At 58.7% G+C, this 48,503-nt stretch carries 49 protein-coding genes and 1 tRNA gene (1 of these 50 only partly in view); 31 read left to right on the top strand and 19 right to left on the bottom strand.

The annotated features are described in order from the left end of the window. Positions 1 to 23: 23 nt before the first annotated feature. Entirely contained in the window at positions 24 to 1,223 is a 1,200-nt protein-coding gene (tyrS, locus tag NAV33_RS11915) for a tyrosine--tRNA ligase (protein WP_255980201.1), read from the bottom strand. A gap of 173 nt (positions 1,224 to 1,396) precedes the next feature. Here tyrS and NAV33_RS11910 point away from each other — a divergent pair, with 173 nt between their 5' ends. Both NAV33_RS11910 and NAV33_RS11905 read left to right on the top strand, forming a co-directional pair. Then, positions 1,397 to 2,788: a peptidoglycan DD-metalloendopeptidase family protein gene (locus NAV33_RS11910; RefSeq protein WP_255980199.1), complete on the top strand. Its 1,392-nt coding sequence runs from the start codon at positions 1,397 to 1,399 to the stop codon at positions 2,786 to 2,788. A 2-nt stretch (positions 2,789 to 2,790) separates the two neighbouring features. After that, entirely contained in the window at positions 2,791 to 3,882 is a 1,092-nt protein-coding gene (locus NAV33_RS11905) for an anhydro-N-acetylmuramic acid kinase (protein ID WP_255980197.1), read from the top strand. Positions 3,883 to 3,955: 73 nt separating this feature from the next. Here the strand turns inward: NAV33_RS11905 and erpA are convergent, their stop codons facing one another. Then, the gene (gene erpA / locus NAV33_RS11900; protein ID WP_014851496.1) at positions 3,956 to 4,306 is read right to left on the bottom strand and encodes an iron-sulfur cluster insertion protein ErpA; all 351 of its coding nucleotides are present in this window, start codon (positions 4,304 to 4,306) and stop codon (positions 3,956 to 3,958) included. A 147-nt stretch (positions 4,307 to 4,453) separates the two neighbouring features. Continuing rightward, the gene (gene argC / locus NAV33_RS11895) at positions 4,454 to 5,488 is read right to left on the bottom strand and encodes an N-acetyl-gamma-glutamyl-phosphate reductase (RefSeq protein WP_255980194.1); all 1,035 of its coding nucleotides are present in this window, start codon (positions 5,486 to 5,488) and stop codon (positions 4,454 to 4,456) included. A 133-nt stretch (positions 5,489 to 5,621) separates the two neighbouring features. Here argC and hemJ point away from each other — a divergent pair, with 133 nt between their 5' ends. The 3 genes from hemJ to NAV33_RS11880 all read left to right on the top strand — a co-directional run bounded on the left by hemJ (position 5,622) and on the right by NAV33_RS11880 (position 8,105). Beyond that, positions 5,622 to 6,050, top strand: a complete 429-nt coding sequence (gene hemJ, locus NAV33_RS11890; RefSeq protein WP_255980193.1) for a protoporphyrinogen oxidase HemJ — start codon at positions 5,622 to 5,624, stop codon at positions 6,048 to 6,050. A 22-nt stretch (positions 6,051 to 6,072) separates the two neighbouring features. Beyond that, entirely contained in the window at positions 6,073 to 7,041 is a 969-nt protein-coding gene (locus NAV33_RS11885; protein WP_255980252.1) for an NAD(P)H-dependent flavin oxidoreductase, read from the top strand. Between the two features lie 116 nt (positions 7,042 to 7,157). Then, positions 7,158 to 8,105: a DUF805 domain-containing protein gene (locus tag NAV33_RS11880; RefSeq protein ID WP_255980191.1), complete on the top strand. Its 948-nt coding sequence runs from the start codon at positions 7,158 to 7,160 to the stop codon at positions 8,103 to 8,105. A 10-nt stretch (positions 8,106 to 8,115) separates the two neighbouring features. On the opposite strand, the gene NAV33_RS11875 is transcribed toward NAV33_RS11880, so the two are convergent. Next, a complete protein-coding gene (locus NAV33_RS11875) occupies positions 8,116 to 9,591 on the bottom strand; it encodes an AAA family ATPase (protein ID WP_255980189.1) in 1,476 nt (491 codons plus the stop codon). A gap of 79 nt (positions 9,592 to 9,670) precedes the next feature. On the opposite strand from NAV33_RS11875, the gene NAV33_RS11870 reads away from it, so the two are divergent. Then, a complete protein-coding gene (locus NAV33_RS11870; RefSeq protein ID WP_255980187.1) occupies positions 9,671 to 10,012 on the top strand; it encodes a histidine triad nucleotide-binding protein in 342 nt (113 codons plus the stop codon). A 53-nt stretch (positions 10,013 to 10,065) separates the two neighbouring features. Then, positions 10,066 to 10,713, top strand: coding sequence for a 2-polyprenyl-3-methyl-6-methoxy-1,4-benzoquinone monooxygenase (coq7, locus tag NAV33_RS11865; RefSeq protein WP_255980185.1), 648 nt, complete (start codon positions 10,066 to 10,068; stop codon positions 10,711 to 10,713). 52 nt (positions 10,714 to 10,765) lie between these two features. Here coq7 and speD read toward each other — a convergent pair whose 3' ends face one another. Together speD and NAV33_RS11855 are read right to left on the bottom strand one after the other, a co-directional pair. Beyond that, a complete protein-coding gene (gene speD / locus NAV33_RS11860) occupies positions 10,766 to 11,560 on the bottom strand; it encodes an adenosylmethionine decarboxylase (RefSeq protein ID WP_255980250.1) in 795 nt (264 codons plus the stop codon). Between the two features lie 268 nt (positions 11,561 to 11,828). Further along, positions 11,829 to 12,251 (bottom strand): OsmC family protein, encoded by a 423-nt coding sequence (locus NAV33_RS11855; RefSeq protein ID WP_255980183.1) that lies wholly within the window; start codon positions 12,249 to 12,251, stop codon positions 11,829 to 11,831. Positions 12,252 to 12,469: 218 nt separating this feature from the next. Between NAV33_RS11855 and crp the strand changes: the two genes are divergently transcribed. Next, positions 12,470 to 13,114 (top strand): cAMP-activated global transcriptional regulator CRP, encoded by a 645-nt coding sequence (gene crp / locus NAV33_RS11850; RefSeq protein WP_255980181.1) that lies wholly within the window; start codon positions 12,470 to 12,472, stop codon positions 13,112 to 13,114. A 55-nt stretch (positions 13,115 to 13,169) separates the two neighbouring features. Here crp and trpC read toward each other — a convergent pair whose 3' ends face one another. The 7 genes from trpC to gabT all read right to left on the bottom strand — a co-directional run bounded on the left by trpC (position 13,170) and on the right by gabT (position 20,074). Further along, positions 13,170 to 14,003, bottom strand: coding sequence for an indole-3-glycerol phosphate synthase TrpC (trpC, locus tag NAV33_RS11845; RefSeq protein WP_255980179.1), 834 nt, complete (start codon positions 14,001 to 14,003; stop codon positions 13,170 to 13,172). Beyond that, positions 14,000 to 15,046, bottom strand: a complete 1,047-nt coding sequence (gene trpD, locus NAV33_RS11840) for an anthranilate phosphoribosyltransferase (protein WP_255980177.1) — start codon at positions 15,044 to 15,046, stop codon at positions 14,000 to 14,002. The genes trpC and trpD overlap by 4 nt, the downstream gene beginning before the upstream one ends. Continuing rightward, complete coding sequence (locus NAV33_RS11835; RefSeq protein WP_255980175.1) at positions 15,046 to 15,639, bottom strand: aminodeoxychorismate/anthranilate synthase component II; 594 nt, start codon at positions 15,637 to 15,639, stop codon at positions 15,046 to 15,048. Before NAV33_RS11835 ends, trpD begins: the two co-directional genes overlap by 1 nt. 2 nt (positions 15,640 to 15,641) lie before the next feature. Then, complete coding sequence (trpE, locus tag NAV33_RS11830; protein ID WP_255980173.1) at positions 15,642 to 17,126, bottom strand: anthranilate synthase component I; 1,485 nt, start codon at positions 17,124 to 17,126, stop codon at positions 15,642 to 15,644. A gap of 191 nt (positions 17,127 to 17,317) precedes the next feature. After that, positions 17,318 to 18,019: a phosphoglycolate phosphatase gene (locus NAV33_RS11825; protein WP_255980171.1), complete on the bottom strand. Its 702-nt coding sequence runs from the start codon at positions 18,017 to 18,019 to the stop codon at positions 17,318 to 17,320. Next, positions 18,016 to 18,690, bottom strand: coding sequence for a ribulose-phosphate 3-epimerase (gene rpe / locus NAV33_RS11820; RefSeq protein ID WP_255980169.1), 675 nt, complete (start codon positions 18,688 to 18,690; stop codon positions 18,016 to 18,018). Before rpe ends, NAV33_RS11825 begins: the two co-directional genes overlap by 4 nt. A 103-nt stretch (positions 18,691 to 18,793) precedes the next feature. Continuing rightward, the gene (gabT, locus tag NAV33_RS11815; protein WP_255980167.1) at positions 18,794 to 20,074 is read right to left on the bottom strand and encodes a 4-aminobutyrate--2-oxoglutarate transaminase; all 1,281 of its coding nucleotides are present in this window, start codon (positions 20,072 to 20,074) and stop codon (positions 18,794 to 18,796) included. A 360-nt stretch (positions 20,075 to 20,434) separates the two neighbouring features. On the opposite strand from gabT, the gene NAV33_RS11810 reads away from it, so the two are divergent. Further along, positions 20,435 to 21,454 (top strand): alpha/beta hydrolase family protein, encoded by a 1,020-nt coding sequence (locus tag NAV33_RS11810; RefSeq protein ID WP_255980165.1) that lies wholly within the window; start codon positions 20,435 to 20,437, stop codon positions 21,452 to 21,454. A gap of 29 nt (positions 21,455 to 21,483) precedes the next feature. Here NAV33_RS11810 and NAV33_RS11805 read toward each other — a convergent pair whose 3' ends face one another. The 3 genes from NAV33_RS11805 to NAV33_RS11795 are packed head-to-tail and all read right to left on the bottom strand — an operon-like array spanning position 21,484 to position 23,945. After that, on the bottom strand, positions 21,484 to 22,254 hold the full coding sequence (locus NAV33_RS11805; protein WP_255980163.1) for a DnaJ domain-containing protein: 771 nt from the start codon (positions 22,252 to 22,254) through the stop codon (positions 21,484 to 21,486). Beyond that, complete coding sequence (gene murU / locus NAV33_RS11800; RefSeq protein ID WP_255980162.1) at positions 22,255 to 22,926, bottom strand: N-acetylmuramate alpha-1-phosphate uridylyltransferase MurU; 672 nt, start codon at positions 22,924 to 22,926, stop codon at positions 22,255 to 22,257. Continuing rightward, positions 22,923 to 23,945: an aminoglycoside phosphotransferase family protein gene (locus NAV33_RS11795; protein WP_255980248.1), complete on the bottom strand. Its 1,023-nt coding sequence runs from the start codon at positions 23,943 to 23,945 to the stop codon at positions 22,923 to 22,925. Before NAV33_RS11795 ends, murU begins: the two co-directional genes overlap by 4 nt. 130 nt (positions 23,946 to 24,075) lie before the next feature. Here NAV33_RS11795 and NAV33_RS11790 point away from each other — a divergent pair, with 130 nt between their 5' ends. From NAV33_RS11790 to NAV33_RS11740, 11 genes are all read left to right on the top strand, one after another. Further along, the gene (locus NAV33_RS11790; protein ID WP_255980160.1) at positions 24,076 to 26,841 is read left to right on the top strand and encodes an LPS-assembly protein LptD; all 2,766 of its coding nucleotides are present in this window, start codon (positions 24,076 to 24,078) and stop codon (positions 26,839 to 26,841) included. Further along, complete coding sequence (locus NAV33_RS11785) at positions 26,822 to 28,126, top strand: peptidylprolyl isomerase (RefSeq protein ID WP_255980158.1); 1,305 nt, start codon at positions 26,822 to 26,824, stop codon at positions 28,124 to 28,126. Before NAV33_RS11790 ends, NAV33_RS11785 begins: the two co-directional genes overlap by 20 nt. Before the next feature lie 98 nt (positions 28,127 to 28,224). Further along, positions 28,225 to 29,211, top strand: a complete 987-nt coding sequence (pdxA, locus tag NAV33_RS11780; RefSeq protein WP_255980156.1) for a 4-hydroxythreonine-4-phosphate dehydrogenase PdxA — start codon at positions 28,225 to 28,227, stop codon at positions 29,209 to 29,211. Between the two features lie 171 nt (positions 29,212 to 29,382). Further along, complete coding sequence (gene rsmA / locus NAV33_RS11775; RefSeq protein WP_255980154.1) at positions 29,383 to 30,180, top strand: 16S rRNA (adenine(1518)-N(6)/adenine(1519)-N(6))-dimethyltransferase RsmA; 798 nt, start codon at positions 29,383 to 29,385, stop codon at positions 30,178 to 30,180. Between the two features lie 27 nt (positions 30,181 to 30,207). Further along, on the top strand, positions 30,208 to 30,591 hold the full coding sequence (apaG, locus tag NAV33_RS11770) for a Co2+/Mg2+ efflux protein ApaG (protein WP_255980152.1): 384 nt from the start codon (positions 30,208 to 30,210) through the stop codon (positions 30,589 to 30,591). Further along, on the top strand, positions 30,588 to 31,412 hold the full coding sequence (locus tag NAV33_RS11765) for a symmetrical bis(5'-nucleosyl)-tetraphosphatase (protein ID WP_255980150.1): 825 nt from the start codon (positions 30,588 to 30,590) through the stop codon (positions 31,410 to 31,412). The genes apaG and NAV33_RS11765 overlap by 4 nt, the downstream gene beginning before the upstream one ends. After that, the gene (glpE, locus tag NAV33_RS11760) at positions 31,405 to 31,734 is read left to right on the top strand and encodes a thiosulfate sulfurtransferase GlpE (protein WP_255980148.1); all 330 of its coding nucleotides are present in this window, start codon (positions 31,405 to 31,407) and stop codon (positions 31,732 to 31,734) included. The genes NAV33_RS11765 and glpE overlap by 8 nt, the downstream gene beginning before the upstream one ends. A gap of 266 nt (positions 31,735 to 32,000) precedes the next feature. Further along, positions 32,001 to 33,923 carry a PrkA family serine protein kinase gene (locus NAV33_RS11755; protein WP_255980146.1) on the top strand — a complete coding sequence of 641 codons (1,923 nt, stop codon included), beginning with the start codon at positions 32,001 to 32,003 and terminating at the stop codon, positions 33,921 to 33,923. Between the two features lie 80 nt (positions 33,924 to 34,003). After that, entirely contained in the window at positions 34,004 to 35,275 is a 1,272-nt protein-coding gene (locus tag NAV33_RS11750; protein ID WP_255980144.1) for a YeaH/YhbH family protein, read from the top strand. A 10-nt stretch (positions 35,276 to 35,285) separates the two neighbouring features. Further along, positions 35,286 to 36,836, top strand: a complete 1,551-nt coding sequence (locus NAV33_RS11745; RefSeq protein WP_255980142.1) for a SpoVR family protein — start codon at positions 35,286 to 35,288, stop codon at positions 36,834 to 36,836. A gap of 96 nt (positions 36,837 to 36,932) precedes the next feature. Then, on the top strand, positions 36,933 to 38,180 hold the full coding sequence (locus tag NAV33_RS11740) for a multifunctional CCA addition/repair protein (RefSeq protein WP_255980140.1): 1,248 nt from the start codon (positions 36,933 to 36,935) through the stop codon (positions 38,178 to 38,180). A 144-nt stretch (positions 38,181 to 38,324) separates the two neighbouring features. Here NAV33_RS11740 and folK read toward each other — a convergent pair whose 3' ends face one another. Together folK and folB are read right to left on the bottom strand one after the other, a co-directional pair. After that, positions 38,325 to 38,861, bottom strand: coding sequence for a 2-amino-4-hydroxy-6-hydroxymethyldihydropteridine diphosphokinase (gene folK, locus NAV33_RS11735; RefSeq protein WP_255980138.1), 537 nt, complete (start codon positions 38,859 to 38,861; stop codon positions 38,325 to 38,327). Next, on the bottom strand, positions 38,852 to 39,205 hold the full coding sequence (gene folB, locus NAV33_RS11730; RefSeq protein ID WP_255980136.1) for a dihydroneopterin aldolase: 354 nt from the start codon (positions 39,203 to 39,205) through the stop codon (positions 38,852 to 38,854). Before folB ends, folK begins: the two co-directional genes overlap by 10 nt. Positions 39,206 to 39,280: 75 nt before the next feature. Between folB and plsY the strand changes: the two genes are divergently transcribed. Further along, the gene (plsY, locus tag NAV33_RS11725) at positions 39,281 to 39,850 is read left to right on the top strand and encodes a glycerol-3-phosphate 1-O-acyltransferase PlsY (protein WP_255980134.1); all 570 of its coding nucleotides are present in this window, start codon (positions 39,281 to 39,283) and stop codon (positions 39,848 to 39,850) included. Positions 39,851 to 39,861: 11 nt separating this feature from the next. Here the strand turns inward: plsY and tsaD are convergent, their stop codons facing one another. Further along, positions 39,862 to 40,887, bottom strand: coding sequence for a tRNA (adenosine(37)-N6)-threonylcarbamoyltransferase complex transferase subunit TsaD (gene tsaD / locus NAV33_RS11720; RefSeq protein ID WP_255980132.1), 1,026 nt, complete (start codon positions 40,885 to 40,887; stop codon positions 39,862 to 39,864). Positions 40,888 to 41,083: 196 nt separating this feature from the next. Between tsaD and rpsU the strand changes: the two genes are divergently transcribed. The 10 genes from rpsU to NAV33_RS11670 form a co-directional block, all read left to right on the top strand. Continuing rightward, a complete protein-coding gene (gene rpsU, locus NAV33_RS11715; RefSeq protein ID WP_003283508.1) occupies positions 41,084 to 41,299 on the top strand; it encodes a 30S ribosomal protein S21 in 216 nt (71 codons plus the stop codon). A gap of 138 nt (positions 41,300 to 41,437) precedes the next feature. After that, entirely contained in the window at positions 41,438 to 43,369 is a 1,932-nt protein-coding gene (gene dnaG / locus NAV33_RS11710; RefSeq protein WP_255980130.1) for a DNA primase, read from the top strand. A gap of 67 nt (positions 43,370 to 43,436) precedes the next feature. Continuing rightward, positions 43,437 to 45,290 carry an RNA polymerase sigma factor RpoD gene (gene rpoD / locus NAV33_RS11705; protein WP_255980128.1) on the top strand — a complete coding sequence of 618 codons (1,854 nt, stop codon included), beginning with the start codon at positions 43,437 to 43,439 and terminating at the stop codon, positions 45,288 to 45,290. A 119-nt stretch (positions 45,291 to 45,409) separates the two neighbouring features. Beyond that, a tRNA-Ile gene (locus tag NAV33_RS11700) sits at positions 45,410 to 45,486 on the top strand. A 189-nt stretch (positions 45,487 to 45,675) separates the two neighbouring features. Further along, positions 45,676 to 46,107, top strand: a complete 432-nt coding sequence (trxC, locus tag NAV33_RS11695) for a thioredoxin TrxC (RefSeq protein WP_255980126.1) — start codon at positions 45,676 to 45,678, stop codon at positions 46,105 to 46,107. Positions 46,108 to 46,378: 271 nt separating this feature from the next. Continuing rightward, positions 46,379 to 47,098: a beta-ketoacyl synthase chain length factor gene (locus tag NAV33_RS11690; RefSeq protein WP_255980124.1), complete on the top strand. Its 720-nt coding sequence runs from the start codon at positions 46,379 to 46,381 to the stop codon at positions 47,096 to 47,098. Further along, entirely contained in the window at positions 47,074 to 47,883 is an 810-nt protein-coding gene (locus tag NAV33_RS11685) for a lysophospholipid acyltransferase family protein (protein ID WP_255980122.1), read from the top strand. Before NAV33_RS11690 ends, NAV33_RS11685 begins: the two co-directional genes overlap by 25 nt. Beyond that, entirely contained in the window at positions 47,864 to 48,127 is a 264-nt protein-coding gene (locus NAV33_RS11680; RefSeq protein WP_255980120.1) for a phosphopantetheine-binding protein, read from the top strand. Before NAV33_RS11685 ends, NAV33_RS11680 begins: the two co-directional genes overlap by 20 nt. A 13-nt stretch (positions 48,128 to 48,140) precedes the next feature. Further along, on the top strand, positions 48,141 to 48,398 hold the full coding sequence (locus NAV33_RS11675; RefSeq protein ID WP_255980118.1) for an acyl carrier protein: 258 nt from the start codon (positions 48,141 to 48,143) through the stop codon (positions 48,396 to 48,398). A 99-nt stretch (positions 48,399 to 48,497) separates the two neighbouring features. Further along, positions 48,498 to 48,503 carry the 5' portion of a hypothetical protein gene (locus tag NAV33_RS11670; protein WP_255980116.1) on the top strand. The gene runs 573 nt beyond the window's last position, so 6 of the gene's 579 nt are visible here — the first part of the coding sequence; it begins with the start codon at positions 48,498 to 48,500; the stop codon falls past the right edge of the window.

Here is a 48,503-nt window from a genome sequence, read left to right as displayed (position 1 = left end):
GGCGTCAATTAGTATTTGGGGATTTATTCTGCGAACAGCGAAATGCGGCCAAAAGCTTTTTTGCCGGCCTGGCAGATATGACTCGATCCAAGCTTGAACATAAAGGTGCGATCCACCACCTCCCCATCCACCCGAACACCACCAGAGCCAAGCAGATCTCGCGCAACCGCGGCATTCTTGACCAGGCCCGCGCGGTTCAACACGGACGCCACCGGCATATCTTCTGAGGAACGCAACTCGATATCGGGAATGTCTTCTGGCAACTCACCTTCCTTCATCCTGTTGCCGGCTGAACGGTGCGCTGCGGCTGCAGCTTCCTCACCGTGAAAGCGAGCGACAATTTCCTCGGCCAGTTTGATCTTGATGTCACGCGGGTTAGCGCCCTGCTGGACATCCGTCTTGAAAGATTCTATTTCTTCCATACTACGAGAGCTGAGCAACTCGAAGTAGCGCCACATCAAGGCGTCAGGGATAGATACCAGCTTGCCATACATGACTCCGGGCACTTCTTGGATGCCTACATAATTCCCGAGCGACTTGGACATCTTCTTGACGCCATCAAGCCCCTCCAAGAGCGGCATGGTCACGACGCACTGTGAAGCCTGCCCATAGGAACGCTGCAGCTCTCGCCCCATCAGCAAATTGAATTTTTGATCGGTTCCGCCCAGTTCGACGTCCGCCTTAAGCGCGACCGAGTCATAGCCCTGGACTAGAGGGTAGAGAAACTCGTGTATTGCAATGGGCTGATTGGTTGAATAACGCTTGCTGAAATCGTCGCGCTCAAGCATCCGAGCCACGGTGTATTGCGACGCCAGGCGAATGAAATCTGAAGGCTTCAGCTGGTCCATCCAAGACGAATTGAACGCAACTTCCGTCTTGGTCGGATCGAGAATCTTGAATACCTGACTCTTATAGGTTTCGGCATTCTCTAAAACCTGCTCGCGAGTCAAAGCCGGGCGAGTTGCGCTTTTACCACTCGGATCGCCAATCATCCCGGTGAAATCGCCTATTAGAAAGATTACCTGATGGCCAAGTTCCTGAAATTGACGAAGCTTATTAATAAGCACCGTATGGCCCAGGTGAAGATCGGGCGCGGTAGGGTCGAAGCCGGCCTTGATTCGCAACGGCAGGCCTCGCTCGAGCTTGGCGACCAACTCCGCCTCGACGAGCACCTCATCAGCGCCCCGCTTGATCACCGACAACTGCTCTTGAACCGACTTCATTGGAGGCCCCACACCGAAAATTAAGGGCGTCAACCTTACAAGATCACCTGAAAAATACAATCTTAGGAGATGTGCTCTGGTAGGCACCGCGCCCATCCAAGGGTTGCCTCAGCAGCGCTTTGGTTATATTTTAGGCAGATATTTTCTCTGTACAAAAAATCACCAGACATCTAATGACCTATTCAAAATCGAAAGCACCTTATTACCCGAAAAGCCATCTCTTGGCTGCAAGCGGGGTAGCTGCGCTTCTGAGCTTGGCGCTTCTGGTGTTCCCATCGCGGGAAGTCGAAGCAAAGAAAACATTTCTCGATCTTCGACTCGATACCTCCGCAGAGCTCGCGTCCATGGATGCCGAGCCGCTTGAAAATGCCAAACCGGATAGTCCATTCGTTCAACTTCCAAACACAGAGCAGCACGATCTCAGCGAAGCTTCATCGCCAGACGCAGCAGTCGAAACAAACCCTCTCTCCAAAGAGGTGGTCGTCGCAAACGGGGATACCTTGTCGACTGTATTTGCCAAGGTCGGCCTACCGCAATCTACCGTTCATGATGTTCTGGCGAGTAGTACAGAGGCAAAACAGTTGGCCCGCCTCAAGGTCGGCCAGCGTCTCGAGTTCGAAATGGACGAGCAAGGCGGGTTGACTCGGCTGCGCAGCCCGATAAACAAGCTCGAAACGCTCCAGTTGGAAAAGCTTGGCAGTGGCTATGTCTTCAAGAAAGAGCATCTCAAGCCGGACGTAACCACTGCCTACGCACAAGGACGCATTGACAGTAGCCTGTTCCTAGCAGCAAAGCGCGCAGGGCTCAGCCATAACCTGACGATGGATCTCGCCAACGTATTCGGTTACGACATCGATTTCGCTATGGACATCCGTAAAGGAGACTCTTTCGAGGTCATCTACGAAGAAAAGAGTATTGCTGGCGAAAGGGTAGGAACGGGAAATATTCTCGCCGCTCGATTTACCAATCGAGGCAAGAGCTACACCGCCGTCCGCTATACAAACAAACAAGGCAATAGTAGTTACTACACAGCCGACGGCAATAGTATGCGCAAAGCATTTATCCGCACCCCGGTTGATTTTGCTCGTATCAGCTCTCGTTTTTCCAACGGTCGCAAACATCCCATCTTGAACAAGATTCGTGCGCACAAGGGAGTGGACTATGCAGCTCCACGCGGCACACCTATCAAGAGCGCGGGTGATGGAAAGGTATTGCTTGCAGGACGCAAGGGCGGGTATGGAAATACAGTGGTGATTCAGCATGGCCACCGCTATCGTACCCTTTATGCGCATATGCAGGGTTTCGCCAAAGGTGTGCGTAGCGGTTCAACGGTCAAGCAGGGGCAGATCATTGGCTACATCGGTACGACCGGCCTTTCGACCGGCCCCCATCTGCATTATGAGTTCCAAGTGGACGGAGTACACGTCGACCCTCTCGGCCTGAAGCTGCCCATGGCAGATCCGATTGCCAAGAACGAAAAGCAACGTTTTCTACAGTTGAGCCAACCGCTAATGGCACGCATGGACAAAGAGCGCGCCACCATGCTGGCGATGCAGAAACAATAGCAATGTCGCTCTATGTAGGAGTCATGTCGGGCACCAGCCTTGACGGCCTGGATTTCGCACTGATAGAGCAGACTGAAAAAACGAAGTTACTCGGCACGCACTATGAGCCGATGCCGTTAAAACTAAAGCAGAGCCTGCTTGAACTTTGCTCGCCAGGGCCTGACGAACTGGCCCGGGCAGCAATCGCCGAACAGGCCTGGGCTGAATTGGCAAGCACAGGCATTCACAAGTTGCTCATTAAGCTGCAGCTTGCCACCACAGCCATTCGAGCGATAGGAAGCCATGGGCAGACAGTGCGGCATGAGCCGCAACGTGGCTTCACTACCCAGATAGGTCAACCCGCTCTTCTAGCAGAACTGACCTCGATAAGCGTGGTTACTGATTTCCGTCGACGCGACGTGGCAGCAGGTGGCCAGGGTGCTCCTCTGGTACCGGCGTTTCATGAGGCGTTGTTCAGCGACGCATCGCGTGTCAGGGCTGTGCTGAATATCGGCGGGTTCAGCAACCTCAGCTTGCTCCACCTGGGCAAATCCGCCAGTGGCTTCGATTGCGGCCCAGGCAATGTATTGCTGGACGCATGGATTCATCGTCACTACGGCCACTCGTACGACCGCAACGGAGACTGGGCAGCCAGCGGCCACGTCGACGCTGAACTTCTCAGGAAACTTCTTAGTGACAAGTTCTTCGCGGCTCAAGGACCGAAAAGTACCGGGCGCGAGTTATTCAACCTGCCGTGGCTGGATGCCCATCTCTCTTCATTTCCCCAAGTTACTGCTGAAGATGTCCAAGCTACGCTGCTGGAACTGACTGCACGGAGCATTTGTGATTCGCTGCTCCTCAACCAACCGGACACGCAAGACGTGCTGGTTTGCGGTGGCGGCGCACATAACACTGCACTGATGCGAAGGCTGCATGCTCTGCTTCCGGGGCGCGAGGTAACCAGTACCGCCAAGTTTGGCGTAGCGCCCGACTGGATCGAAGCTATGGCCTTCGCCTGGCTCGCACATTGCTGCATCGAAGGAATCGCCGCGAACCGACCGAACGTAACCGGCGCCCGCGGCCTGCGCGTACTGGGCGCGATCTATCCAGCTTGATTTTCGGCTTTCCGCTTACAAACAAAAACACCGTGCCTAAACCTGGCACGGTGTTCTTAGCGGATCGTGGGCGTTAGATGGAAAAGGACTGCCCGCAGCCGCAAGTAGTCGTGGCATTCGGATTTTTGATTACAAACCGAGAACCTTCCAGGCCTTCCTGGTAGTCGACTTCAGCGCCAGCCAGATACTGGTAGCTCATCGGGTCGACTACAAGACTCACACCCTCACGCTCAATGATGGTGTCATCTTCAGCCAAGTCCTCATCGAACGTGAAACCGTACTGGAAACCAGAGCAACCGCCGCCCGTGACAAAGACACGCAACTTGAGTCGCGGGTTTCCTTCTTCATCGACCAGACTCTTCACCTTGCTCGCAGCACCCTGACTGAACTGGATAGCGGTGGGCGTGAAGGATTCGACACTCATTTGGTTCTCCTGGCGCGGGAGCGCCCATTACTGCGTTGACGGTGCATTATCGACTTCTCCTACAAAATTGGTCAACTATTCGTCAGCGACCGATTACAACGAAGTAGGTATGCCTGCGCTCGACCGCGAGAGCTGAGCACCGGCTCATCAAGGCAGCAACGCCGCGTTGCTTAAACCGAGTCGTTCATCCAGACCGAAGACGATATTCATGTTCTGCAAGGCTTGGCCGGACGCTCCTTTGACCAGATTGTCTATGACCGACAGCACCACTACCAGATCGCCGTCTTGTGGACGATGTACAGCGATGCGGCACATATTGGCGCCACGCACGCTTCGGGTCTCTGGATGACTCCCCGCAGGCATCACGTCGACAAAAGGTTCGTTGGCATAACGCTGTTCATAAAGCGCTTGCAAATCAACGGAAGTGTTCGCGACCGTTGCATAAAGCGTGGCGTGGATACCACGGATCATCGGCGTTAGATGCGGAACGAAGGTCAGTCCCACGTCTCCTCTCGCAGCACGACGTAGGCCCTGTGTGATTTCAGGCAGATGACGATGGCCCTTAACGGCGTAAGCCATCATGCTCTCGCCAGCCTCGGTGAATAGGGAGCCGATCTTCGCAGCGCGACCAGCACCGCTGACCCCCGACTTGCAATCGGCAATCAGGCGCGACGCGTCAGCCAGGTCGTTTTCCAGCAACGGCAAGTAGCCGAGCTGAGTAGCGGTCGGATAGCAACCCGGAACGGCGATCAAGCGCGCCCCTTTAATTTTCTCGCGATTGACCTCCGGCAGGCCGTAGACGGCCTCTGGCAGCAAAGCAGGAGCCCCATGCGGCTGGCCGTACCACTTGGCCCATTCGTCCGGGTCCTGCAGGCGAAAATCCGCAGAGAGGTCGATCACCCTAGTGCCCGTGTCAAGCAGCTCCGCCGCAAGCGCATGGGCGACACCGTGTGGAGTCGCGAAAAAAACCACATCGCAAGCGCCAAGTGTGGCGGTGTCCGGCACGCTGAAAGCCAGCCCATCATAGTGGCCACGCAGGTTCGGATACATATCCGTCACCTTGACGCCATTTTCGGAGCGGGAGGTGATCACGGCCACTTCGGCCTGGGGATGCTGTGCCAGCAGACGCAGCAACTCGACCCCGGTGTAGCCTGTGCCGCCAACGATTCCGACCTTGACCATGAGCTGCCTCTTACAGTGGAACGATAAAGAGCACCGATGATAAAGGTGCCTGCGCTCAGGGCCAACTACCGAGGTGACGCGCGGAGCTTCAAGCCACTACTATCGACCAACTCCGACCTAAGGAATCCGCTGAATGCTTTATCTATGGCTGAAAGCCCTGCATATCGTTGCGATCGTCTGCTGGTTTGCCGGACTGTTCTATCTGCCGAGGTTGTTCGTTTACCACGCAATGAGCGAAGACCAGGTAAGCCGGGATCGATTTCAAATAATGGAGCGCAAGCTCTATCGCGGAATCATGCTGCCCTCAATGATCGCAACTCTCATTTTCGGGGTAGCTATGATCACGCTGAATCCTGCACTTTTTAGCACTGGCGGATGGCTGCACGCCAAGCTCGCGCTAGTAGTCCTGCTGATCGGCTATCACCACTTATGCGGTGTACAGCTGAAGCGTTTTGCACGTAACGAGAACACCCGTAGCCATGTTTTCTACCGGTGGTTCAATGAATTCCCGGTGCTGCTATTACTGGCTATTGTCATCCTGGTTGTGGTCAAACCGTTCTGAAAAGCTACCTAAGGAACCTGCCATGTCGCTACCCGCTTTCCTAGAAGATCGCCTGCGCCTGCCTCTGGTAGCCGCGCCAATGTTTCTTGTTTCCAATCCAGCGCTCGTCACTGCGTGTTGCCGGAGTGGTGTGGTGGGTAGCTTTCCAGCGCTGAACCAACGGGAAAGCAGCGGATTCCGCGCCTGGCTGCTGGAAATCAGCGAGCATTTATCTGCGACACCAGGGGCAGCCCCGTTCGCAGTGAATCTGATCGTCCATCACAGTAACCCTCGATTGCAGGCGGACCTTGCCATATGCGTGGAGCAACGCGTGCCGATCGTTATAACCAGTCTCGGCGCTGTGAAGGAGGTCGTAGATGCAGTGCACAGCTACGGCGGCCTGGTCTTTCATGACGTAACTACACGCCGGCATGCGGAGAAAGCAGCCGAAGCAGGGGTCGACGGCCTGATTGCCGTTGCGGCAGGCGCAGGTGGTCACGCCGGCACTTGGAGTCCCTTTGCCTTGATTGCGGAGATCCGTCAGTTTTTCGACAAAACCCTCCTGCTATCAGGTTGCCTCAACCACGGTCACGAGATACTGGCGGCGCAACTGCTGGGGGCTGATCTTGCCTACATGGGAACGCGCTTCATCGCCACCAGAGAAAGCCAAGCCTCAGAGGACTATAAGCAGATGCTCCTGCAAGCGCAGGCCGTGGATATCATCCACACCGCGGCAGTGTCGGGCGTACCGGCGAGCTTCCTACGTCAAAGCTTGCAGCAAGCCGGCTACGACGAGGCACGCCTACAAGGCAAAGGCGAAATGAACTACGCAGCGAAACTAAAACCGGTCAGCGATGAGGCCAAGGCGTGGAAGACCGTCTGGTCTGCAGGCCAAGGCGTAGGAGAAATCCGCGACCTGCCGACTGCCGAAGAGCTGATTGCGCGTCTGGATCGAGAATACCGCACAGCCCATAGCCAAACGGTTCAGCTTTCCCAGCGATGGCTCGGATGATCGTGACGCATCTCGCATTCCACATAAAGCCAAGCCCAGCTGCTCCGCTGCAACTTGTTAGCGATACAGCCGTGCCGCTAGGCTTGAGCAAATCATCAAGGTAACAGGGATGTTGCATGACTTTCGACCTGTACAAAATCGTCTTCGACGGCGAGCTCGTGCCAGGAATGGCAGCCGACGTTGTCAAAGGCAATCTGATTCGGCTGTTCAATAGCGACACCAGGAAAATCGAGCGACTGTTCGGTCATGGCCCGGTGAATATCAAGCGTGACCTAAGCGGTCCTGAGGCCGATAAATATTTACAAGCATTACATCGTGCGGGGGCGAAGGCTCGCAAGGAGCCGGATCAGGCTATTACCCTGGCTCTCGTTGATAAAGCACCAGAACGATCGACCGATACACAAGCCGCCGCAGACCAAATGAGCTGTCCAAAATGCGGACATGGCCAAACGGTGAACAACCAATGCGAACGGTGCGGCATCGTTATCGAGAAGTACCTAGCGAGGCAGGCGCAGAATACCCAAGCGATTAACGAATGCATCCACGACGCTGCAGCCCAACCATATGCCCCGCCGCGCGCTCAGGTTGGTGAGCCGACACCAGAATATGCCGAGCTAAAGGCGTTCACGATACAAGGCAGGATAGGACGCTTACGCTACCTTGCCTGGTCCATGACGCTGATGGCCGCCGCGCTTGGGTTGCTGATCATTGCCAGCATGGGCTTCGCCATCTCCCCAGTGCTTGGCTCGATTCTCGCCGGATTACTCGGAATCGGCGTTCTGCTCGTCAGCGTGCAAATCAGCATACAACGCTTGCACGATATCGGTTGGACCGGCTGGTTCATGTTGCTCAACTTGGTACCGGTAGTCGGCACGGTCTTTCCCCTAGCGTTGCTGTTGGTACCCGGCAACAAGGGCGTGAACCGCTTCGGCCCGCCGCAGCCACCCAACAGCCGAGCGGTAAAGATTCTCGCGGCACTCTGGCTGCTCATGCCGGTTATTGGCGTTCTCGTCGCGATCGCAATTCCAAGCTACCAGCAATATGTGAACCGTGCGGCTCTGTGACCTCAGGTCATCAGGCCAGCACCGTACGCCCCGAAGCCCAGCCGCGCAGATCATCAAGGGCTTCGGCCATTACTACCGAAAGTGGCGAGGTCGCCCGGACGCAATCCAGCAGCATTTGCTGATCCGGCTCACGCGACTGCGCCTGCCCCGCGTAAACCGCGGAGACCACGACCTGTTCGATTTCCGCCCCGGAAAACCCATCGCAGGCATTGGCCAGTACAGCCAAATCGAAGCTATCGGCATCCAGTTCGCGCCGTGCCAGATGGATGCGGAATATCTCGGCGCGCGTCGACTGATCAGGCAAGTCGACGAAGAACAGCTCATCAAAACGCCCTTTTCGTAACAGTTCGGGCGGCAGGAGATCGACCGCGTTGGCTGTCGCCACCATGAACACCGGCGCATCACGCTCAGCCATCCAGGTAAGCAAGGTACCCAGCACTCGCTGACTGACACCGCCGTCCATCTCACCGGTGGCGAGCCCCTTTTCTAGTTCGTCCATCCACAACACGCAGGGCGCCATCTGCTCGGCCAGCTTCAGCGCCTCACGCAGGTTGCGCTCCGTTTCGCCAAAGAATTTGTTGTACAGGCAGGCAAAGTCCAATCGCAACAACGGCAGGCCCCAAAGCCCCGCCACCGCCTTGGCAGCCATACTTTTGCCGCCACCCTGGACTCCGACGAGCATTACGCCGCGCGGCATGTCGCGTTTGCTTCCAGCCATAAAGGCGCTCTGACGCTCCCCTAGCCAATGCTTGAAGTTCTGCAACCCGCCGACATCAGCGAACCGCGCCGTTTCGTATTCGAAACCAAGCACGCCATCCATATCAAGGAGCTCAAACTTCCTGCGGTTGAGTTCCGGCAAGTCATCCTGGGTAATCGCACCGTCATCGCAGATCAGGCTATGCGCCAGGCTCCGGGCCTCGGCATGGCTGAGGCCACGCAAATTTTTCACTACCTGCTGCAAGGTGCGATTGTCGGTACGCACCCGCGCGCCACGGTTACGCTCACTCCAACGAGTCGCCTCGTCGCGCACGATACTTAGCAGTTCCTCCTCGGATGGCAGGGTCAGGGAGAACCGCGCCGCGTAACGCTGGACCTCGGCCGGCAGCCTGAACGTATGGGAGACCAGCACCAGCGTCGGGGCCGAAGCCCCTTCGGCCATGGCAATTTCCTTCAGTAACCGCACCAGTCGCGGCTCGTCGAGGAACGGGTGCAGGTCACAGAAGACGTAGAGATTCGCCAACGGGTCGTGCTTAACGTGCTTCAGCGCGATGTCAGCGGCACAGCTTTCGCCGTTATCCATCGCTTCTCCACCGAACGCAAAGCGTCTTAGCCCCTCGGTAACTGACCAGACCTGGAGCGTTAGGCCTCGGCTGACCGCCAACCCGGTCAGCGTTTCAAGGACACGCCGTTCGTCCCACGACTCGATAACCACGAGTCGCAGACGTGACTCGAGCACCAGCGCCAAATCACGGATGTCGTTCTTCATTTGCTACCTCCCTGTGTAGGCTGACCAGGCTCAAAATGGCCTGTTACACTGTTCAATCGTCCAATTCCGGAGAAGCGCCATGGATTGTCTGTTTTGCAAGATCGTGGCTGGGGATATCCCCGCGCACAAGCTTTATGAAGACGATCAGGTCATCGCCTTCAACGACATCGCACCCCAGGCGCCGGTACATTTTCTCGTCATCCCAAAGAAGCACATAGCCACCCTCCACGACTTGAGTGAGAAGGACGACAAGGCACTCGCCGGCCATATCCTCTTCACGGCGCAGCGTCTCGCCGAGGAACAAGGCTGCCACGATGGCTTTCGCGTCGTCATGAACTGCAACGACCTCGGTGGCCAGACGGTCTATCACATACACATGCATGTGCTCGGCCAGCGTCAGATGCACTGGCCACCGGGCTGATGAGTTACCCAAGCGCCACTGCCAACAACTGCTCCGAGCCATCTGGAGGCGACATGCCCAACCGACGCGAATATTCACCCGCCGATCGCCTGCTGCTGCAAGCCGATGCCGCGTTAAGAACATTGCTGCCGTTCAGTGGCCAGCCCAATCGCCCGACGCCTGCAGTATTGGAGAACGATACCGAGCTGAGCGACAGCGAAGCGCGTCACGTTGCCGGACTGATGCGGATCAATCATACCGGTGAGGTTTGCGCGCAGGCGTTGTACCAAGGGCAAGCGTTGACAGCACGATTACCGAGAGTGCGACAAGCGATGGAACGTGCCGCCGATGAGGAAGTCGACCACTTGGCCTGGTGCGAACAACGCATCCATCAGTTGGGCAGTCATACCAGCGTCCTTAACCCGCTTTTCTACGGATTGTCGTTTGGCATCGGTGCTTCTGCCGGCCTGATCAGCGACCGGATCAGTCTGGGCTTTGTGGCCGCCACCGAGGATCAGGTCTGCAAGCACCTCGATGAGCATCTAGGGCAGATTCCAGAGGCCGACAAGAAGTCTCGAGCCATTCTCGAGCAGATGCGCAAGGACGAGGCGCAGCACTCAACCGCTGCCCTCGATGCCGGCGGATTACGCTTTCCAGCGCCGATTAAATTTGGCATGAGCCTGATGGCGAAGGTGATGACCAAAACCACCTATCGCATCTGATTGCAGCAACCAAAAAGGGCGCCATAGGCGCCCTTTTTGGTTGGAATAACAATTAGCCCGGCATGTTGCGCGCGTAGAAGATTTCCAGCATCTCGTGACGCAGACGATCTTCAACCTGCTGACGCTGTTCTGCGGAAAGATTACTGGTAGCGTCACCGAACAGGTAATTCTCCAGCTCGAAGTTCTTCAGCAGCATCTTGGTGTGGAAAAGATTCTCCTGATAAACGTTGACGTCGGTCATCTGATAGGCCGAGCGCGTATCTTCGGAAAGATAGTTCTGAATCGAATTGATCTCGTGATCGATGAAGTGCTTCTTGCCTTCTACATCACGAGTAAAACCGCGGACACGATAGTCGACGGTGACGATATCCGAGTCGAATTGATGGATCAGATAATTGAGCGCCTTTAGTGGCGAGATAACACCGCAGGTTGACACGTCGATATCCACACGGAAGGTCGCTATGCCTTCGACGGGGTGAATCTCGGGATAGGTATGAACCGTGATGTGACTCTTATCCAGGTGCGCCAGGATGGTGTCTGGCAGCGGACCTGGCGACTCCTCGATCTGGCTGTCAGTCGGAGTAACCGGCTGTTCCGATATAAGGATGGTTACGCTCGCGCCCTGCGGCTCGTAGTCTTGCCGTGCAATGTTGAGAATGTTTGCACCAATGATGTCCACAACATCGGTCAGAATCTGCGTCAGCCGCTCCGCATCATACTCTTCGTCGATGTACTGTACGTACGCCTGCTGATCTTCCTGCGTTTCGGCATAGCAGATGTCGTAAATGTTGAAGCTCAAGGACTTCGTCAGGTTGTTGAACCCGTGGAGCTTGAGTTTGCTTTTCACCATTGGAAACTCTCTTTGATGCGGCTCACCGCGTGATTGAGCATGCCCGTCAGATCCCAGGTATCTGCGTAGGACGGTATACACCTCTTCGCATTAGCGACTGTGCTGTGCTGTTTTAACGAAACGGCCCCGTTGAAAAACGGGGCGCGCATTATGCAGAGTGAAGGCGGCGGGTGCCAGTGCTCAAAAATATCAATCTAATGAGTCGAAGCCTGCAGCGTTCTCGGCACATATTGAGGGAGGCGTCGAGTTCGCTGTGCTCCGGCAGTCAGCCCAGCTCGACAATCTCATAGTCATGCGTAATTTCAACGCCGGCACGCCCGAGCATGATCGATGCGGAGCAGTATTTCTCGGCGGACAGTTCGACCGCACGCTTGACCTGGGCTTCCTTCAGACCACGCCCCTTGACGACAAAGTGCAGGTGAATCTTGGTGAACACCTTCGGATCTTCACTGGCGCGCTCCGCCTCCAGGAATGCCTCGCAGCTCTCGACCGGCTGACGAGACTTCTTCAGGATGCTCACCACATCGAAGTTGCTGCAGCCACCAAGCCCGAGCAACAGCATCTCCATTGGGCGGACGCCGAGATTACGCCCGCCGTTTTCCGGCGGACCATCCATGACTACGACATGACCGCTGCCCGATTCGCCGAGAAACATCGCTTCTCCGGCCCACTGAATGCGCGCTTTCATCAATAGACTCCGGTACTAAAGGAGCGAAGCTTAGCATGACCGTCGGCACCAACTGGAGGGCAGCAATCCGACGAAACGAATGGCTCAAAGTTGATATTCGTGTCGCAGTTTTGTTGTCGATGCGGACCGGTCTGTTAAGCTCCCTTGGCCTGATAACAGAACTCAGTCATAAATAATAAGAACCTGCCTCTATTGGACACATCTTCCGGGACTACAGCATGGTCGCTATTACACTCACGCCCAAGATCAAAAACATCGACAAACTACTCGCGCATTGCCATCGTCGGCGCTATACCGCCAAGAGCACCATCATTTATGCAGGTGATCGCTGTGAAACTCTCTTCTTCATTGTTAAAGGCTCGGTCACTATCCTGATCGAGGACGATGATGGTCGGGAGATGATCATCGCCTATCTCAACTCGGGAGATTTCTTCGGAGAGATGGGCCTGTTCGAGAAGGAAGGCACCGAAAAGGAGCGTAGCGCCTGGGTACGCGCCAAGACCGAGTGCGAGGTCGCCGAACTGAGCTACGCCAAGTTCCGCGAACTGACGCAGCAGGATCCCGATATTCTTTACGCTCTCGGCAGTCAGATGGCCGAACGTCTACGCAACACTACGCGCAAGGTCGGTGATCTAGCGTTCCTCGACGTAACCGGCCGCGTTGCTCGCACGTTGCTCGACCTGTGCAAACAACCCGATGCCATGACTCATCCGGATGGCATGCAGATCAAGATCACCCGCCAGGAAATCGGCCGCATCGTCGGTTGTTCGAGGGAAATGGTCGGACGTGTACTCAAGAGCCTGGAATCCCAGGGTCTTGTACATGTAAAAGGCAAAACGATGGTGGTGTTCGGTACGCGATGAGATCGACTCAGCACTATTGAAAAAGCCGGCAATTTGCCGGCTTTTTCAATTCAGATTAATCCGGATCACCACCCAGACGCGGCCGGGCGCGTCCTGGAAAGAACAAGCGCTGTAGCTCGACGCCGGGTTGTTCGGCACGCATGAAGGCTTCCCCAACCAGAAATGCGTATACCTCGTTTATTTCCATCAACTCGACATCGGCGCGATGCAAAATCCCGCTTTCGGTGACTACGACGCGGTCACGCGGAATGCGCGGCAGCAAATCGAGTGTGGTTTCCAAGCTGAGGTCAAAAGTGTGCAGATTACGGTTATTGACGCCGACCAAAGGCGTTTCGAGGCGCAGGGCGCGCTCCAACTCCGCCCCGTCATGGACTTCCACCAGCACATCGAGTCCCTGAGCTTTTGCCACGTCTGCAAGCTCGGCCATCCGCGCATCCTCCAGCGCAGCGACAATCAGCAAAATGCAGTCGGCGCCTAGGGCTCGGGCCTCGATTACCTGATAGGGATCGACCATGAAATCCTTGCGGATCACCGGCAGCTTGCAGGCAGCGCGCGCCTGCTGCAGATAGGCGTCGGCGCCCTGAAAGAAATCGATGTCGGTCAGTACCGAAAGACAGGTAGCGCCGCCGGCTTCGTAGCTTTGAGCGATGTCCGCGGGCACGAAATCTTCGCGCAGCACACCCTTGCTCGGCGAGGCCCTTTTGACCTCGGCAATCACCGCCGGCTGTTTATTGCGAACCTGCTCTTGCAGGCTCCAGGCAAAACCACGGACCGGGTCCGCAGCAGCCGCCAGCCTTTCCAGCTCGGCCAGACTGACACGACCACGACGCTCGGCGACCTCTTCACGTTTGCGCGCAATGATTTTCTCCAGAACCGTCGGCACGCTCATTTCGAACTCTCCTGCTTGAACACCACGGTAAAGGAAACCAATTCCTCGAGCTTGTCCCGGGCTAGACCGGTGTGCAACGCATCGTGCGCCATTTCGACGCCCTGTTTCAGGCTGCTGGCAACATCGGCCGCGTAGAGCGCAGCACCCGCGTTGAGCACGATCATGTCGGCCGCCTTCTGGCCGTTGTCGGTCTTGCGTCGGCCCAGCGCATCACGAATCAGCGCCAGCGAACCTTGGGCATCATTAACGTTCAGCCCGATCAGACTTTGGCTCTTGATGCCGAAATCTTCCGGCTGGACGCTGTATTCGCTGATTTCACCACCGTTCAGCTCGGCAATATAGGTCGGTGCCGCCAGGCTTATCTCGTCCAGTCCATCCTGCGCATGGACCACCAGCACATGCTGGCTGCCCAGGCGCGCAAGTACCTCAGCCATGGGCCGACAGAGTGCCTTGCTGAAAACGCCGAGGACCTGATGCTTCACCCCGGCCGGGTTGGACATTGGCCCGAGGATATTGAACAACGTGCGCAACCCAAGCTCGCGCCGAGGGCCGGCGGCAAACTTCATCGCGCCATGATGTGCGGGTGCGAACATGAAGCCCACTCCTACCGCATCGACGCTGCGCGCCACTTGCTCAGGGGTGAGATCGAGGTAAACACCGGCCGCTTCAAGTAGATCAGCGCTACCGCTCTTGCCCGACACAGCCCGGTTACCGTGCTTAGCCACCTTGCCACCAGCGGCGGCGACCACAAAGGCTGCAGCAGTCGAGACATTGAAAATGTTCATACCGTCGCCACCGGTACCGCAGGTATCCACTAGACGATAGGTATCGAAATTCACTGGCTCTGCGAGCTCTCGCATCACCTGCACGGCCCCGACGATCTCGTCGATGGTTTCGCTTTTCATACGCATCCCCATAAGGAACGCGCCGATCTGCGCATCGGTGCATTGGCCGGTCATGATCTGGCGCATGACCGCCTTCATTTCATCGGTACTCAGATCCAACTGGCCAACGATGCGGTTGAGGGCTTCCTTGATGTCCATCAGCGCACGCCTCCGGTCTGCTTCAAAAAGTTGGCGAAAAGTTCGTGGCCCTGCTCGGTCATGATGGATTCGGGGTGGAACTGCACACCTTCAACGTTCAATGTCTTGTGCCGCAGGCCCATGATCTCGTCGGCGCTGCCGTCGTCCGTACGCGTCCAGGCCGTCACTTCCAGGCAGTCCGGCAGCGTTTCACGCTTGACCACAAGCGAGTGATAACGAGTGACGATGAGCGGGTTGTTCAACCCGGCGAACACCCCGGCATTTTCGTGCAGCACCGGGCTGGTCTTGCCATGCATGACTTGGCGCGCGCGAACCACATCACCGCCAAAGGCCTGGCCAATGCTCTGGTGCCCAAGACAAACCCCGAGAATCGGCAGCTTGCCGGCGAAATGGCGAATCAATTCCAGCGAAACGCCCGCCTCGTTCGGTGTGCAAGGGCCGGGAGAGACGACGATTCGCTCGGGGTTCAGGGCTTCGATTTCGGCCACGCTCAGCTCGTCGTTGCGCACCACTTTGACGTCCGCGCCCAACTCGCCGAGGTACTGTACGACGTTGTAAGTAAAGGAATCGTAGTTATCGAGCATCAGCAACATGATCAGTTCTCCTGCTGGTCGCGTTCGGCCAGGGCCACCGCACGGAACATGGCGCGGCGCTTGTTGAGCGTTTCTTCCCATTCCAGCGCCGGCTGCGAATCGGCGACGATGCCGGCGCCTGCTTGCACGTGCAGTTCGCCGTCTTTGATCACGGCGGTGCGAATCGCAATCGCGGTGTCCATGTTGCCGTTCCAGGCAAGATAGCCGACCGCGCCGCCGTAGACGCCCCGCTTCACTGGCTCCAGCTCATCGATGATTTCCATGGCGCGAATTTTCGGCGCGCCGGACAAGGTGCCCGCCGGCAGGATCGCGCGCAGGGCATCCATCGCCGTCAACGGCGCCTTGAGCTGGCCGGTGACGTTGGACACGATGTGCATGACATTGGAATAGCGCTCAATGACCATTTTCTCGGTCAACCGCACCGAGCCGTTCTCGGCGACGCGGCCAACGTCGTTGCGGCCCAGATCGATCAGCATCAGGTGCTCGGCCAGCTCTTTGGCGTCGCTGAGCAGATCTTTTTCCAACGCCAGGTCTGCCTCTTCGTTGGCGCCACGCGGGCGGGTACCGGCGATCGGCCGAACCGTGACCAGGCCTTCCTCGACACGCACCAGCACTTCCGGCGACGATCCCACCACGTGGAAATCACCAAAGTTGAAGAAGTACATATAAGGCGTCGGGTTGAAACAGCGCAGTGCGCGGTACAGGTCGATCGGCGCGGCCTTGAACGGAATCGACATGCGCTGGGAAATCACTACCTGCATGCAATCGCCGGCGAGGATGTAATCCTTGATGCGGTTGACGGCCTGCTCGTAGTCCTCATGGGTGAAGCTGGAGCGGAACGTCGGTTCGGCACCACCACCGCTTTCAAAATCCAGGCCCAGACGCGGCGTAATCGACTGCCGCAACTTTTCGCGCAGCGCTTGCAGCGTTGCCTGTCCCGCCTCGTAGGCGCCTGGCTGGGACGGGTCGACCAGAACGATGCAGTGCAGCTTACCAGCGAGGTTGTCGAACACCACCACCGCATCGGAAACCATCAATAGTATGTCGGGCGTTCCCAGCGGATCGGGGTTGGGACACTGCGCCAGCTTGCGCTCAACATAGCGCACGCTGTCGTAGCCGAAGTAGCCCACCAGACCGCCATTGAAGCGCGGCAGCCTCTCAACCGGCGCCACGCGGTAGCGCTGTTGGAAGGCTTCAACGAAGGCCAGCGGATCCTCGACCTCGCAATTTTCAGTCTCGACGTCATCGGTGGTGACGCTGATGCGATGATCCTGCACCCGCAGCACGGTGCGGCACGGAAGGCCGATGATCGAGTAGCGCCCCCACTTTTCCCCGCCCTGTACGGACTCGAGCAAATAGGAATTGGGCGCGTCGGCCAGCTTGAGATACAGCGTCAGCGGCGTGTCGAAGTCGGCGAGGGTCTCGAACGACAAGGGGATGCGGTTGTAGCCTTCAGCGGCTAAACGCAGGAATTCTTCGCGGGTCATATCAGCCTCGTGGTCGGAGGGAGCTACTTGGGTCAGGCACAGCAAACGTACCGGGCAAGCCGGCAGAAGATGTCAGGCGCGCCAGCGCCAACGGGCCAGGGCCTTGATGACATTCATCCATTGTTTGCGGGTGACCACCACGATCTGATCTCGTCTGCGGGATTTTCGGGATGTGCGGAACAGAGGCCACACTAGCGCAGCCCCGAACCCGAAGCAACCAGCTCGCGCAGGTCATCGAGCACCAGAGCAGGCTGCTCGTTTGCGATGGGCTCCCCGTGGTTGTACCCGTAGCTGAGCGCGACGCAGGGGACAGCCGCAGCCTTTGCGGCGCGGACGTCGTTGCGCGAGTCGCCGATAAACAACGAGGCGGACGGTTCGACCTCTGCCTGGCCCATTACCCATAACAGCGCCGCCGGGTCGGGTTTCTGCTGGGGCAGCGTGTCGCCACCAACCAGCCACTGGAAATAACCAGCGAGCCCCTTCTCTTCCAGTAGCGGTTCAATAAATTGCGCCGGCTTGTTGGTGATGATCGCCAGCTTCACATCTCGCTCACGCAGCCAGTCGAGACATTCCAAGACGCCCGGATAGACAGCGGTCAGCTCATGGCCGCCAGCATAGGCCTGCATGAACAGCGTCAGCGCCTCGTCGGCTAGCTCATCAGCCACACCGCCATGCTGCAACTGACCGGCCAGCGCACGACGCATCAGCACCTTCGAGCCATTGCCGACCCAATCACGCACCCGTGCCACACCGGCGGGCTCGCGACCCAGCAGCATCAGCGTCTTGTCCACCGCAGCGGCCAGATCCGGCACCGAATCCATCAGGGTGCCGTCCAGGTCGAACATCACCAGGCGCGGCAGCTGGCCGCCGAACAGTTGTTCCAGGCGTGTCATGGGCGGGCCAGCGCCAGTTCGGCACGCATCTGGTCGATCACCGCCTTGTAATCCGGCTGGTTGAAGATCGCAGAGCCCGCCACGAAGGTATCAGCGCCCGCTGCGGCAATCTCGCGGATGTTCTTGGGATTGACGCCGCCGTCGATCTCCAGACGAATCTCCCGGCCGCTGGCATTGATCAGCGCACGTGCTTCGCGCAACTTGTCCAGCGTGCCGGGGATGAACTTCTGCCCGCCGAAGCCGGGGTTGACGCTCATCAGCAGGATCATATCGACCTTATCCATGACGTACTTCAGCACGTCCAGCGGCGTCGCCGGATTGAACACCAGGCCGGCCTTGGCGCCGCCGTCCTTGATCAACTGCAACGAGCGGTCGATGTGCTCGGAGGCTTCTGGGTGAAAGGTGATGTAGCTGGCGCCTGCTTCGAGGAAGTCGCCGATCATGCGGTCCACCGGCTTGACCATCAGGTGCACGTCGATGGGTGCGGTGACGCCGTGCTTGCGCAACGCCGAGCAGACCATCGGGCCGATAGTCAGGTTGGGTACGTAGTGGTTGTCCATCACATCGAAATGGACGATGTCCGCACCGGCGGCGAGCACGTTGTCCACTTCCTCACCCAGACGGGCGAAATTGGCAGAAAGAATGGAGGGGGCGATGGCGAACGGCTGCATGACGACCTCGGGTAGCGCGGGCGGAATGCCGCGCATTGTACCCGAGGGGCCAGCATTGCGGCGCGTCTGACATCCGCTGTGAATGCCGGCGCGCACGGGCGGATCAGGTGAGCTCGTCGAAGCACTCGCCGATGATCGCCAGGCCACGATCGAGCAGGTCGTCTTCAACAGTCAGCGGCACCAGCACTCGCAGCACGTTGGAGTAGGTTCCGCAGGACAACAGGATCAGCCCCTTCTCCCGCGCCCGTACAACGATCTGCGAGGTCAACGCCGCAGCTGGGCGTGCATGATCGCCCTCGTCGAACAGTTCGATGGCAACCATCGCACCGAGCCCGCGCACCTCGCCGATTTCCTTGTGCCGCGCCTGCATAGCCTCGAGGCCAGCCGTGAGCTTCTGGGCCACGGTCTTGCAGCGATCGAGCAGCCTCTCTTCTTCGAAGATCTCCATGACCGCCAGCGCAGCGGCACAGGACAGCGGATTACCCGCATAGGTGCCGCCCAGGCCACCCGGAGCAATGGCGTCCATCACTTCAGCCTTGCCGCACACACCGGCAATCGGGAACCCACCGCCGACGGACTTGGCGAAAGTAGTCAGATCGGCAGCCACGCCCATCTGCTCCATGGCGAAGAAGGTGCCGGTGCGCCCTGCCCCCGTCTGTACCTCATCGGCAATCAGCAGGATGCCGTGCTGGTCGCACAGCGCGCGCAGGCGGACCATGAATTCCTTCGGCGCGACGTTGAAACCGCCTTCGCCCTGCACCGGCTCGATGATGATCGCCGCGATGTCGCGCGGCTCGGCGTCGTTCTTGAAGATGCGCTCAATGCTCTCGATTGACTCGTCGACGCCGACGCCATGAATTGAGCAGGGATACAGCGCGCGGAAGATGCCCCCCGGCATCAAGCCCATGCCCGACGAATAAGGCGCGACCTTGCCGGTGAGGCCGAGCGTCATCATGGTGCGGCCGTGATAAGCACCGGTGAAGGCGATCACGCCGGCGCGACCGGTGGCGGCACGAGCGATCTTCACCGCGTTCTCCACCGCTTCGGAACCGGTGGTGACCAGCAGCGTTTTCTTTGCAAAATTACCCGGTACTCGCGAGTTGATCTTTTCGCACAGCTCGACGTAGGGTTCGTAAGCCAGAACCTGGAAGCAGGTGTGGGTCAGCTTGTGCAGCTGCGTCTCTACCGCCTTGATGATTTTCGGATGCAGGTGGCCAGTATTCAGCACAGCGATGCCACCGGCGAAGTCGATGAATTCGCGACCTTCGACGTCGACGACGCTGCAGTTCGTCGCGTGGTCGGCAAAGATTGGATGGATCTGACCGACGCCACGGGGAACGGCGGCGACACGGCGTTGCATTAGGGATTCGTTGGTCTTACTCATAAGCTCCTCAGTAGCCGCTCATCGTCGGCGCGGGTCGGAATGGACGTCAGGGAGCAAGCGCGGCAGCATACGATGATCGACTGCCGCACCATCCGGGCGTTCGGATAACAGTAGAACTCTGTGCATTATTTTGCACGCCAAATTTGCGATGCTGCCCGATCCGGGCCGGTGGCGGGCAAGCTAACGGGTCAATTTTGGCAAGGCCAACGCGTGAGGCCATGAAACAGGCACTAACAGACAGCGACCAGGCAGTTAGAAATGCCAACATAAGCCTCTCGAAGCCAGCCGTGACGCCGAAAGTATTCGGATGAGTGCCAGCGTGGTCCGTTACCAGTTGCACGACATATCACAGGGAGCCTAATGCCTCGTTTTCTCGAACCACTGCGGCTTCTAGTTTTCGTGTCCGCGATCGTGTTGGCGTCAGGCAGCAGCGCTGCAGACGAACCTGTCACGCCGGAAACCACGCCGGCCACAACACCAATCGAACGTCCGAAGTTACTGTCGCGCAGCGAAGCCATGGCGGCCGATCTGAAGCGGCAGCTGCCAGCCAGCGAAATTGTCAGCTTGTCGGCAGGTGAGGATGAATTTTTGGCGCTATGGCGGCCAGCGAATGTCGGCGCACCCAAAGGACTAGTGATTTTGCTGCCGGGGAACGGTGAGAGTGCGGATTGGCCACGCGGTATCGGCCCGCTGCGCAGAAGTCTGCCCGATCATGGCTGGCACACTTTGAGCCTCAGCCTGCCGGACGCGCCGCAGATCACGCCTGCTGACACCACACACCCAGATGAGCCGTTGAAAGAAGAACCCGAACAACCCGAAACGGTGCCGGAGGTGGCGGAGGAAGAAAACGCACCCAACGAGGCGGGCTACCTGCCGGAAGAAACGGCCACCACGCCGAGCGAGCCACCACTTGATGAACCCGAGGCGCAAGATTCACCCGAGCCAGAAGTTACCGAGCTCAGCCATGCCGACCAGATAGCCGAACGCCTCGATGCTGCCCTGACCTTCGCCCGCTCCAAGCAGCCGAGGAAAATAGTCCTTCTCGGACAAGGCACAGGCGGTTATTGGGCTGCGCGCTATCTCCAGCAGTTGGCGCCAGACGATGTGGCGCATCTGCTATTGATCCAGCCGCATCAGCCAGAGGGGCAGGACGAAGCGCTCGCAGATCTGGTTACAGCGCTCAAGTTGGCCACCGGCGACTTCTATTACAAGGACAACACCGGCAACCTCTCGGCGGCCCGCGAGCGGTTGAATGCGAGTCGTCGTATCAAGCATCCGGCTTATGAACAGGTGGGGTTGCAGCCGCTGTTCGGTAACCGAAAGGCCGAACAGGAACAGCTCGTGCGACGGGTACGTGGCTGGCTGGACAGGAAGCGGTAGCGTTTCGCCTGCTCCGCTCGGGGACAGCACTAACGAAAGCCCTTGCGCTCACGAATCAAGGCGTAAGCGTTGTGCAATTCACGGGTGCGCTCGGTAGCCTCGCGGACCTGTAATGGCGTTGCCCCGGCGCCGGCCTGTTTGTCGGGATGATGCTTACTGAGCAGACGGCGATAGGCTCGCTTGATTACCTGCGGCTCGCTGTCGGCGCGCACACCTAGCAAACGCAACGCCTGTTCATAAGCGCCCCCTAGGTTGCTCGGCGCGCCTTGACGTTGTCCGCCACTCTGATCCAACGCCGCGATGGCCGCCGAATCCCAGCCCATCCACTTTCCCCAAAGCATGATCAGCTCGTGCTCGCGAGCATCGATCTGACCCTTCGCCCGTGCCATTCGCCAACAGGCCTGAAGTACGGCCTTGGCTTCGTCGTGCCGACCCCGTAAACGCTGCAGCGGCTCGCGCAAGCCGTCGCCACTGGATTTGCCACGATAGAACGCATCGATGGCCGCACGCTGGGCCGTTGACGCCAACTGTAGTCGACGCATCTCACTACGAGCGGCCTGGATATGCGCTTCGCTGATTCGGCCGCTGCTTTTGGCCAAGCGTCCAAGGAGAAAGAAAAGCAATTCGTATCCGTGTATTGCCGGCTTGCCGCCACCAAGGCGGTGACGCAGGCTCGCCCAGGAATCGAGTCCGAGCCGGCGATCGAGTACCTGCCCGAGCAAGGCGCCGAGCAGCGCCCCCGGAATGCTCGCCAGCCACCAGCCAGCCAGCGCGCCCAACAGCGTAATGGGCCAGAACATCTAGCGTCGCGCCTCCAGGAATCGCTCGACTTCGGCCAGCCGCTCGTGGGTGCCGACGTCGATCCACCGCCCGCAGTAGTGCTCGCCGCTCACGAGCCCCTCGGCCATTGCCTGACGCAACAATGGCGCTAGTTTGAATGCACCTGCGCTGCAGCCATCGAACAGGCGTGGGCTCAATATTGCGATGCCGCTATAGGTCAGTTTGGTATTCGACGCGGATATTTCCCTAACCGAGCCATCGACCAACGCGAAATCGCCATCGGGATGATGCGCCGGATTGTTTACTAACACTAGGTGCGCCAACCCGGAGACCGGCTTGTCCAACAAGCTGAAGTCGTAATCGGTCCAGATATCGCCGTTGACCACCAGGAATGGCTGGTCGCCAAGCAACGGCAGCGCCCGATGAATCCCGCCGCCGGTTTCCAGTGGCTCATCTTCCGCCGAATAACGGATGCGCAGGCCGAAGCGATCCCCCTGGCCTAAATACGCCTCGATCTGAGCACCCAGCCAGGCGTGATTGATCACCAGCTCGTTGAAGCCGGCCTCAGCCAAGGCTCGAATGTGATATTCGATCAAAGGCGTGCCGCCCGCCCGTACCAGCGGCTTGGGTGTATGCAGAGTCAGGGGGCGAAGGCGCTCGCCCTTACCTGCAGCGAGAATCATCGCCTTCATGGAGTGGCCTGCGCATGCGGTAAACCCTGCAACAATTGCTGCAGCTCGGCCAGCTCTGGGCGGCGCGCCAGCACCGTCTCGATATAGGTAAAAAAGCGAGGCACATCGGACAGATAACGTGGTTTGCCGTCGCGGTGACAGATCCTGGCGAAGATGCCGATGACCTTCAGGTGCCGCTGCAACCCCATCAGATCACTGGCGCGGTGAAACTCGGCGAAGCTGTCCTGAACCGGGATGCCGGCTGCCCGCGCGGACTCCCAATAACCCTGGAGCCAACCCTGGACACGCTCTTCGGGCCAGCTAAGAAAGGCATCTTTGAACAGAGACGTAACGTCGTAGGTCACTGGTCCGATCACCGCATCCTGGAAGTCCAGCACACCGGGGTTCGGCTGGCTGAGCATCAGGTTGCGCGGCATGTAGTCGCGATGCACCAGCACGGTGGGCTGGCCGAGCGCCGAGTCGATCAGCAGCCGGCATATCCGCTCCCAGGCCTGCTGCTCGGCAGGGCTGAAACTGTGACCGAGATGGCGCTGTACGTACCACTCTGGAAACAGCTGCAGCTCCCGACGCAGCAGCGCCTCGTCATAGGATGGCAGTGGTATCGGTACCGGCCCTGCCTGGAACGCCAGAAGCGATTGAATCGCGTCGGCGAACAGCTCATCGGCATTGGCCTGGTCGATTACGTCCAGGTAGGTCTGCCGACCCAGATCGCTCAATAACAGAAAACCACGCTCGAGATCTTCAGCCAGTATCGCCGGCACGTGAACGCCCGCCTCAGCCAGCAGCGCAGCGACCGCAACGAATGGCCGGCAGTTCTCCTGCGGCGGCGGTGCATCCATGAGAATGAAGCTACGCCCCTCCGCCTCCCAGCGAAAATAGCGACGAAAGCTGGCATCGCTGCTGGCCGGGACCAAGGGCGCATCGGGTGCTTCACCCCATCCTCGACGGGCGAAAAGCTCGCTTAGGCGGGGCTTTAGCCAGGCGTTGAGGTCCAGCAGGCGTTGATCGTGTTGCGGCATATCAGGGCTCTCCACGGCGCTAGCCGATAGGCGGGTCATGCTTTATTATCCAGCATCTTTTTCAGACCATCGAGAGGCGTGCGGCCCAGCCCGGCCGATGGCTCGCCGCAAGCACGGACCAAAAAACAAGATGGCAGTCAAATATCCCGCGTTTCGTAAAAAATTCCCCCTACTGGTTACCGGCGGCTTGCTCGCATTGCAACCTGTAGCGACTCCTCTTGTTATCGCAGCCGAACAATTCGCTTGCCAGCCAGGCGCCGGTGGCAGTTGGGATTGCGCCTCCGACATCGATAGTTCCGCCCTGCCCCGTCCGGTGCACCGTGGCAGCGCCGCCGAGAGCGGCAGCACCTCGGCGAAACCGCGCGCGAGCAAAGCCGAACGCCAGGCAGCTACCACCACGTTGGTTACCGAGAGCAAAGGCCGTGCCCTCGCCTCGCGCAGCGCTGACTATAGCCATCTCGATTGGGTGCCGCGCAACCAACTCACCAATGCACAACTGGCCGAAACGGGTCCCTATTGTGCCGGCACCTATGTCGAGCCGAGCCGTCCGGGTCAGTTCGACAATACGCCGATGAGCGAAGCACCGACCTATGTTTCGGCAAAAGCCACCCGCTACGAACAGCAGCAGGAAGTCGCCACGCTGGCGGGCGATGTGGTGCTGCGTCAGGGCAGCATCCAGGCCGAAGCCGACGAGGCGAGTCTGTATCAGCTGGAAAATCGTGGCGAACTGAAGGGCAACGTCCGTCTGCGTGATCGCGGCGCGCTGATGGTCGGCGATCGCGCCGAACTCTTCCTCGATACCGGTGAAGCCCAAGTCGAGAACGCCGAATACGTGATCCACGAAGGCAAGGTCCGCGGCAGCGCGCTGTATGCCAAGCGCACGGAAAACGCCATCATTCGCCTCAAGGACGGGACGTACACCAGCTGCGAGCCGGGCGAGAACAGCTGGCATCTGAAAGGCAACAACGTCACCCTGAATCCCGCTACCGGTTTCGGCTCGGCGACCAACGTGACGCTGCGGGTCAAGGACATTCCGGTGTTCTACACGCCCTATATTCATTTCCCGATTGATGATCGCCGCCAGTCCGGCTTCCTTGCGCCCAGCATCAGCTCGTCCAGCGACACCGGGTTATCGCTGGTCACGCCGTACTACTTCAACCTGGCTCCGAATTTCGACGCCACGCTCTACCCGAATTACATGACCGATCGCGGCCTGCTGCTCGAAGGCGACTTCCGTTACCTGACCCGGCGTAGCGAAGGTCAGGTCAGCGCGGGCTACCTTGACGACAGCAACGACGATCGCGAGCTGCAATCGGAATATGAAGACCAGCGCTGGATGTACAGCTGGCAGCACCGGACCGGGCTGGATTCACGCCTGCTGGCTGAAGCCGACTACACCGACATCAGCGACCCTTACTACTTCCAGGATCTGGATACCCAGCTGGGCATCGATCAGCCAGACCATCTCGATCAGCGCGGCACGCTTAGCTATCGCGGCGACAGTTACACCGCGCGGTTGAACGTGCACGCCTACGAACGCGCCACTATCGCCGATATCACGCCCTACGAGCGCCTGCCACAGCTGACGCTGAACGGGGCGCTGCCGTTTCAGCCGGGCGGTCTGCGGTTTGCCTACGGCACCGAGTTCGTCAGCTTCCAGCGCAGCCTGCGTGACGGATTCTTTCAGAACGAAGACGGTATCGACCAGCGCTGGTATGACGACCGCCTGACGGGTCTTACCCGCGCGGAAGGCGAGCGCCTTCATCTGGAGCCAGGCGTCAGCCTGCCGCTGAATTGGAGTTGGGGCTTCGTCAAACCATCATTGAAGTACGCCTACACCAAATACGATCTGACGCTGGACAACCAAGGCAAGTTCGGCACCGGCGGCGTCGGCGACGATTTCAACGATTCCCCGGACCGCAGCGTTCCGATCTTCAGCGTCGACAGCGGTCTCTATTTCGATCGCGACACTCAATGGTTCGGTAAGGACTACCGCCAAACCCTCGAACCGCGGCTGTTCTATCTCTACGTACCGGAAGAAGATCAGGACGACATTCCGATATTCGATACTGGCGAGAGCACCTTCAGCTACTCGTCGCTCTGGCGCGAAAACCGTTTTTCCGGCAAGGACCGTATCGGCGATGCCAACCAGGTGTCGCTGGGCGTGACCAATCGTTGGATCGAGCCGAACGGGCTCGAGCGAAAGCGCTTCAGCATCGGGCAAGCTTTCTACTTCCGTGATCGTGAAGTACAGCTGCCGAATCTCGAAGATCGTCCGGGCTCCACGTCGGACGTATCGCCTTACGCCCTCGAATATATGTACCGCTACAACCGCGATTGGCGCTTCACTTCGACCTTCAACTGGGATCCGGATGAAGGCCGTACCCGCTCCGGTAGTGCGATGTTCCACTACCAGCCGGCAGACAACCCGAGAAAGATCGTCAACATCGGCTATCGCTATCGCAACGATACCGTCCGCTTCGATCAGGCGACCGGCCAGTGGACTTACGGCGGCGACTACGGCACGCCGGGCACTCCCGAGTACATCGAGGATTACTACAAAATCAACCAGCACGACATCTCCACCATCTGGCCGATCCTGCCGCAGTGGAGCCTGATCGCACGCTGGCAGCACGATTACAGCCGCAACCGTACACTGGAAGCCTTCGGCGGCTTCGAGTACGACAGCTGCTGCTGGAAGCTGCGCCTGATCAACCGTTACTGGATCGACTACGACGAAACCAGTCTCAACCCATCGCAGAACGATGAGCCAGACAATGGCATCTTCCTGCAAATCGTCCTCAAGGGACTCGGCGGCGTGTTCGGCAGCTCCACCGAGACATTCCTCGACGAAGGCATACAAGGTTACCGTGAACGTGAAGACCAAGCTTTCTGATTACCTGCGCCCGCTGTTGGGCGCCCTGCTAGTGAGCAGCGCAGCGCTCGCCGCACCGGTTTCGGCCGAAGTCCGTCAGCTCGACCGCATCGTCGCCATCGTTGATAACGACGTGATCATGCAGAGCCAGTTGGATCAGCGTATGCGGGAGGTCCAGCAGACCATTGAGAAACGCGGTGCGGAAATGCCGCCAACCGAGGTGATGCAACAGCAGGTACTGGAGCGGTTGATCACTGAAAATCTGCAACTACAGATCGGTGAGCGTTCCGGCATTCGCATCTCTGACGAAGAACTCAATCAAGCCATGGGCACTATCGCCCAGCGCAACAATATGACCTTGGACCAGTTTCGCGGTGCACTGGAGCGCGATGGTCTGAGCCTGGAGACCGCGCGCGAGCAGATACGCCGCGAAATGGTCATCAGCCGCGTGCGTCAGCGCCGTATCGCCGAGCGCGTCCAAGTGTCGAACCAGGAAGTCGAAAACTTCCTCGCCTCCGATCTCGGCAAGTTGCAGCTGTCCGAAGAGTATCGTCTGGCGAATATCCTGATTCCGGTGCCGGAATCGGCCGACTCGGCGGCCATTCAAGCGGCAGAACAGACCGCAATGGACACCTACAAACAGATCCAGGACGGTGCAGACTTCGCCAGGCTGGCAGTGTCACGCTCAGCCAGTGAAAACGCACTGGAAGGTGGCGATATGGGTTGGCGCAAGGCGGCTCAGCTGCCGCCACCATTCGACACTGAAGTTCGAGACATGGCAGTAGGCGACGTCACTCAGCCGGTGCGTACCCCTCCAGGATTCATCATGCTCAAGGTATTGGACAAGCGCGGCGGCAATACTCAGGTGCGCGACGAGATCCATGTTCGCCACATTCTGATCAAGCCGAGCCAGATCCGCAGCGAAGAAGAAAGCCGCCGACTCGTCCAGCGTCTGCGTGACCGTATTCTGGCTGGTGAAAGCTTTGCCGAATTGGCAAAGAATTTCTCCGAAGACCCCGGTTCGGCGCTCAACGGCGGCGACCTGGACTGGATCGACCCAAGCTCATTGGTACCGGAATTCCGCGAAGTCATGGCCAATACGCCCAGCGGCCAGCTGTCCGAAGCCTTCAAAACTCCATATGGCTGGCATATCCTTGAAGTGCTGGGGCGTCGCGCCACTGACACTAGCCAGGAATTCCGTGAGCAGCAGGCGCTGACCCTGTTGCGCAACCGCAAGTACGACGAAGAATTGCAAGCCTGGCTGCGCCAGATACGCGACGAGGCATACGTCGAAATTAAGATCTGACATCGGCGGCCGAATTGGCCTTAAACCATGCATCGCCTCTGCGGGCCGGCCATACGGCCGGCCCGTTTCTTTTTTCACCATCCAGACGACTGATAGACATGACCGCCAAACGCTTCGCCCTAACTCCCGGCGAACCCGCCGGTATCGGTCCCGACCTGTGCCTGTTGCTTGCTCGCAACAGTCATCCTCATCCATTGATCGCCATTGCCAGTGCCGACCTATTGAGCACCCGCGCCGATGAACTGGGCTTGGATATTCACGTAACAACCGTAGCGCCGGAAAACTGGCCCGATAAACCCGCTCCAGCAGGCAGTCTGTACGTTTGGGACACGCCGCTGGGTTCACCGGTTGTGGCCGGGCAGCTCGATGCGTCCAATGCCGGGTACGTACTGGAAACGCTTACTCGCGCCGGCCACGGATGCCTCGATGGAAGCTTCGCTGGCATGATCACCGCCCCGGTGCACAAAGGCGTGATCAACCAGGCGGGTATCCCGTTTTCAGGTCATACCGAGTTTCTTGCTGAGCTAACCAACACCGAGCAGGTGGTGATGATGCTTGCCACGCACGGTTTGCGAGTCGCACTGGTAACAACACATCTGCCGCTCAAGGATGTCTCCTCAGCCATCACGACCGAACGCCTGCAGCGCGTGGCACGTATTCTTCATTCCGATCTGGTGGGCAAGTTCGGTATTTCCCGGCCTCGCATACTGGTGTGCGGGCTCAATCCGCACGCAGGTGAGGGCGGACACCTGGGCCGCGAAGAAATCGAAGTCATCGAGCCGGCATTGAAGTCTCTTCGTGATGAAGGCCTTGATGTGGTTGGCCCGATGCCGGCCGACACACTGTTTACGCCAAAGCACCTCGATCACTGTGACGCTGTGCTGGCGATGTATCACGATCAGGGATTACCGGTCCTCAAATACAAAGGCTTCGGCGCGGCGGTCAATGTCACGCTGGGTTTGCCCATTGTGCGTACGTCGGTTGACCACGGCACCGCGCTGGACCTAGCGGGCAGCGGCCGAATCGATACCGGCAGCCTGCAAGTGGCGCTGGAAACGGCTTATCAAATGACCAGCCCGAGCTGAGCTGAAAGCTGAAAGCGACTCAGACTTTTGTTTGAGTCCCGTTCCTGCGGCCTGCTTTACGCCCCCCGCACCGTTATCGTCTTCCTTTTCTTACAGCCTGCTAAACTGCGCACCTTTTCGCTTTCAGCTTCAAGCTTCCCGCTTCAAGCTGCTCCCCTGGAGCTGCCGTCCATGTCCGAGAATTACCAACACCGCGCGCGCAAGCGCTTCGGCCAGAACTTTCTTCATGATGCCGGAGTGATACACCGCATTCTGCGGTCCATCCATGCCAAACAGGGCGAACGAATCGTCGAAATTGGACCAGGCCAGGGCGCTCTCACCGAAGGTTTGCTGGACAGCGGCGCACATCTAGACGTGGTCGAACTGGATTTGGACCTCATTCCAATCCTTCGGCAGAAATTTGCCGAACGTGAGAATTTCGCGCTCAATCAGGGGGATGCACTGAAGTTTGACTTCACCCAGTTGAGCTCGGAACCAAGCAGCCTGCGCATCGTCGGCAACCTGCCGTACAACATTTCCACACCACTGATTTTTCATTTGCTCGACCATGCCGGATTGATCCGTGACATGCATTTCATGCTGCAGAAGGAAGTGGTCGAGCGGCTCGCCGCGCAACCCGGCGGCGGAGATTGGGGGCGGCTGTCGATCATGGTGCAGTACCACTGCCGCGTCGAGCACCTGTTCAATGTCGGCCCCGGTGCGTTCAACCCAGCACCCAAGGTGGAGTCGGCTATCGTTCGCCTGGTACCCCACGAAGTATTGCCCCACCCGGCGCGCGACCACCGTCAGCTCGAAAACGTGGTCCGCCAGGCCTTCAACCAGCGCCGCAAGACTCTGCGCAATACGCTTAAGGGATTGCTGGATGCGGACGCCATCGCCGCGGCCGACGTTGATGGCAGCCTGCGTCCGGAACAGCTGGATCTGGCAGCGTTCGTAAGACTGTCCGACCAACTTTCCGCCCGCGTCTGACGGCGAACCCACGAGTAGGAGCACCTCATGCCTGAAGACCTTCGCTACAGGATCGACGTCGATATCAGCCCGGCATACCTGGCCGACCAATCACAGCCGGAACAAAACCGTTATGCCTTTGCCTACACGGTAACGATCGAAAACAAAGGCCAGCTCACTGCACAACTGCTCTCACGTCACTGGATCATCACCGACGGCGATGGCCAAGTGCAGGAAGTTCGTGGCGCTGGCGTGGTCGGCGAGCAGCCAGTGCTCGCTCCTGGCCAGCGACATGTCTATACCAGCGGCACGCTGATGGCTTCCCGTGTTGGCACTATGCAGGGCAGCTATCAGATGCTCGCCGAAGATGGGCATCGCTTCGACGCTATGATTGCACCCTTCCGGCTGGCCGTACCCGGAGCCCTGCATTGACTACCTATGCTGTCGGCGACCTGCAAGGTTGCCTCGAACCTCTTCAGCGCCTGTTGCAGCGGGTCGATTTCAGCCCTTCGCGCGACTGCCTGTGGCTCGCAGGGGACCTGGTCAACCGAGGCCCAAAGTCGCTTGAAGCGCTGCGCTTCGTGCGTGATCTGGGCAGTTCGGGCATCACTGTGCTGGGCAACCATGACCTGCATCTACTGGCTGTTGCACACGACGTCGGACGCCTGAAAAGAGCCGACACTCTCAAGCCGATCCTCGATGCACCCGACCGTGCGGACTTGATCGACTGGCTGCGTCAACAGAAGCTCGTCCATTACGATGCCGAACGCGAGACGACGATGGTCCATGCCGGTATTCCACCGCAATGGTCATTGACTAAGGCATTGCGGCGCTCCGCTGAAGTCGAAGCCGTATTACGCGATGACGCCATGCTGCAGCCGTTTCTCGAAGGCATGTACGGTAACCAGCCGGCCAAGTGGAACAAGGAACTGTATGGCGTGCCGCGGCTGCGCCTGATCACCAATTACTTCACACGCATGCGCTTCTGCAAAGCCGACGGCACGCTCGACCTGGAAGCCAAGGAAGGTCTGGACTCCGCACCGCCGGGGTTTGCTCCCTGGTTCAGCCACCCCAACCGCAAGACCCGAGGTTGCAAGATCATCTTCGGCCATTGGGCCGCACTGGAAGGTCAGTGCGACGAGCCCAACGTCTATGCGCTGGACACCGGCTGTGTGTGGGGTAACGCCATGACCCTGATGAATCTCGACAGCGGCGAATTGCACCGCTGTGACTGTGAGGCAACCCATGACTGATTTCAAACGCATCTCTCCGGAGCAGGCACAGGCGCTGCGCAGCGAAGGCGGCGTGATCGTCGATATTCGCGACGCGCACAGCTACGCCAGTGGCCATATCAAGGGATCGACGCATCTCGACAATCAATCGCTACCCGACTTCATCGCCGCGGCAGACCTTGACCATCCACTTATCGTCACCTGTTATCACGGCCACTCCAGCCAGAGCGCGGCGGCATACCTGATCAATCAGGGTTTCTCCGACGTCTATAGTCTCGATGGCGGCTTCGAGCTTTGGCGGCAAAGCTTTCCTCAGGACGTCGAGCAGGGCGATCCTGCATAAATAATATTTTCGCAGATGCCGCGCATTGCGCGGCGTTGCGCCCCCATCCGACGAAACGCAGCGGTAAATGCACCTCTCTTCCCTTGAATTTGTTGAATCCGAACTATCCTTCAGTTCAGGCCATCCAAACAGGTGAAGCCGTTTTCGGCCACCGGGCCTCAGGTTTCGACCATCAGGTGTTCGGGGGAACTCCACAGGCCGATGTCGGCCAGTACCTGAATGCCTGATGACAACACCGGCTCCGAGCATCGTCCGAGGTGAAGTCAATGAGCATTTTCAGCCATTTCCAGCAACGATTCGAAGCAACCCGCCAAGAAGAGTATTCGCTTCAGGAATACCTCGACCTGTGCAAGGAAGACCGGGGTACCTACGCCACCGCCGCTGAGCGCCTGCTGATGGCCATAGGCGAGCCACAACTGGTCGACACCTCGACCGACCCGCGATTGTCGCGGATTTTTTCCAATAAGGTTATCCGCCGTTATCCCGCCTTCGAAGATTTTCACGGCATGGAAGACTGCATCGACCAGATCGTCTCTTATTTTCGCCATGCCGCGCAGGGGCTGGAAGAGAAGAAGCAGATCCTGTATCTCCTCGGTCCGGTGGGCGGCGGCAAGTCATCGCTGGCCGAAAAGCTCAAGCAACTGATCGAGAAAGTCCCCTTCTATGCCATCAAGGGCTCGCCGGTATTCGAATCGCCACTGGGCCTATTCAACCCGGCGGAGGACGCGGAGATCCTCGAGGAGGATTACGGCATCCCACGCCGTTATCTCAATTCGATCATGTCTCCCTGGGCAACCAAGCGTCTGCAGGAGTTTGGCGGCGACATCAGCCAATTCCGCGTAGTCAAACTGTATCCCTCGATCCTCAACCAGATCGCCGTGGCCAAGACCGAACCTGGCGACGAGAACAACCAGGACATATCGGCGCTGGTGGGCAAGGTGGATATCCGCAAGCTAGAGGAATTCCCGCAGAACGACCCTGACGCGTACAGCTATTCGGGTGCATTGTGCCGCGCCAACCAGGGTCTGATGGAATTCGTCGAGATGTTCAAGGCACCGATCAAGGTGCTCCATCCTTTGCTGACCGCGACCCAGGAAGGCAATTACAACAGTACCGAAGGCCTCGGCGCGATTCCGTACAGCGGCATTCTGTTGGCCCACTCCAACGAATCGGAGTGGCATACCTTCCGAAACAACAAGAACAACGAGGCGTTCATCGACCGCATCTACATCGTCAAGGTGCCGTACTGCCTGCGCGTCACCGATGAGATCAAGATTTACGACAAGTTGCTGTTCAACAGTTCGCTGTCCCAAGCGCACTGCGCACCGGACACGTTAAAAATGCTGGCGCAGTTTTCCGTACTCAGCCGCTTGAAGGAGCCGGACAACTCCAATATCTATTCGAAAATGCGTGTTTACGACGGGGAGAATCTCAAGGACACCGATCCCAAAGCCAAGTCGATCCAGGAATACCGCGACACGGCGGGCGTCGATGAGGGTATGAATGGGCTTTCGACCCGCTTCGCCTTCAAGATCCTGTCCAAGGTCTTCAACTTCGATCCGCATGAGATCGCAGCCAACCCGGTCCACCTGCTTTACGTGCTGGAGCAGCAGATCGAGCAAGAGCAGTTCCCCGCCGAGGTACGCGAACGCTATCTGCGCTTCATCAAGGAATATCTGGCGCCGCGTTACGTCGACTTCATCGGCAAGGAAATTCAGACCGCCTATCTCGAGTCCTACAGCGAGTACGGCCAGAACATTTTCGACCGTTACGTGTTGTACGCAGACTTCTGGATTCAGGATCAGGAATATCGCGACCCGGAAACCGGCGAGATCCTCAATCGCGCCGCCCTCAACGAAGAATTGGAGAAAATCGAGAAGCCGGCCGGCATCAGCAACCCGAAGGATTTCCGCAACGAGATCGTCAATTTCGTGCTGCGTGCCCGCGCCAACAACAATGGCAAGAACCCTTCCTGGCTCAGCTACGAGAAGCTGCGCGTGGTGATCGAGAAGAAAATGTTCTCCAACACCGAAGACCTGCTGCCCGTTATCAGCTTCAACGCCAAGGCCAGCAAGGAAGATCAGAAGAAGCACAACGACTTCGTCGTACGGATGGTCGAACGCGGCTACACCGAAAAGCAGGTGCGCTTGCTTTCGGAATGGTATCTGCGGGTACGTAAATCGCAGTAACGCGGCCCTAAGCTACAGGCGCAAGCGGAGCAATTACCTGCCGCTTGTGGCCTGCGGCCTGCAGCGCCCGGAGGGCATTTATGAGTTACGTAATCGACCGCCGTTTGAATGGTAAGAACAAAAGCACGGTCAATCGCCAGCGCTTCCTGCAGCGATACCGTGGGCACATCAAGAAGGCTGTGGAGGACGCCGTGGGACGTCGCTCCATCACCGACATGGAGCACGGCGAGCAGATCAGCATTCCCGGCCGCGACATTGACGAGCCGATTCTGCACCACGGCCGTGGCGGCCAGCAGACCATCGTGCATCCGGGCAACAAGGAATTCGTCGCTGGCGAGCGCATCCCACGCCCGCAGGGAGGCGGTGGTGGCCAAGGTGCCGGAAAGGCCAGCAATACCGGCGAAGGCGTGGATGATTTCGTCTTCCAGATAACCCAGGAAGAATTTCTCGACTTCATGTTCGAAGACCTCGAACTGCCGAACCTGGTCAAGCGTCACCTCGCCGGTACCGACACCTTCAAAACGGTTCGCGCCGGCATCAGTAATGAGGGCAATCCCTCGCGGATCAACATCATCCGAACCCTGCGTTCGGCGCACGCACGCCGCATCGCTCTCTCAGGCAGCAGCCGCGCCAAGCTGCGGGAAGTGAAGGCAGAACTGGCACGCCTCAAGCTCGAGGAACCAGCCAATTTCAGCGATATCCAGGCCGCCGAGGAGGAAATCCAGCGGCTCAGCGCCCGCATCCATCGCGTCCCTTTTCTCGACACCTTCGATCTCAAGTACAACCTGCTGGTCAAGCATCCCAATCCAAGTTCCAAGGCAGTCATGTTCTGCCTGATGGATGTGTCCGGTTCCATGACCCAGGCAACCAAGGACATCGCCAAGCGCTTCTTTATCCTGCTGTATCTGTTCCTCAAGCGGAACTACGAAAAGATAGACGTGGTGTTCATCCGGCACCACACCAGCGCTAAAGAAGTCGACGAGGAAGAGTTCTTCTACTCACGCGAAACGGGCGGCACTATCGTTTCAAGTGCGTTGAAAATGATGCAGGAAATCATGGCCGATCGTTATCCGGCCAATGAGTGGAACATCTATGCCGCACAGGCGTCGGACGGCGACAACTGGAACGACGACTCACCAGTCTGCCGCGACATTCTGATCAACCAGATCATGCCGTTCGTCCAATACTTCACCTATGTCGAAATCACGCCGCGCGAGCATCAGGCACTGTGGTACGAATACAACCAGGTGGCCGAGGCCTTTGACGAATCGTTCGCCCAGCAACAGTTGGTGACGGCGGGAGACATCTATCCGGTGTTCCGCGAACTCTTCCAGCGGCGCATGGCTAGCTGAGGTATCCAGCATGAAACGACAGCCCATTTCCACCGGTTCGGAATGGACCTTCGAGCTGATCCGGACCTACGACCGCGAGATTGGCCGCATTGCCGAGCGCTACGCGTTGGATACCTACCCCAACCAGATCGAGGTAATCACGGCCGAGCAGATGATGGATGCCTATGCCTCGGTGGGCATGCCGCTCGGCTACCACCATTGGTCCTACGGCAAACATTTCCTCAGCACCGAAAAGTCCTACACCCGCGGCCAGATGGGCCTGGCCTACGAGATCGTGATCAATTCCGATCCCTGCATCGCCTATCTGATGGAAGAGAACACCATCACCATGCAGGCGCTGGTGATTGCCCATGCCAGCTACGGGCACAACAGTTTCTTCAAGGGCAACTACCTGTTCCGCACCTGGACCGATGCCAGCTCGATCATCGACTATCTGGTTTTTGCCAAGCAGTACATCATGCAGTGCGAGGAGCGCCACGGGATCAATGCCGTCGAGGATCTGCTGGACTCCTGCCACGCCTTGATGAACTACGGTGTCGATCGCTACAAACGGCCCTACCCCATCTCCGCCGAAGAGGAGCGGCGCCGGCAGAAGGATCGCGAAGAGCATCTGCAAAAGCAGATCAACGATCTCTGGCGGACCATACCCAAATTTGGCGAAAAGGATGACGAGCGTCAGCGGGATCAACGGTTCCCGGCCGAGCCGCAGGAAAATATTCTCTACTTCATCGAGAAGCACGCCCCGCTGCTAGAGCCCTGGCAACGCGAGGTGGTGCGCATCGTGCGCAAGATCGCGCAGTATTTCTATCCGCAGCGCCAGACCCAGGTAATGAATGAGGGTTGGGCCACGTTCTGGCACTACACGCTGATCAACGACCTCTACGACGAGGGGTTGGTAACCGACGGATTCATGTTCGAATTTTTTCAGTCTCACACCAGCGTCATTTATCAGCCCGGCTTCGACAGCCCGTACTACAGCGGCATCAACCCCTACACGCTGGGGTTCGCCATGTATCAGGATATTCGCCGGATCTGCGAGCACCCCACCGAAGAAGACAAGCGCTGGTTCCCGGACATTGCCGGCAGCGATTGGCTGACCACCGTTAAATTCGCCATGAACAACTTCAAGGACGAGAGTTTCATTTTGCAGTTCCTCTCGCCGAAAGTGATTCGCGACCTCAAGCTGTTCAGCATTCTCGACGATGACCGCAAGGATGAACTGCTGGTCCCGGCCATCCACGACGAGAGCGGCTACCACACCATTCGCGAATTGCTCGCGGCGCAGTACAACCTTGGTAATCGTGAGCCCAACGTGCAGGTCTGGAGCGTCGACCGCCGCGGTGATCGCTCGCTCACACTGCGCCACCAGCAACATGACCGCAAACCGCTGGGCGGCTCGACCGAAGAGGTACTCAAGCATTTGCACCGACTCTGGGGCTTCGACGTGCACCTACAATCGATGCAGGACGACAAGTTGGTCACTACCCACCACATGCCGCCCCGAATCGAGCCAGAAGCCGAAAGCAAATTCCCAGGCATGAATTTGCCAGCAATGCATTGAAGGCTGGAGCTTGCTGCTGCTACTCCGTCCAGCCTACAGCGCTCTTATCGGCTTCACCGCCTTTATCCTTTATCCTCCGCCCGAACGGAGGAAGACATGCAGATCTACAAAGTCGGCGGGGCAGTACGTGATCGGTTGCTGGGGCGGCCCGTGACCGAAGTGGATTGGGTCGTTGTGGGCTCCAGTGCAGAGGAAATGCAGGCCAAAGGTTTTCGCCCGGTGGGTGCGGATTTCCCGGTTTTCCTGCATCCGGCTTCCGGCGAGGAATATGCGCTCGCGCGCACCGAGCGCAAAAGCGGTCGCGGTTATGGCGGTTTCACCTTTTATGCCAGCCCTGACGTAACCCTGGAAGAAGACCTGATACGTCGCGACCTGACCATCAATGCCATGGCCGAGGATGAACAGGGCCACCTGATCGATCCCTATGACGGCCAGGCTGATCTCGCCGCGCGAAAGCTCAGGCATGTATCCCCCGCTTTCGCCGAGGACCCGTTAAGAGTGTTGCGCGTGGCCCGTTTTGCTGCGCGCTATGCCGAACTTGGCTTCAGCGTAGCGGAAGAGACTCAAGCTCTGATGCGCCAGCTCGCCGAGTCGGGTGAGTTGCAAGCGCTGACACCGGAACGCAGCTGGAAGGAGATTTCACGCGCGCTGATGGAACCTCGCCCCGATGTGTTCGTGAAGGTGCTGCGTGACTGCGGCGCATTAAGGGAGCTGTTCCCGGACATCAACGCCTTGTTCGACGCCCCGCAAGCGGACGCACATCAATCGAAAAAAACCGATACGGGCGGACATCTGCTCAGCGTGCTGCGCCGATGCGCGATCCACGAGCAACCGCTGGTCGTGCGCTGGGCGTGCCTACTGCACGATCTGGGTAAGGGTGAGGACGATACGCCGGACGATAAAGGATCGCAGCAAATCGCCCATGAAAAAAAAGACGTGCAGCTGATCGAGGCCGCCAATGCGCGTTACAAGGTGCCGCGTGATTGTCAGGAGCTCGCCATGCTGGTTGGCGAGTTTCACACCCTGGGCCATCGAGCAATCGAGCTAAGCGCCTCGACGCTTTTCGACCTGCTCCAGCACTTCGATATCTACCGCCGCCCCGAACGCTTCGAACATTTCATTGCCGCCTGTGAAATGGTCGCCCGAGGCTTCCCTGGTCATGAGAAGCGTGACTATCCCCAGGCCAGCTACCTGCGTGGCGCCGCAGAATCCGCACGCGCCGTACCGGTAAAACCATTGATAGAGCAAGGTTACAAAGGTGCAGAACTGGGCTACGCACTCAAACGCGACCGCCTGCAGGCGGTCCGGCTATATCAACAAACTCACCAGAGCACAGCCGACTAATCACAGGTGGGGGTAGTAGCGAAGCCGCCTATAGTACGTAAATGGGTGAAGCGGCAGAACACCGAAACTCCGGTCCCGCGCAGCCCGATCCGCTGCGTAACCTGTCAATGCGGTTGCAGAACCAACAGACTCGAAGCAACCGGACTACGACGCCGGATAGGATTGCATCAGAGCAGCCGGCGTCAATTCCGCGCCGTTCCACCGAAACGGCACAGGCCAGAGCTGTTGATTGATCGTCGAACCCTGCCACAAATCGGCGAAACTTCGCCCCGCGCTCGGATGCCGGACGTCGGGCGCCAGCAGCGCCAGCGGCCAAAGCACGAATGCGTTCTTCAGCGTTTCTGGACGAGGCAGCTCCAGCCCGTGGAAATTACCGACCAGATCGTCATACATCAGCACATCTATATCCAGCGGCAAACCCTTGCGCTCCGGTGCGTAACGGCCGTTGTCCGCCTCGATGAATTTCAGGCGGCGGTCCAACTCCATCAAGGGTAATTTCGTGAATCCGGCGACCACCAGATTGTAGAAGTTATCGCCCTTGTAACCCACTGCCAGGCTTTCAAAAACCGGCGAACAGCGCATGTCACCGAGCAGTTGCTCTAGTGCATCGAGACCGGCAACCAGATTCTGTTCGCGCCGGACGTTACTGCCGAGCCCAAGCAGTACGGGAATCAGCGGCATCCGCGTTCGATCTCCACGCCTAGAGCCGAAGCTCGGGTATTGACGCCCGGCTTGGTAACCCGCAGCCGTAGCCAGACGATGCCGAATTGGCTCATCAGATCCGCAGCCAGGCGTTCAGCGAAGGTTTCGACCAACTCGAAGCGTGATGACTGGGCGAAACGATCGATGGCAGCGGTCACCTCAGCATAGTCCAGGGCCTTGTCCAGCTCGTCGTTCACCGCGGCGGGACGAATATCCCAGCCCAGTGTCAGATCCAGACGCAGGCACTGCCGAATGCCGCGCTCCCAATCATAGGCGCCAATCAGCGTATCCACTTCCAGCCCTTCGATGAACACTGTATCCACGCAACTCTCTCCCACGACACGACAAGTTCAATGCTCGCCGTTAGACTCAGGAGCTCCCTGCCCCGGATGGATGCCATGTTCTGGCAATTGACACTGCTCGCTTATCTGATCGGTTCACTGTCATTCGCCATTCTACTCAGCCGCCTGGCCGGCGCGCCCGATCCGCGAGCCAGCGGCTCCGGCAATCCCGGCGCCACCAACATGCTGCGGCTGGCCGGCAAACGTCTGGCGATCTGCACGCTGTTCGGCGATCTGCTCAAGGGCTTACTACCGGTTCTGCTCGCCGAAGCGCTGGGCTTGGCGATTCAGCAGCAAGCCTGGATCGCCTTGGCAGCAGTGCTCGGCCATTTGTATCCGTTGTACTTCCGCTTTAGCGGCGGCAAGGGCGTTGCCACTGCAGCAGGCGCCCTGTTCGGCCTCTACCCTCCTGCCGCGCTGCTCGCACTGAGTATTTGGCTGCTGGTGTTCAAAATAACCCGCACCAGCTCACTTGCCGCGCTCGCCGCGTTGCCGCTCTGCCTACCGTTGCTGGCCTGGCAGCAACCCGGCGCGCTCTGGCCGATGACGTTGCTGGCGAGCCTGATCGTCTGGCGCCACCGCAGTAACCTTCGCGACCTGTTTGCCGGCAAGGAGCGACACTTCTGAACCGTAATCCGTTATATGGCGGCCAACTTTTCCATCGGCCAGCGCGCCTGAACGGAAATCTCCGGCCCTTCGTGCTGCCCGGCCAATAGCCGTTGACAGCCGGCGTAAGCGATCATCGCACCATTGTCTGTACAGAAACGCGGCCGCGCGTAGAACACCCGTCCTTTAAGCTCACCGAGCATTGCTTCCAGGCTCTGACGCAAAGACAGATTGGCGCTCACACCACCAGCAATCACCAAACTGTTAAGGCCGGTCTGTTTCAAGGCACGTCGGCATTTAATGGTCAGCGTCTCGACGACCGCCTGCTGGAAGGCCAGCGCGATATCGCAGCGGGTTTGCTCGCCATCATCGCCAGCGGCACGGCATTGTTGCCACGTCGTGAGCGTGGACGTCTTGAGTCCGCTAAAACTGAAATCCAGGCCCGGTCGATCGGTCATGGGCCGCGGGAATACGAAGCGACCTGGCGTGCCGCGTTCGGCGAGCAAGGCGATCTCTGGGCCGCCGGGATAACGCAGCCCCATCAGTTTTGCGGTCTTGTCGAATGCCTCACCGGCGGCATCGTCCACCGACTCGCCAAGAAGCTCGTAGCGCCCAATGCCATCGACCCGCACCAACTGCGTATGCCCGCCGGACACCAGCAAAGCGACGAAGGGGAACGCCGGCGGCTGCTCTTCAAGCATTGGCGCCAGTAAATGGCCTTCCATATGATGCACGCCGATCGCCGGTACGCCCCAGGCAAAGGCCATCGCTTGCGCGCAGGAGGCCCCGACCAGCAAAGCGCCAACCAGGCCAGGGCCAGCGGTATAGGCAACTGCATTGATCTGGCTCGATTCGCGACCGGCTTCGGACAGCACCTGGCGGATCAGTGGCAGCATTCGTTTGACGTGGTCACGCGAGGCAAGCTCGGGCACCACACCGCCATAGACGCGATGCAGATCGATCTGACTGAACAGGGCGTCGGCCAACAGGCCGTGCTTGCTGTCGTACAGCGCGACGCCGGTCTCGTCGCATGAAGTTTCCAGCCCCAGCACCAGCATGGGTACGACCTTCCAGAGAAACAAATTAAGCCGTGCATATTAATCGCCGCGGCCGGCGACCGACCAGCGCTTTTCGATCAGGGGGCTTTGCATTCCATGCGGCAAGGCGTTAACATCCGCAACCCTTAAAACCAGCGTGCTCGCGATATTTGCCGAAGCGCGTTGTAACCGGTAAACAAGTGAAGGTACGTCCTGGATGCCCAACGTTAAAGTTAAAGAGAACGAACCATTCGACGTAGCTCTGCGTCGCTTCAAGCGTTCTTGCGAAAAAGCCGGTGTTCTGGCTGAAGTCCGCAGCCGTGAGTTCTACGAGAAGCCCACTGCAGAGCGCAAGCGTAAAGCTGCTGCCGCAGTCAAGCGTCACGCCAAGAAAGTGCAGCGCGAACAGCGCCGCAGCGTTCGCCTGTACTGATCCAGTACCGCTGAAGCTGCATCAAGCCCGGCCAATGCCGGGCTTTGCATTTGAAAAGGACTCCGCTTCGCCAGCTGGCGAATAGTCGGAGTTTTTTTCATTCCGGCCCGAACACTGCGAGCGTATTCTCATACCCCTATGGCCGGCCTGATCCCACAATCCTTCATTGATGACCTGCTGAACCGCTCCGACATTGTCGAAGTGGTGAGCTCGCGCATTCAGCTGAAAAAAGCCGGCAAGAATTACACCGCCTGCTGCCCGTTCCACAAAGAAAAGACCCCATCATTCAGCGTCAGTCCGGATAAACAGTTCTACTACTGCTTCGGCTGCGGTGCTGGGGGCAACGCGCTCGGCTTCGTCATGGATCACGATAGCCTGGAGTTTCCCCAGGCCGTCGAGGAGCTAGCCAAGCGCGCCGGCATGGAAGTCCCGCGCGAAGAAAGCGGAACGGGCCGCAAGCCACGCCAGCCGGTTGACTCGCCACTTTACCCACTGCTCGACGCTGCCGCTGAATATTACCGGCAGGCACTCAAAGGGCATCCGGCTCGCAAGGCCGCAGTGGAATACCTCAAGGGCCGCGGCCTATCTGGGATGATCGCCAGGGATTTCGGCCTCGGCTTCGCGCCACCCGGCTGGGACAACCTGATGAAACATCTGGGCGGCGACACATTGCAGCAGAAGGCAATGATCGACGCCGGCCTGCTGATTGAAAACGCCGAAACCGGAAGAAGCTACGATCGCTTTCGTGATCGCGTGATGTTTCCGATACGCGATAGCCGTGGGCGCGTCATTGCTTTTGGCGGACGAGTACTCGGCGATGACAAGCCGAAGTATTTGAATTCGCCGGAAACACCGATATTCCACAAAGGCCAGGAGCTGTACGGCCTTTACGAGGCACGCAAAGCCAACCGCGACCTGGACGAAATAATGGTCGTTGAAGGCTATATGGATGTCATCGCGCTGGCCCAGCAAGGCTTACGCAACGCCGTCGCCACCCTCGGCACCGCCACCAGCGACGAGCACCTCAAGCGACTGTTCCGCATCGTACCCAGCGTGCTGTTCTGTTTCGATGGCGACGCAGCTGGCCGCAAAGCCGCCTGGCGCGCCTTGGAGTCGGCGCTGCCCAACTTGCAAGATGGTCGCCGCGCACGCTTTCTGTTTCTGCCAGAAGGTGAAGATCCGGATAGTCTAGTGCGCGCCGAAGGCACCGATGCCTTCATGGCACGGATACAGCAACAGGCCCAGCCATTGGCCGACTACTTTTTCCAGCAACTCAGCGAAGAAGCCGACCCGCGCTCACTGGAAGGCAAAGCCCATCTGGCCACACTGGCGGCGCCGCTTATCGAAAAGATACCTGGCACCAACCTGCGCGCCCTGATGCGCCAACGCCTCGGTGAAATCACCGGCCTGCACAGCGATGCACTTCAAAATATGGCGGCCGCAGCGCCGAGCGTAGACCCGGAATACGACGACAACACTTACTACGACACAGGCTCCGGGCATGACGAGGGTGACTACTACGCACCGCAGGAATCCGCTCAACCGAAGCGCAACAGCAAGAAAGAATGGAAGAAAGACTGGAAAAAGCCGGGCCAGCGTCCAGACTTTAAATCACGAGTACCGAGAACACCTGCGTCAGTCGAGCCACCGGCACTGACCACGCTGCGAACGCTACTGCACCATCCAGAGCTTGCACAAAAGGTAGAAGATGCCAGTCATTTCGCAGCAGAAGACGACACCTATGCGCAACTACTCGTCGCACTCCTCGGCACGCTCCAGAAAAATCCAAAGCTGCGCAGCCTGCAACTGATCGCGCGCTGGCATGGAACCGACCAAGGGCGTCTTTTACGTGCTCTGGCAGAGAAAGAATGGCTGATATCGGCCGATAACCTTGAACAACAGTTTTTCGACACCATAACAAGCCTGGCCACCAGACAACGCGAGCGAAACCTCGAGACGTTGTTACGCAAAGCTCGCCAGGGCGAACTCAGCGCAGAGGAGAAAGATCAGCTGCGCAACCTGCTAAATCGAAACTCAGCACCCGCTATATCGACCTCAACTGGCGCGTGAGGTCCTTGCTCGGCTATAATGGTCAGCTTGTTTTCAACCCGCCAGAACCGTCAGTGGATAGGGTTATATGTCCGGAAAAGCGCAACAGCAGTCCCGTCTCAAAGAATTGATCCAGCGTGGCCGTGAGCAGGGTTACCTGACTTACGCCGAGGTCAATGACCACCTACCGGAGGATATTTCCGATCCGGAGCAGGTGGAAGACATCATTCGCATGATCAACGACATGGGCATCAATGTATTCGAGGTCGCCCCCGATGCAGATGCCCTGTTGCTGGCCGAAGCCGATACCGATGAAGCCGCCGCCGAAGAGGCCGCCGCAGCGCTTGCTGCTGTCGAAACCGACATTGGCCGCACCACCGACCCCGTGCGCATGTACATGCGCGAAATGGGCACCGTCGAACTGCTGACCCGCGAAGGCGAAATCGAAATCGCCAAGCGCATCGAGGAAGGCATTCGTGAAGTGATGAGCGCGATCGCCCACTTCCCGGGTACCGTGGACAGCATTCTCGCTGACTACGACCGCGTCACTAGTGAAGGCGGTCGCCTGTCCGACATTCTCAGCGGCTATATCGACCCTGATGATGACGGCGCCGCCGCCCCACAGGAAGTCGAACCCGTCACACCGCAAACAGCCGCGAAACCGGCCGATGACGGCAAGGACGACGAGGAAGAGGACGACTCCGATAGCGAAGAAGAGGAAGGCGATGGCGGTCCGGATCCGGAAGTCGCTCGCGTTCGCTTCGGCGCTGTTGCCGAGCAACTGGACGCCGCCAAGAAGGCCCTGAAGAAACACGGACGCGGAAGCCAGCAGGCGACCGAAGCGCTTCAGGAGCTGGCAACGCTGTTCATGCCGATCAAGCTCATCCCCAAACAGTACGATGCGTTGGTCGAGCGTGTACGCGGCGCACTGGGCCAGGTCCGCGCCCAGGAACGCGCCATCATGCAGATATGTGTGCGTGACGCACGCATGCCTCGTGCCGATTTCCTGCGCCAGTTTCCGAGCAACGAAACTGACCTGAGCTGGGCCGATCAGCTGGCCGGTGGCAAGAGCAAATATGCCGAAGCCATCGCCGCACGCAAGGATGACATCCAGCGCTGCCAGCAGCAGCTGCTCGCTCTGGAAGAAGAGTGCGTGCTGGCGATTGCCGACATCAAGGACATCAACCGCCGCATGTCCATCGGTGAAGCCAAGGCTCGCCGGGCAAAGAAAGAGATGGTCGAGGCCAACTTGCGCCTGGTTATCTCCATCGCCAAGAAGTACACCAACCGCGGCCTGCAATTCCTCGATCTGATTCAGGAAGGCAACATCGGCCTGATGAAGGCGGTGGACAAGTTCGAATATCGCCGCGGCTACAAGTTCTCGACTTATGCCACATGGTGGATTCGTCAGGCGATCACTCGCTCCATCGCTGACCAGGCGCGGACCATCCGCATCCCGGTACATATGATCGAGACGATCAACAAGCTCAACCGCATCTCTCGTCAGATGCTGCAGGAAATGGGTCGCGAACCCACGCCTGAAGAGCTGGGCGAGCGCATGGAAATGCCTGAGGACAAGATCCGCAAGGTATTGAAGATCGCCAAAGAGCCGATCTCCATGGAGACCCCGATTGGTGATGACGAAGACTCGCACCTGGGTGACTTCATCGAAGACTCCGCCATGCAATCGCCGATCGACGTGGCGACTGTGGAGAGCCTCAAGGAAGCCACTCGCGAAGTCCTCTCCGGCCTCACCGCACGGGAAGCCAAGGTACTGCGCATGCGCTTCGGCATCGACATGAATACCGACCACACCCTCGAGGAAGTCGGCAAGCAGTTCGACGTCACCCGCGAGCGGATCCGTCAGATCGAAGCCAAGGCGCTGCGTAAGCTGCGCCACCCGACGAGAAGCGAGCATCTGCGCTCCTTCCTCGACGAATAAACCAGAACCCCCGGCCAACACCGGGGGTTTTGCTTTATAAGGCCAGGCAAAACAACACTGTACGGCCAGCTTCTCTTGGCGCACGCGCTACACCACCGGTATAATCCGCCGGCCTCTGAGGGCCTATAGCTCAGTTGGTTAGAGCAGAGGACTCATAATCCTTTGGTCCACGGTTCGAGTCCGTGTGGGCCCACCATCTTTAAAGCCGCGCACTGCGCGGCTTTTTCCCCTGCCTCACCGTTAATGCACTCTTTCCGAGAAATGCTGGAGTTGCGCTCGGCACCAAGCGCGCCATTACCCCAGCGCTTGTCATGCTTTATTGATTGCTACCTTGATATACAGGCACCCGCCTCCACTTAATCAGCACGCTACCGTGGAGACTGTCATGACTGCCCTCGTCATTCCCTGTGCGCACTGCGCTGGGCTCAATCGTATCCCCGCCGATCGACTAGCTGACGGACCTCGCTGCGGCCGTTGTAAATCGGCTGTATTGATCGGCGCTCCCTTCGAGCTAAGCCAGGCGAGTTTTGCCAATCAGGTCAAAGGCGACCTGCCCCTGTTGGTGGATGTGTGGGCGAGCTGGTGCGGGCCGTGCCGGAGTTTCGCTCCAATCTTCGAACAGGCCGCGGCTCAACTAAAGGGGCGCTGTCGGTTGGCCAAGCTGGACAGCGAAGCCAACCCACAACTGTCGACGCAACTTGGCATTCGATCGATACCGAGCCTGATCCTGTTCAAGAATGGCCGCGAGGTTGCTTGCCAAAGCGGTGCACTGCCTTTGCCTCAGCTGCTGGCATGGCTCAAGCAGCAGGGCGTTTAACCGCAGATCGTTTGCTCTCTAAGCTTGGGGAGCGAGCGCTCTCCTCGTAAAAATAAGCACCGCCCAAAAAAGGAAGTCGTAGACATCTGCACTACGTCCCAGTTCCATCCAGAACAGCAACCTCTTATCCGGATATTTCAAGCAACGTTTGCCTCAGCCTGATCGCGATTGGATAATGCCCGGACTTTCACGGCGAATTTTCCGATAGCCGCTGTACACGGACGTCGACACGCCAATAACAAGGCTCGCAGACGAGCTGGTGAGTTCTAGCGTGATTCAATTCGATATCGATCAATGGCGGGCCTGGGCACCAGGTCTGGCGAGCGCTGATGACTGGGCGATTTGGGCCCGGCATCCGCATAGGCTCGACAGCAGCGAGGGGCAGCCTGACGTTGCCTTTCTGCCGGCCATGCAGCGTCGTCGTTTGAGCCGTCTGGCACGTATGGCATTCGCCGTGGCCACGCCACTGGCTGCAGGTCTGCCGCCGATGCCGTTGGTCTTTGCCTCGCGTCACGGCGATACATCGCGCACCTTTGCCATCCTCAACGACCTCGCGCGCGAAGAGGCGCTATCGCCGACCCAGTTCAGCCTCTCGGTGCACAACGCGGTTATCGGACTTTGGTCGATCCTGCAGAACGACACCAGTGAGATGACCGCGCTCGCGGCAGAAGGCGATGGGCTGGAGCACGCCGTGCTGGAAGCCGCCCTGCTGATCGCCGAAGGCGCACCTGCCGTACTGGTCGTGGTGACCGAAGACCAACCACCCGCTGCCTATAAGCCGTGGATCAGCGACGTTAGTTTTCCTTACGCCGTGGCGCTGCTGCTCAAGCCTGGCCGCGGCTGGCAGCTGAGCCTCGAAGCCGCTGGCGAAGAAGCCATCTCGACACAATGGCCCCACGCGCTGGAACTCATCCGCGCGCTGCTCAACGGCCAGTCCCGCTGCCAACATCAATGGAAGAGGCGCCGATGGAACTGGCAGCAGACGCACTGAATAGCCGTCCCAACGCCCCCTGGCTGTGGCGCCTGATTGCTACGGGGCTGTCCTTCGCGCTGTTCGGGCTCGGTGGGCTTTGCCTGCGACTGATCGTGTTCCCCCTGCTCGCCTTGTTGCCAGGTGATGCCGCCATACACCGCCGACGTGCGCGTCAGACTGTGAGCCGGCTGTTCTGGCTGTTCGTCCAGTTCATGTACCGCAGCGGCGTGTTGACCTACGAGGTCGAGGGTGCCGAGCGCCTGGGTCGGCCCGGACAATTGGTGATCGCCAACCATCCTTCGCTAATCGACGTAGTCGTGCTGATCGCGCTGATCCGCGACGCCAATTGCGTGGTCAAGCAAGGCCTGTGGGACAATCCGTTCACTCGCGGGCCGATCCGCGCGGCGCAGTACATCAGTAACAATGGCAGCGCCGAGATGCTCGACGAAGCCGCCGACGCACTGCAACAAGGCCAGACGCTGATCATCTTCCCCGAAGGTACTCGCACCACACCCGGCCAGGCGCCACAGTTTCACCGCGGTGCCGCCGCCATCGCCTTGCGCGGAGCGCGTCTGGTCACGCCGGTAGTTATCAGCGTGACTCCAACCACCTTGACCAAGGCCGAGCCCTGGTACCGCATTCCAGCACGACGTTTTCATTTTCATCTGCGGGTCGGCGAGGATATCGACCCGCAGGTGTTCGCCGCACGGGGAGCGGCGCCCATTGCGTCACGGCGACTCAACGATTATCTGCATCAACACTTTATAAAGGAGCTCGCACTCGATGAGCCAACTACAGCTTGAAATCAAGCAACTGATCATCGACGCCCTGGGTCTGGAAGACCTCGGACCGGACGATATCGCGGTTGATCAGCCACTCTTCGGTGAAGGGCTCGGGCTCGACTCGGTCGACGCCTTGGAATTGGGCCTGGCAATTCAAAAGCGTTTCGGCATCAAGATCGATGCCGACGCCAAGGACACCCGCAAGCATTTCGCCAGTGTCGACAGCCTGGCCGCCTACGTCCGCGCCAATCGCGCCGTCGCCTGAGGAGGAGCCCAACGTGAACAGCCGTAACGAGATCTTCCTGACTCTGCGCGATGCGCTGGTTGAACTGTTCGAGCTCGAACCCGAGCGCATCAGCCTGGAATCCAATCTGTATCAGGACCTGGAAATCGACAGCATTGACGCTGTGGATCTGATCGATCACATCAAGCGCCAGACCGGCAAAAAAATCGCCGCTGAAGAATTCAAATCCGTACGCACCGTGGGTGATGTGGTCGAGGCCGTGCACCGTCTGGTGAATCAAGAAACGGTCTGAGCCGGACATTAACGAACGAAGCCAGTCTCGCCCGGTTCGGTTTGCAAAGCGGGTGACGGCTGTGGCTGCGCAACCAAACGGGTCACCGGAACGTACGCGATGCAA

Source organism: Stutzerimonas stutzeri (assembly GCF_024448715.1).
Lineage (GTDB): Bacteria > Pseudomonadota > Gammaproteobacteria > Pseudomonadales > Pseudomonadaceae > Stutzerimonas > Stutzerimonas stutzeri_AR.
This window is presented reverse-complemented; position numbering and strand designations above follow the sequence as displayed.

Coding starts and splice junctions, on each gene's coding strand:
- tyrS (WP_255980201.1), bottom strand. CDS start 1,223: ATGAAGTCGGTTCAAGAGCAGTTGTCGGTGATCAAGCGGGGCGCTGAT.
- NAV33_RS11910 (WP_255980199.1), top strand. CDS start 1,397: ATGACCTATTCAAAATCGAAAGCACCTTATTACCCGAAAAGCCATCTC.
- NAV33_RS11905 (WP_255980197.1), top strand. CDS start 2,791: ATGTCGCTCTATGTAGGAGTCATGTCGGGCACCAGCCTTGACGGCCTG.
- erpA (WP_014851496.1), bottom strand. CDS start 4,306: ATGAGTGTCGAATCCTTCACGCCCACCGCTATCCAGTTCAGTCAGGGT.
- argC (WP_255980194.1), bottom strand. CDS start 5,488: ATGGTCAAGGTCGGAATCGTTGGCGGCACAGGCTACACCGGGGTCGAG.
- hemJ (WP_255980193.1), top strand. CDS start 5,622: ATGCTTTATCTATGGCTGAAAGCCCTGCATATCGTTGCGATCGTCTGC.
- NAV33_RS11885 (WP_255980252.1), top strand. CDS start 6,073: ATGTCGCTACCCGCTTTCCTAGAAGATCGCCTGCGCCTGCCTCTGGTA.
- NAV33_RS11880 (WP_255980191.1), top strand. CDS start 7,158: ATGACTTTCGACCTGTACAAAATCGTCTTCGACGGCGAGCTCGTGCCA.
- NAV33_RS11875 (WP_255980189.1), bottom strand. CDS start 9,591: ATGAAGAACGACATCCGTGATTTGGCGCTGGTGCTCGAGTCACGTCTG.
- NAV33_RS11870 (WP_255980187.1), top strand. CDS start 9,671: ATGGATTGTCTGTTTTGCAAGATCGTGGCTGGGGATATCCCCGCGCAC.
- coq7 (WP_255980185.1), top strand. CDS start 10,066: ATGCCCAACCGACGCGAATATTCACCCGCCGATCGCCTGCTGCTGCAA.
- NAV33_RS11855 (WP_255980183.1), bottom strand. CDS start 12,251: ATGAAAGCGCGCATTCAGTGGGCCGGAGAAGCGATGTTTCTCGGCGAA.
- crp (WP_255980181.1), top strand. CDS start 12,470: ATGGTCGCTATTACACTCACGCCCAAGATCAAAAACATCGACAAACTA.
- trpC (WP_255980179.1), bottom strand. CDS start 14,003: ATGAGCGTGCCGACGGTTCTGGAGAAAATCATTGCGCGCAAACGTGAA.
- trpD (WP_255980177.1), bottom strand. CDS start 15,046: ATGGACATCAAGGAAGCCCTCAACCGCATCGTTGGCCAGTTGGATCTG.
- NAV33_RS11835 (WP_255980175.1), bottom strand. CDS start 15,639: ATGTTGCTGATGCTCGATAACTACGATTCCTTTACTTACAACGTCGTA.
- trpE (WP_255980173.1), bottom strand. CDS start 17,126: ATGACCCGCGAAGAATTCCTGCGTTTAGCCGCTGAAGGCTACAACCGC.
- NAV33_RS11825 (WP_255980171.1), bottom strand. CDS start 18,019: ATGACACGCCTGGAACAACTGTTCGGCGGCCAGCTGCCGCGCCTGGTG.
- rpe (WP_255980169.1), bottom strand. CDS start 18,690: ATGCAGCCGTTCGCCATCGCCCCCTCCATTCTTTCTGCCAATTTCGCC.
- gabT (WP_255980167.1), bottom strand. CDS start 20,074: ATGAGTAAGACCAACGAATCCCTAATGCAACGCCGTGTCGCCGCCGTT.
- NAV33_RS11810 (WP_255980165.1), top strand. CDS start 20,435: ATGCCTCGTTTTCTCGAACCACTGCGGCTTCTAGTTTTCGTGTCCGCG.
- NAV33_RS11805 (WP_255980163.1), bottom strand. CDS start 22,254: ATGTTCTGGCCCATTACGCTGTTGGGCGCGCTGGCTGGCTGGTGGCTG.
- murU (WP_255980162.1), bottom strand. CDS start 22,926: ATGAAGGCGATGATTCTCGCTGCAGGTAAGGGCGAGCGCCTTCGCCCC.
- NAV33_RS11795 (WP_255980248.1), bottom strand. CDS start 23,945: ATGCCGCAACACGATCAACGCCTGCTGGACCTCAACGCCTGGCTAAAG.
- NAV33_RS11790 (WP_255980160.1), top strand. CDS start 24,076: ATGGCAGTCAAATATCCCGCGTTTCGTAAAAAATTCCCCCTACTGGTT.
- pdxA (WP_255980156.1), top strand. CDS start 28,225: ATGACCGCCAAACGCTTCGCCCTAACTCCCGGCGAACCCGCCGGTATC.
- rsmA (WP_255980154.1), top strand. CDS start 29,383: ATGTCCGAGAATTACCAACACCGCGCGCGCAAGCGCTTCGGCCAGAAC.
- apaG (WP_255980152.1), top strand. CDS start 30,208: ATGCCTGAAGACCTTCGCTACAGGATCGACGTCGATATCAGCCCGGCA.
- glpE (WP_255980148.1), top strand. CDS start 31,405: ATGACTGATTTCAAACGCATCTCTCCGGAGCAGGCACAGGCGCTGCGC.
- NAV33_RS11755 (WP_255980146.1), top strand. CDS start 32,001: ATGAGCATTTTCAGCCATTTCCAGCAACGATTCGAAGCAACCCGCCAA.
- NAV33_RS11750 (WP_255980144.1), top strand. CDS start 34,004: ATGAGTTACGTAATCGACCGCCGTTTGAATGGTAAGAACAAAAGCACG.
- NAV33_RS11745 (WP_255980142.1), top strand. CDS start 35,286: ATGAAACGACAGCCCATTTCCACCGGTTCGGAATGGACCTTCGAGCTG.
- NAV33_RS11740 (WP_255980140.1), top strand. CDS start 36,933: ATGCAGATCTACAAAGTCGGCGGGGCAGTACGTGATCGGTTGCTGGGG.
- folK (WP_255980138.1), bottom strand. CDS start 38,861: ATGCCGCTGATTCCCGTACTGCTTGGGCTCGGCAGTAACGTCCGGCGC.
- plsY (WP_255980134.1), top strand. CDS start 39,281: ATGTTCTGGCAATTGACACTGCTCGCTTATCTGATCGGTTCACTGTCA.
- tsaD (WP_255980132.1), bottom strand. CDS start 40,887: ATGCTGGTGCTGGGGCTGGAAACTTCATGCGACGAGACCGGCGTCGCG.
- rpsU (WP_003283508.1), top strand. CDS start 41,084: ATGCCCAACGTTAAAGTTAAAGAGAACGAACCATTCGACGTAGCTCTG.
- dnaG (WP_255980130.1), top strand. CDS start 41,438: ATGGCCGGCCTGATCCCACAATCCTTCATTGATGACCTGCTGAACCGC.
- rpoD (WP_255980128.1), top strand. CDS start 43,437: ATGTCCGGAAAAGCGCAACAGCAGTCCCGTCTCAAAGAATTGATCCAG.
- trxC (WP_255980126.1), top strand. CDS start 45,676: ATGACTGCCCTCGTCATTCCCTGTGCGCACTGCGCTGGGCTCAATCGT.
- NAV33_RS11685 (WP_255980122.1), top strand. CDS start 47,074: ATGGAACTGGCAGCAGACGCACTGAATAGCCGTCCCAACGCCCCCTGG.
- NAV33_RS11680 (WP_255980120.1), top strand. CDS start 47,864: ATGAGCCAACTACAGCTTGAAATCAAGCAACTGATCATCGACGCCCTG.